This window comes from Cyanobium sp. FACHB-13342 (assembly GCF_014697415.1).
Classification (GTDB): domain Bacteria; phylum Cyanobacteriota; class Cyanobacteriia; order PCC-6307; family Cyanobiaceae; genus Cyanobium_A.
In genome coordinates, this window is record NZ_JACJRT010000001.1 from 53,877 (window position 1) to 107,502 (window position 53,626).

At 67.0% G+C, this 53,626-nt stretch carries 62 protein-coding genes and 1 tRNA gene (2 of these 63 only partly in view); 19 read left to right on the forward strand and 44 right to left on the reverse strand.

The window, feature by feature from the left end; genetic code table 11:
* Positions 1-224, forward strand: the 3' portion of a protein-coding gene (locus H6G16_RS00325; RefSeq protein ID WP_190388343.1) for a hypothetical protein. It extends 34 nt beyond the left edge of the window; 224 of the gene's 258 nt are visible here — the last part of the coding sequence; the start codon falls outside the window, past its left edge; its stop codon occupies positions 222-224.
* Between the two features lie 478 nt (positions 225-702).
* Here H6G16_RS00325 and H6G16_RS00330 read toward each other — a convergent pair whose 3' ends face one another.
* The 5 genes from H6G16_RS00330 to H6G16_RS00350 are packed head-to-tail and all read right to left on the reverse strand — an operon-like array spanning position 703 to position 4,940.
* Entirely contained in the window at positions 703-1,233 is a 531-nt protein-coding gene (locus H6G16_RS00330; RefSeq protein ID WP_190388344.1) for a cytochrome b/b6 domain-containing protein, read from the reverse strand.
* Positions 1,234-1,293: 60 nt separating this feature from the next.
* The gene (locus H6G16_RS00335; RefSeq protein ID WP_190388345.1) at positions 1,294-2,202 is read right to left on the reverse strand and encodes a cation diffusion facilitator family transporter; all 909 of its coding nucleotides are present in this window, start codon (positions 2,200-2,202) and stop codon (positions 1,294-1,296) included.
* Between the two features lie 22 nt (positions 2,203-2,224).
* Positions 2,225-2,878, reverse strand: coding sequence for a TMEM165/GDT1 family protein (locus H6G16_RS00340; RefSeq protein WP_190388346.1), 654 nt, complete (start codon positions 2,876-2,878; stop codon positions 2,225-2,227).
* A gap of 60 nt (positions 2,879-2,938) precedes the next feature.
* Positions 2,939-4,249, reverse strand: coding sequence for a sensor histidine kinase (locus tag H6G16_RS00345; protein WP_190388347.1), 1,311 nt, complete (start codon positions 4,247-4,249; stop codon positions 2,939-2,941).
* 4 nt (positions 4,250-4,253) lie between these two features.
* The gene (locus H6G16_RS00350; RefSeq protein ID WP_190388348.1) at positions 4,254-4,940 is read right to left on the reverse strand and encodes a response regulator transcription factor; all 687 of its coding nucleotides are present in this window, start codon (positions 4,938-4,940) and stop codon (positions 4,254-4,256) included.
* A gap of 124 nt (positions 4,941-5,064) precedes the next feature.
* On the opposite strand from H6G16_RS00350, the gene H6G16_RS00355 reads away from it, so the two are divergent.
* A complete protein-coding gene (locus H6G16_RS00355; protein ID WP_190388349.1) occupies positions 5,065-7,455 on the forward strand; it encodes a cation-translocating P-type ATPase in 2,391 nt (796 codons plus the stop codon).
* Positions 7,456-7,474: 19 nt separating this feature from the next.
* Positions 7,475-7,675 (forward strand): hypothetical protein, encoded by a 201-nt coding sequence (locus tag H6G16_RS00360; protein ID WP_190388350.1) that lies wholly within the window; start codon positions 7,475-7,477, stop codon positions 7,673-7,675.
* Between the two features lie 180 nt (positions 7,676-7,855).
* Here H6G16_RS00360 and H6G16_RS00365 read toward each other — a convergent pair whose 3' ends face one another.
* The 3 genes from H6G16_RS00365 to H6G16_RS00375 form a co-directional block, all read right to left on the reverse strand.
* The gene (locus tag H6G16_RS00365; protein WP_190388351.1) at positions 7,856-8,182 is read right to left on the reverse strand and encodes a hypothetical protein; all 327 of its coding nucleotides are present in this window, start codon (positions 8,180-8,182) and stop codon (positions 7,856-7,858) included.
* A gap of 139 nt (positions 8,183-8,321) precedes the next feature.
* Entirely contained in the window at positions 8,322-8,735 is a 414-nt protein-coding gene (locus H6G16_RS00370) for a hypothetical protein (protein ID WP_190388352.1), read from the reverse strand.
* Between the two features lie 325 nt (positions 8,736-9,060).
* Positions 9,061-11,031 carry a sensor domain-containing diguanylate cyclase gene (locus tag H6G16_RS00375; protein ID WP_190388353.1) on the reverse strand — a complete coding sequence of 657 codons (1,971 nt, stop codon included), beginning with the start codon at positions 11,029-11,031 and terminating at the stop codon, positions 9,061-9,063.
* Between the two features lie 274 nt (positions 11,032-11,305).
* Here H6G16_RS00375 and H6G16_RS00380 point away from each other — a divergent pair, with 274 nt between their 5' ends.
* Entirely contained in the window at positions 11,306-12,490 is a 1,185-nt protein-coding gene (locus H6G16_RS00380) for a fatty acid desaturase (protein ID WP_190388354.1), read from the forward strand.
* Positions 12,491-12,715: 225 nt separating this feature from the next.
* Positions 12,716-13,420: a DUF6629 family protein gene (locus H6G16_RS00385; RefSeq protein ID WP_190388355.1), complete on the forward strand. Its 705-nt coding sequence runs from the start codon at positions 12,716-12,718 to the stop codon at positions 13,418-13,420.
* Positions 13,421-13,499: 79 nt separating this feature from the next.
* Here H6G16_RS00385 and H6G16_RS00390 read toward each other — a convergent pair whose 3' ends face one another.
* Positions 13,500-14,003 carry a DUF305 domain-containing protein gene (locus H6G16_RS00390; RefSeq protein WP_242036059.1) on the reverse strand — a complete coding sequence of 168 codons (504 nt, stop codon included), beginning with the start codon at positions 14,001-14,003 and terminating at the stop codon, positions 13,500-13,502.
* A gap of 385 nt (positions 14,004-14,388) precedes the next feature.
* Between H6G16_RS00390 and H6G16_RS00395 the strand changes: the two genes are divergently transcribed.
* On the forward strand, positions 14,389-14,613 hold the full coding sequence (locus H6G16_RS00395) for a hypothetical protein (protein WP_190388357.1): 225 nt from the start codon (positions 14,389-14,391) through the stop codon (positions 14,611-14,613).
* Between the two features lie 466 nt (positions 14,614-15,079).
* Here the strand turns inward: H6G16_RS00395 and H6G16_RS00400 are convergent.
* Positions 15,080-15,153, reverse strand: a tRNA-Pro gene (locus H6G16_RS00400).
* Positions 15,154-15,164: 11 nt separating this feature from the next.
* Positions 15,165-15,560 (reverse strand): cupin domain-containing protein, encoded by a 396-nt coding sequence (locus H6G16_RS00405; protein ID WP_190388358.1) that lies wholly within the window; start codon positions 15,558-15,560, stop codon positions 15,165-15,167.
* Positions 15,561-15,727: 167 nt separating this feature from the next.
* Between H6G16_RS00405 and H6G16_RS00410 the strand changes: the two genes are divergently transcribed.
* Positions 15,728-15,922, forward strand: a complete 195-nt coding sequence (locus H6G16_RS00410; protein ID WP_190388359.1) for a hypothetical protein — start codon at positions 15,728-15,730, stop codon at positions 15,920-15,922.
* A 93-nt stretch (positions 15,923-16,015) separates the two neighbouring features.
* On the forward strand, positions 16,016-16,201 hold the full coding sequence (locus H6G16_RS00415; protein WP_190388360.1) for a hypothetical protein: 186 nt from the start codon (positions 16,016-16,018) through the stop codon (positions 16,199-16,201).
* Positions 16,202-16,217: 16 nt separating this feature from the next.
* On the opposite strand, the gene H6G16_RS00420 is transcribed toward H6G16_RS00415, so the two are convergent.
* The gene (locus H6G16_RS00420; protein ID WP_242036060.1) at positions 16,218-16,619 is read right to left on the reverse strand and encodes a Rid family detoxifying hydrolase; all 402 of its coding nucleotides are present in this window, start codon (positions 16,617-16,619) and stop codon (positions 16,218-16,220) included.
* A 74-nt stretch (positions 16,620-16,693) separates the two neighbouring features.
* On the opposite strand from H6G16_RS00420, the gene H6G16_RS00425 reads away from it, so the two are divergent.
* On the forward strand, positions 16,694-17,791 hold the full coding sequence (locus H6G16_RS00425; protein ID WP_190388454.1) for an ABC transporter ATP-binding protein: 1,098 nt from the start codon (positions 16,694-16,696) through the stop codon (positions 17,789-17,791).
* On the opposite strand, the gene gloB is transcribed toward H6G16_RS00425, so the two are convergent.
* Positions 17,788-18,531, reverse strand: a complete 744-nt coding sequence (gene gloB, locus H6G16_RS00430) for a hydroxyacylglutathione hydrolase (protein ID WP_190388361.1) — start codon at positions 18,529-18,531, stop codon at positions 17,788-17,790. The genes H6G16_RS00425 and gloB overlap by 4 nt on opposite strands.
* Positions 18,532-18,560: 29 nt before the next feature.
* Here gloB and hisG point away from each other — a divergent pair, with 29 nt between their 5' ends.
* Complete coding sequence (gene hisG / locus H6G16_RS00435) at positions 18,561-19,208, forward strand: ATP phosphoribosyltransferase (protein ID WP_190388362.1); 648 nt, start codon at positions 18,561-18,563, stop codon at positions 19,206-19,208.
* Positions 19,208-21,007: an ABC transporter ATP-binding protein gene (locus H6G16_RS00440; RefSeq protein ID WP_190388363.1), complete on the forward strand. Its 1,800-nt coding sequence runs from the start codon at positions 19,208-19,210 to the stop codon at positions 21,005-21,007. Before hisG ends, H6G16_RS00440 begins: the two co-directional genes overlap by 1 nt.
* Before the next feature lie 22 nt (positions 21,008-21,029).
* Here H6G16_RS00440 and H6G16_RS00445 read toward each other — a convergent pair whose 3' ends face one another.
* Complete coding sequence (locus tag H6G16_RS00445) at positions 21,030-21,839, reverse strand: alpha/beta fold hydrolase (protein WP_347238736.1); 810 nt, start codon at positions 21,837-21,839, stop codon at positions 21,030-21,032.
* A gap of 9 nt (positions 21,840-21,848) precedes the next feature.
* Between H6G16_RS00445 and H6G16_RS00450 the strand changes: the two genes are divergently transcribed.
* On the forward strand, positions 21,849-22,337 hold the full coding sequence (locus tag H6G16_RS00450) for a GNAT family N-acetyltransferase (RefSeq protein ID WP_190388364.1): 489 nt from the start codon (positions 21,849-21,851) through the stop codon (positions 22,335-22,337).
* Here the strand turns inward: H6G16_RS00450 and H6G16_RS00455 are convergent.
* The 3 genes from H6G16_RS00455 to H6G16_RS00465 are packed head-to-tail and all read right to left on the reverse strand — an operon-like array spanning position 22,334 to position 24,761.
* Positions 22,334-23,032 carry a TIGR04283 family arsenosugar biosynthesis glycosyltransferase gene (locus H6G16_RS00455; protein ID WP_190388365.1) on the reverse strand — a complete coding sequence of 233 codons (699 nt, stop codon included), beginning with the start codon at positions 23,030-23,032 and terminating at the stop codon, positions 22,334-22,336. The two genes, H6G16_RS00450 and H6G16_RS00455, sit on opposite strands and share 4 nt — an antisense overlap.
* The gene (locus H6G16_RS00460; protein WP_347238737.1) at positions 23,023-23,640 is read right to left on the reverse strand and encodes a TIGR04282 family arsenosugar biosynthesis glycosyltransferase; all 618 of its coding nucleotides are present in this window, start codon (positions 23,638-23,640) and stop codon (positions 23,023-23,025) included. The genes H6G16_RS00455 and H6G16_RS00460 overlap by 10 nt, the downstream gene beginning before the upstream one ends.
* Positions 23,637-24,761, reverse strand: coding sequence for a trypsin-like peptidase domain-containing protein (locus H6G16_RS00465; protein ID WP_190388366.1), 1,125 nt, complete (start codon positions 24,759-24,761; stop codon positions 23,637-23,639). Before H6G16_RS00465 ends, H6G16_RS00460 begins: the two co-directional genes overlap by 4 nt.
* A gap of 96 nt (positions 24,762-24,857) precedes the next feature.
* Here H6G16_RS00465 and dnaA point away from each other — a divergent pair, with 96 nt between their 5' ends.
* Complete coding sequence (dnaA, locus tag H6G16_RS00470; protein WP_347238738.1) at positions 24,858-26,291, forward strand: chromosomal replication initiator protein DnaA; 1,434 nt, start codon at positions 24,858-24,860, stop codon at positions 26,289-26,291.
* Between the two features lie 21 nt (positions 26,292-26,312).
* Here the strand turns inward: dnaA and H6G16_RS00475 are convergent, their stop codons facing one another.
* From H6G16_RS00475 to H6G16_RS00555, 17 genes are all read right to left on the reverse strand, one after another.
* The gene (locus H6G16_RS00475; protein WP_190388368.1) at positions 26,313-26,813 is read right to left on the reverse strand and encodes a hypothetical protein; all 501 of its coding nucleotides are present in this window, start codon (positions 26,811-26,813) and stop codon (positions 26,313-26,315) included.
* 25 nt (positions 26,814-26,838) lie between these two features.
* The gene (gene cbbX, locus H6G16_RS00480) at positions 26,839-27,783 is read right to left on the reverse strand and encodes a CbbX protein (RefSeq protein WP_190388369.1); all 945 of its coding nucleotides are present in this window, start codon (positions 27,781-27,783) and stop codon (positions 26,839-26,841) included.
* Between the two features lie 7 nt (positions 27,784-27,790).
* Positions 27,791-28,048 (reverse strand): 4a-hydroxytetrahydrobiopterin dehydratase, encoded by a 258-nt coding sequence (locus H6G16_RS00485; RefSeq protein WP_190388370.1) that lies wholly within the window; start codon positions 28,046-28,048, stop codon positions 27,791-27,793.
* Between the two features lie 10 nt (positions 28,049-28,058).
* Positions 28,059-29,201, reverse strand: a complete 1,143-nt coding sequence (locus tag H6G16_RS00490; protein ID WP_190388371.1) for a CO2 hydration protein — start codon at positions 29,199-29,201, stop codon at positions 28,059-28,061.
* A gap of 1 nt (position 29,202) precedes the next feature.
* The gene (locus H6G16_RS00495) at positions 29,203-30,720 is read right to left on the reverse strand and encodes an NADH-quinone oxidoreductase subunit M (RefSeq protein ID WP_190388372.1); all 1,518 of its coding nucleotides are present in this window, start codon (positions 30,718-30,720) and stop codon (positions 29,203-29,205) included.
* 2 nt (positions 30,721-30,722) lie between these two features.
* A complete protein-coding gene (locus H6G16_RS00500) occupies positions 30,723-32,588 on the reverse strand; it encodes an NAD(P)H-quinone oxidoreductase subunit F (RefSeq protein ID WP_277874959.1) in 1,866 nt (621 codons plus the stop codon).
* Positions 32,589-32,674: 86 nt separating this feature from the next.
* Positions 32,675-33,142 (reverse strand): ferritin-like domain-containing protein, encoded by a 468-nt coding sequence (locus H6G16_RS00505; RefSeq protein ID WP_190388373.1) that lies wholly within the window; start codon positions 33,140-33,142, stop codon positions 32,675-32,677.
* 5 nt (positions 33,143-33,147) lie between these two features.
* Positions 33,148-33,795, reverse strand: coding sequence for a BMC domain-containing protein (locus H6G16_RS13175; protein ID WP_277874960.1), 648 nt, complete (start codon positions 33,793-33,795; stop codon positions 33,148-33,150).
* A gap of 63 nt (positions 33,796-33,858) precedes the next feature.
* On the reverse strand, positions 33,859-34,110 hold the full coding sequence (locus H6G16_RS00515; protein WP_190388374.1) for a carboxysome peptide B: 252 nt from the start codon (positions 34,108-34,110) through the stop codon (positions 33,859-33,861).
* Positions 34,110-34,409: a carboxysome peptide A gene (locus tag H6G16_RS00520; RefSeq protein WP_190388375.1), complete on the reverse strand. Its 300-nt coding sequence runs from the start codon at positions 34,407-34,409 to the stop codon at positions 34,110-34,112. The genes H6G16_RS00515 and H6G16_RS00520 overlap by 1 nt, the downstream gene beginning before the upstream one ends.
* Before the next feature lies 1 nt (position 34,410).
* The gene (locus tag H6G16_RS00525; RefSeq protein ID WP_190388376.1) at positions 34,411-35,952 is read right to left on the reverse strand and encodes a carboxysome shell carbonic anhydrase; all 1,542 of its coding nucleotides are present in this window, start codon (positions 35,950-35,952) and stop codon (positions 34,411-34,413) included.
* Between the two features lie 7 nt (positions 35,953-35,959).
* A complete protein-coding gene (locus H6G16_RS00530; protein WP_190388377.1) occupies positions 35,960-38,338 on the reverse strand; it encodes a CsoS2 family carboxysome shell protein in 2,379 nt (792 codons plus the stop codon).
* A gap of 119 nt (positions 38,339-38,457) precedes the next feature.
* The gene (locus H6G16_RS00535; RefSeq protein ID WP_094559869.1) at positions 38,458-38,799 is read right to left on the reverse strand and encodes a ribulose bisphosphate carboxylase small subunit; all 342 of its coding nucleotides are present in this window, start codon (positions 38,797-38,799) and stop codon (positions 38,458-38,460) included.
* A 128-nt stretch (positions 38,800-38,927) separates the two neighbouring features.
* A complete protein-coding gene (locus H6G16_RS00540; RefSeq protein WP_190388378.1) occupies positions 38,928-40,340 on the reverse strand; it encodes a form I ribulose bisphosphate carboxylase large subunit in 1,413 nt (470 codons plus the stop codon).
* Between the two features lie 77 nt (positions 40,341-40,417).
* Entirely contained in the window at positions 40,418-40,732 is a 315-nt protein-coding gene (locus H6G16_RS00545; RefSeq protein WP_190388379.1) for a BMC domain-containing protein, read from the reverse strand.
* A 196-nt stretch (positions 40,733-40,928) separates the two neighbouring features.
* Entirely contained in the window at positions 40,929-41,210 is a 282-nt protein-coding gene (locus H6G16_RS00550) for a transcriptional regulator (protein ID WP_190388380.1), read from the reverse strand.
* Positions 41,211-41,213: 3 nt separating this feature from the next.
* Positions 41,214-42,209 (reverse strand): sodium-dependent bicarbonate transport family permease, encoded by a 996-nt coding sequence (locus tag H6G16_RS00555; protein WP_190388381.1) that lies wholly within the window; start codon positions 42,207-42,209, stop codon positions 41,214-41,216.
* 289 nt (positions 42,210-42,498) lie between these two features.
* Between H6G16_RS00555 and rdgB the strand changes: the two genes are divergently transcribed.
* Positions 42,499-43,080 (forward strand): RdgB/HAM1 family non-canonical purine NTP pyrophosphatase, encoded by a 582-nt coding sequence (rdgB, locus tag H6G16_RS00560; RefSeq protein ID WP_190388382.1) that lies wholly within the window; start codon positions 42,499-42,501, stop codon positions 43,078-43,080.
* A 20-nt stretch (positions 43,081-43,100) separates the two neighbouring features.
* Here rdgB and H6G16_RS00565 read toward each other — a convergent pair whose 3' ends face one another.
* Positions 43,101-43,850 (reverse strand): BMC domain-containing protein, encoded by a 750-nt coding sequence (locus H6G16_RS00565; protein WP_190388459.1) that lies wholly within the window; start codon positions 43,848-43,850, stop codon positions 43,101-43,103.
* 324 nt (positions 43,851-44,174) lie between these two features.
* On the opposite strand from H6G16_RS00565, the gene H6G16_RS00570 reads away from it, so the two are divergent.
* Positions 44,175-44,540 (forward strand): hypothetical protein, encoded by a 366-nt coding sequence (locus H6G16_RS00570; RefSeq protein WP_190388460.1) that lies wholly within the window; start codon positions 44,175-44,177, stop codon positions 44,538-44,540.
* Here H6G16_RS00570 and H6G16_RS00575 read toward each other — a convergent pair.
* From H6G16_RS00575 to psaM, 3 genes are all read right to left on the reverse strand, one after another.
* Positions 44,537-45,511 carry a protochlorophyllide reductase gene (locus H6G16_RS00575; RefSeq protein ID WP_190388383.1) on the reverse strand — a complete coding sequence of 325 codons (975 nt, stop codon included), beginning with the start codon at positions 45,509-45,511 and terminating at the stop codon, positions 44,537-44,539. The genes H6G16_RS00570 and H6G16_RS00575 overlap by 4 nt on opposite strands.
* Positions 45,512-45,539: 28 nt before the next feature.
* Complete coding sequence (locus H6G16_RS00580) at positions 45,540-45,884, reverse strand: hypothetical protein (protein ID WP_242036061.1); 345 nt, start codon at positions 45,882-45,884, stop codon at positions 45,540-45,542.
* Positions 45,885-46,082: 198 nt separating this feature from the next.
* Complete coding sequence (gene psaM / locus H6G16_RS00585) at positions 46,083-46,187, reverse strand: photosystem I reaction center subunit XII (RefSeq protein WP_190388384.1); 105 nt, start codon at positions 46,185-46,187, stop codon at positions 46,083-46,085.
* Between the two features lie 90 nt (positions 46,188-46,277).
* Between psaM and H6G16_RS00590 the strand changes: the two genes are divergently transcribed.
* Positions 46,278-46,751, forward strand: coding sequence for a CRR6 family NdhI maturation factor (locus H6G16_RS00590; protein ID WP_190388385.1), 474 nt, complete (start codon positions 46,278-46,280; stop codon positions 46,749-46,751).
* On the opposite strand, the gene H6G16_RS00595 is transcribed toward H6G16_RS00590, so the two are convergent.
* Complete coding sequence (locus H6G16_RS00595) at positions 46,752-47,528, reverse strand: sulfite exporter TauE/SafE family protein (protein WP_190388386.1); 777 nt, start codon at positions 47,526-47,528, stop codon at positions 46,752-46,754.
* A 17-nt stretch (positions 47,529-47,545) separates the two neighbouring features.
* On the opposite strand from H6G16_RS00595, the gene H6G16_RS00600 reads away from it, so the two are divergent.
* Positions 47,546-48,295 carry a lipoate--protein ligase family protein gene (locus H6G16_RS00600; RefSeq protein WP_242036062.1) on the forward strand — a complete coding sequence of 250 codons (750 nt, stop codon included), beginning with the start codon at positions 47,546-47,548 and terminating at the stop codon, positions 48,293-48,295.
* Positions 48,296-48,299: 4 nt separating this feature from the next.
* Here H6G16_RS00600 and H6G16_RS00605 read toward each other — a convergent pair whose 3' ends face one another.
* The gene (locus tag H6G16_RS00605; RefSeq protein ID WP_190388387.1) at positions 48,300-49,544 is read right to left on the reverse strand and encodes a site-2 protease family protein; all 1,245 of its coding nucleotides are present in this window, start codon (positions 49,542-49,544) and stop codon (positions 48,300-48,302) included.
* Positions 49,545-49,604: 60 nt separating this feature from the next.
* Here H6G16_RS00605 and H6G16_RS00610 point away from each other — a divergent pair, with 60 nt between their 5' ends.
* Entirely contained in the window at positions 49,605-50,267 is a 663-nt protein-coding gene (locus H6G16_RS00610; RefSeq protein WP_190388388.1) for a phosphoribosylanthranilate isomerase, read from the forward strand.
* A 44-nt stretch (positions 50,268-50,311) separates the two neighbouring features.
* A complete protein-coding gene (locus H6G16_RS00615; RefSeq protein ID WP_190388389.1) occupies positions 50,312-50,848 on the forward strand; it encodes a hypothetical protein in 537 nt (178 codons plus the stop codon).
* Between the two features lie 4 nt (positions 50,849-50,852).
* Here H6G16_RS00615 and folE read toward each other — a convergent pair whose 3' ends face one another.
* The 4 genes in view from folE to H6G16_RS00635 are tightly spaced (at most 52 nt apart) and all read right to left on the reverse strand, a layout consistent with a single transcriptional unit that may run on beyond the window.
* Positions 50,853-51,596, reverse strand: coding sequence for a GTP cyclohydrolase I (gene folE, locus H6G16_RS00620; RefSeq protein WP_190388390.1), 744 nt, complete (start codon positions 51,594-51,596; stop codon positions 50,853-50,855).
* Between the two features lie 8 nt (positions 51,597-51,604).
* Positions 51,605-52,327, reverse strand: coding sequence for an SDR family oxidoreductase (locus H6G16_RS00625; RefSeq protein ID WP_242036063.1), 723 nt, complete (start codon positions 52,325-52,327; stop codon positions 51,605-51,607).
* A gap of 9 nt (positions 52,328-52,336) precedes the next feature.
* Positions 52,337-53,326 (reverse strand): acetyl-CoA carboxylase carboxyltransferase subunit alpha, encoded by a 990-nt coding sequence (locus H6G16_RS00630; RefSeq protein ID WP_190388391.1) that lies wholly within the window; start codon positions 53,324-53,326, stop codon positions 52,337-52,339.
* Positions 53,327-53,378: 52 nt separating this feature from the next.
* A protein-coding gene (locus H6G16_RS00635) for a long-chain acyl-[acyl-carrier-protein] reductase (protein ID WP_190388392.1) crosses the window boundary here: on the reverse strand, positions 53,379-53,626 show its 3' portion. The gene runs 823 nt beyond the window's last position; 248 of the gene's 1,071 nt are visible here — the last part of the coding sequence; its start codon lies off the right edge, out of view; its stop codon occupies positions 53,379-53,381.

A 53,626-nucleotide genomic window follows, 5' to 3' on the forward strand; every position in this document is an offset into this window, starting at 1 on the left:
GCCCCGGCCACCTGGAAGCCCAGGCCGACACCCTGCCCATCCACATCACCGCTCCGACCCTGGAGGATCTGCAGCACGAGGCTCGAGAAGCCCTGATTGAGCATGTCGGCCCAGCCCACTGCGCTTACCGGGTACGCGTGCGCCGCTGCCCAGGTGTTGCTGTGAGCAGCATCCGGCCGCTGGGGCGCTCTGCAGCGCTCTGCCCCGTGAAGCACCCTTCATGAACTCCCATTGCCCCCGATGAAGACCGGTGTCGATCGCCCTCGAGCGCTTGTCAGCCCCTACCGGCAGATCCATCGTGGTTGCAACGGGATTCGGAGGCTCCATTGATGGAAGACACCCCCCCTGAGCACCAGATAGGAGCGCGCTGACGATCCGGCCCCTGCTCCAACACTCTCAACGGATCCTTGATGTTCCAGGCCGCAACGGCCGTCCACTGCATCGCCCTAGGTGCCCCGGACCTGACGGAACGTCACCCTCGACACCTGGCCCCAGGTGCCAGCGCCAGCAGCTCCGACCACAACTGAAGACTCTTTGATCTGAAAACGATCAACCGACAGCAAAGCTGCGCCCAACCCCCTTGGGAAGGCACCACGGCTGAGCAGACAAACGCCCGGGGCCAACGCTCCGGGCTTTGTTGTGTCGAGGTCGCTTCGCCACTCGGGAAAGCTCCAGGCTGCCGCACATTTCAGTGAAGCTGTCTCAGCGGCCGATCTTGAGAGACCTGCGGATCTGATCCAACCAGTTGCCGGGAAGATCTCCGGAGCGCAGATGCAGGCTGGCCATCGACCGGGCCAGCGGCAGGCCACCGCGCCGCAGCACGGAACCAACATGCATGGCGATGGCCAGGGCGATCAGCAGCCATGCCAGCAGATGCACGCCGTAGACGAGGTGATCGAACTGGCCGTCGCGCAGCCAGTCCTCGTCCATCAACTTGCCGCTGCCCACAGCCAGGACCAGGGCCAGCAGAGCGATGGCATTGGCTGGCTGGCGCAAGCGAGGCTGGCCGGCCGTGAGGGCATAGAGGCCGAACAGCAGAGCGACCGGCCAGAGAATCAGCCCGACCGTGCCGTGGATATCGATCCACTCACCGGGAAGCGCGAACGGCAGCCGCCCGAAGCGCCCGTCATGGCTGGAATAGACCAGCAGTCCCGTGATCCAGGCCAGTGGCACCATCAAGGCGGTGACGCCGTGAAGCAGTCGCAGCAGCGAGGGTTGGTAGGGACGGGGCATGGCGGGGATGGGATTCAGGACTCAGCGGAACGGTCTTCGGAGGGCTGGGGTCCCAAGGGCTCAGCCCTGCTCCCAGCGGAAGTTCTGGTCATCCCAGGAGGTGGGGTCCTCGATCGGCTCGAGATGGGTCAGCACGTGGGTGCGGGTGAGTGCCGTGGCGATCTCTTGCTCCAGCAGCTCGCACAGGTCATGCCCTTGCTGGACACTCCAGTGACCGGGAACCAGGACGTGGAACGACACGAAGCGGCGAGAGCCGGCCACGCGGGTGCGCAGGGCATGGAAGCGGATCTGCTCCGTTTCGTGTGAGGCGAGCAGCTGCTCCAGCTGGCGTTGTTCCTCGTCCGGCAGCGAGCGATCGAGCAGACCGGAGGCGGTTTCGTGAAACAGCTTCCAGCCCGTGACAATGATGTTGAGCGCCACCCCGATCGCGATCAGGGGGTCAAGGATCGTCAACCCCGTCAGCTTCACCAGACCGATGCCCAGCACAACGCCTGCGGAGGTCCAGACGTCGGTCAGCAGGTGGTGGGCATCAGCGCGGAGGGTGATCGAATGAAAGCGGTTCGCGGCTTTCAGCAACACCCAGGCCACCAGGCCGTTGAGGGCCGTTGCCAGTAGGGAGATGGCCAGGCCTAGGCCCACTTGCTCCAGCGGCTGGGGCTCCTGCAGACGGCCGATGGCGGCATAAATGATCGCCAGGGCGGCCGCCACGATCAGCACGCTCTCCAGACCGCTGGAGAAGTATTCGGCCTTGAAATGGCCGTAGTGGTGGCTGCGATCGGCTGGCTTGGCGGCCAACGTCAGCGCCCAGAAGGCACCGAGCGCCGCCACCAGATTCACTCCCGACTCCATCGCATCGGAGAGCAGGCCCACCGAACCGGTCAGGCGCCAAGCCCAGGTCTTGAGAACGATGGTGGCCACCGCTGCGGCCACCGACAGGAGCATGAAGTGGCGGGGAGAGGCAAACAACATCGGGATCGTCAGCAGACCTCAGTCAACCCAGGGCCTGCTTGAGCGAGAACAGACCGAACACCAGGAACAGTCCGCCGCTGAGTCGATAGAGCAGTTTCTCGCTGATGCGGCCGCCGATCCACTTGCCGGCCCCGACCGCCAACCAGGTGACCAGGGCATGCCCGAGCAGGGTGCCGGCCAGCAGGCCCGCGAATGTGAACGCCGGCGCCGTGGCCAGAAAGATGGTGGTGAACTGGGTGCGATCGCCCAGCTCAGCGAGGAACACCAGCACGAAGGCTTCCCAGATCACCGCCCAGGTGGTGCTGATGCGGCGGCGGCTTTCGGCCTCGTTGATTGCCTGCTCAGCTTCCTGCTCTTCCTCGTCCGCCTCATCGGCCCGCATGCCTTGGGCATCGATCAGCAGCTTGACCCCGAAGCCCAGGAACAGCGCCGCCGCCAGCCAGGGCACCACCGTGGGCGGCAGCAGCTCGCGCAGGCCATAACCCAGGCCCAGCGAAAGGAGGGTGACGGCGGTGAGCGCCGTGAAGGCGCCGATGAACACATTCCGGCCGCGGTGGCGCGCCGCCAGGATCAATGCCATGAAAAAGGTCTTGTCACCCAGTTCGGCCAGGGTGATGGCGGTGAGGCTGGCCCCGAAGGCCGCCACGCCGGGATCGGAGGGAAGAGGTGCGCTCATCGCATCAGAGTGCGGCACACCCCATGAAGAAGTCATGAGGTTTGCGGCTCTGGCGACGCTTCATAGAGCGTCCGTGGGGGGCAGCTCCACCACCAGCTCGCAGCGGCCCGTTCGGCTCTCGCCGATGCGCAGTTCGCCGCCATGGCGGCGGGCGATGGCGCGGCCGATCGCCAGGCCCAGACCGCTGTGACCGCCGCGGTCGGTGCCGCTCCAAAAGCGCTCGAACACCTGCTCGCGTTCCTGCAGCGGGATGCCAGGGCCCTGGTCGGCCACCGTCACCCGGATCAGACGACCTGCCCTGCTCACCTGCAGCGAGACCGTGCCCCCCTCGGGGCTGTGGCGGATGGCATTGAGGAGCAGGTTGGTGAACAGCCGCAGCAGCGGCTCGCTCTGCCCACGGAAGGGGACGCTCTGGGTTGCCGGGTCTGGACTGAGCTGTAGGCGGACGGAACGGGCAGCTGCCTGGGGCGCGTAGCAGCGAAGCAGGTCCTCCAGCAGCTCCAGCAGGTCAAACTCCTGAAGCTCCGCCGTGCTGAGCGGCCCGTCCAGGCCGGCCTGCTCCTGGCGAGCGAGCAGCAGCAGATCATCGAGCAGCTCGCCCATGCGGCGGCTGAGGCCGTCGAGCTCACCCCAGGCCAGGGCCGGCTGCTGGCGCAGCTCCGGCGGCACCGCCGCCAGCTGGGTGCGTAGGGCCGTGAGCGGGTGGCGCAGTTCGTGCGAGGCGTCGGCGGTAAACCGTTGCAAGGCGCTCACCTGACGCTGCAGGGGGAGGAAGGCCATCCGCAGCATGCGGCGGCCCACCAGCAACGCCGCCAGCACCGTGACGACACCGCCCAGCAGCAGCCCGCGCTTGAGCCGGGACAGATCGGCCCGGGCGGCCTGATCGGAGAGGGCCACCCGCACATAGCCAAGCCGTTCGGCCTGGCTGTCGACCGGTTGCCAGAGGCTCATCCCCCCCGGCCAGCGCTGCCAGAGCGCCCGACTGGGGACTCGGATCCCGCGGGCGGATGCCAGAGCGCCAGCCGGCTGACCTGACAGGGAAGGCACGGTGAGGCCGCCCTGCTCGCTGAGAAGAGCCCCCTGGGCATCGAACCATTGCAGCCGTTGCTGCTGCAGGGTTGGAGAGTCGATCAGCCGGGGCCCGGCACGGAACTTGGCGCGCCCCTCCGCCTCGCGCGTCTCGTGGGCGATCAGCGGCAGCTGGGCCGCTGCACTGCCCGCCAGCTGGCGCAGTTCGGTGCGCTGATCTTGTTGGCGCTGGCTGGCGATCCCCCAGTACAGGGACCCGGAGAATGCCGCCAGCAGCAGCAATGCAAAGCCTCCCCCCTGCAGGGCCAGGCGGCGCCGCAGCTGCAATGGATCAGGTGGCAAGGGATCAACAGGAAACCGTGGGATTGAGCCGGTAGCCAACGCCATACACCGTTTCAATCAGGTTGGGATGGCAGCCGGCACCCGTCAGCTTTTGACGCAGGTTGCGCATGTGGGCTCTCAGGGCGTCCTCGCCCACCTCGCGGCGGCCATCGCTGATGCCATGCAGCAGCTGTCCCTTGCTGCGGCTGTCGCCGGCGGCCCGCAGCAGCTGCTCAAGCAGCAGCGCTTCCTTGCGCGTGAGTTCCAGGGAGGCGCCGTTCACAGCAGCGTTGGTCTGGCCGGCCACAAGGCGCACCGGTCCGAAGACCAGCTCGAGTTGCAGCGGCCGGTGTGCCCGGCGCAACAGGGCCTGCAACCGGGCGCGCAACAGCTCCGGATCGAAGGGTTTGACCACATAGTCGTCGGCCCCCTCCTCGAAGCCCCGTACCTTGTCTGCCCGCTCGTCCCGCGCGGTGAGCATCAGCACAAGAGGCTGATGCATGGGGAGGCGGCGCAGCTGGCAGCAGAGGGAGAGGCCATCGCAATCGGGCAGACCCAGATCGAGCAGCACCAGATCGAACAGCTCGCGCTCCAGCCAGCCCAGGGCCTCTCCAGCGGTGGATGCCATTTCGGCTGCATATCCCCACTGAGCCAGGAGACGCAGCAGGGCTGACTGCAGCGGGGGGTCGTCTTCCACCACCAGAAGCTTCATGGCACCTCAATCCAGGGGCAGGCGTTGCCGTCGTCATAGGCGACGCTGTGACCAGCGCCACCGTGCCATTTCCCCTGCGGCGGCTGGCGGATCGCGCTAAGCAGGGACCAGCAGCCCTAGGGCCATGGCCTTGCTGGAGCCCACCAATCTGCTGCTGCTCGCCTGCGCGCTGATCTACGCCCTCATCGGCGAGCCGGAGGAAGCGGCCATCCTGCTGGTCTTCGTGCTGGGCATCACCCTGTTGGATGCCCTCCAACAGCGACGCAGCAGCCGGGCGTTGGCTGAGCTGGCCCGTCTCTCGGCTCCCCGGGCCCATGTGCGTCGGGATGGGGAGCTGCTGGAGCTGGCCCCCGACCAGGTGCGGGTGGGGGATCTCCTGCGCCTGGAGGAAGGCGATCGGGTCGCGGCCGATTCCCGGCTCACGGAATCCCTGGGCCTCTGGCTCGATGAATCCCTGCTCACCGGTGAATCGCTGCCGGTGCAGCGCCAGAACCCTGGGGAGCCGGTGCTGGCCGGTTCGCTGGTGGCCAGTGGTCGAGGTTGGGCTGAAGTGGAAGCCGTCGCGGCGGCCACGGAGCTGGGGCGTCTGGGCCAAAGCCTTGCAACGGTGACGCCCCCGCCGACCCGGCTGCAACGCCAGACGCGACGACTCACGGCACGGTTGACGGTGCTGGCTCTCGGGCTCTGCGCCGCCTTGGCCGTGCTGCAGGGTGGCTTCACCGGGAACTGGGTGCAGGCGCTGCTGGCGGCGCTAGCGCTGGCCCTGGCGGTGCTGCCCAATGAGATCCCGGTGGTGCTGGCCCTGTTTCTGGCCCTCGGGGCCCTGCGCCTGGCGCGGATCGGTGTGTTGGCGCGCTGGCCGGCGGCGGTGGAGAGCCTGGGCAGCGCCACGGTGCTGGCGGTCGACAAAACCGGCACCCTCACAGAGAACCGGATGGCAGTGCAGCGCCTGCTCAGCTGGCCCGATGGCGCTCTGTGGAGCGCCGGTGAGCCCCTGGCCGAGCCCTGGCATCGGCTGCTGGAGCTGGCGGTGCTGGCCAGCCGCCACGACCCGGTGGATGCAATGGAACTGGCGATCCAACGGCTGGCCTCCGATCACCTCACCCACACCGAGCACCTTCATCCCGATTGGCCCCTGGAGCGGGAGTACCCCCTGGAGCCGGAGCTGCTTGTGTTCTCCCAGCTGTGGCGTGACCCCTCCGCTGGCTGGCAGGTGGCAGCCAAGGGGGCGCCGGAAGCCATTGCCAACCTCTGCCATCTTGATCCGGATGCCTCGGCCGCGTTCCTGGCAGCGGCCGATGCCCTTGCGGGTCTGGGCCTGCGGGTGCTGGCGGTGGCCTCCAGTCTTCACGGTGCTCCGCTGCATCCCGAGCTGGAGCCGCCGGCCGAGCCGAGTCCACCGGCTGGCGTCCACGACTTCCTGTTCCAGCCCATGGGGCTGCTGGGGTTGGCGGATCCCCTACGCGCTGAGGTTCCAGCCGCCATCGCCACGGCCCAGCGGGCCGGCGTCAAGGTGGTGATGCTCACCGGGGACGGGCCCATCACAGCCCGCTCCATCGCCGATCAGGCGGGCCTGCCCGCCGGCCCTGTTCTCTCTGGGGCCGACCTGCAGGGGTTGACCCCGGCGGCGTTGGCGAGCCGCGTGCGCGATGTCTCGGTGTTCGCCCGGGTGATGCCCGCGCAGAAGTTGGAGCTGGTGCGGGCCCTCCAGACCGCCGGCGAAGTGGTGGCCATGACCGGTGACGGCGTCAATGACGCGCCCGCCCTCAAGGCCGCTGACATCGGTGTGGCCATGGGCCAGCGCGGCACGGCCGTCGCCCGGGAATCGGCCGATCTGGTGTTGCTGCACGACTCCTTCAGCAGCTTGGTGGCGGCGATCGAACTGGGACGGCGCGTCGATGCCAATCTCCATCGCGCCTTCGCCTACACCCTGGCCATCCACCTGCCGATCGCGGTGTTGGGGTTGGTGCCGCTGCTGCTCCCAGGGCAGAGCCTGATCCTGTTGCCGGTGCACATCGCCCTGCTGCACCTGGTGATTGATCCGGCCTGCACGGTGGTGTTCGAGGCCTTGCCGCCGGCTGCGGGCCTGATGCGTCAGCCTCCTCGACCCGCCGAGGCGCCGCTGTTTGGCACCAGCACCTGGCGCCAGGCCCTGAGCCAGGGATCGGTGGTGATGCTGGCGGCCCTGGTGTTGGCCTTTTGGCCCGCATGCGACCTGGAGGTGCGCCGCAGCTTGGTGTTCTCCCTGTTGCTATTGGCCGGCGGTGGTCTGGTATGGCTCAACAGCGGCGCTGCCACCTGGCTGACTGCCGCAGGGGCCGGCATCGGCATCGGCCTATGGCTGATTCTGCTGGTGTCACCCAGCCTGCAAACGGTGCTGCGTTTGGCTCCTCTGCAGCCAATCCAGATGCTCGCCGTGCTGGTGACCACGGGAGTGGCCATGCTGTTGGCGGCCCAGCTAAACCGACGACCTGGGCGACCGGCTCGGTTTCAGGGGCTGACACCTCCAAACTGACTGCAGCCGCTGCTTAGCCGTGCAGCCTCAGGATCTGTTCCTCAACGTGATGCTGAGTCTCCTGGGCTCGGCCTACCTGCTCTACGGCCGCAAACAGGCTGCGGGCCTCCAGATGCTCTGCGGACTGCTACTGATCGTGGAGCCTTACGACTTACCGGGCTTCGTGGGGCAGTTGCTAGTGGGCATCCTGCTTGCGGCCCTCCCATTCCTGCAGCGTTAGGGCCAGTCTCGATGCGCTGGTGCACTTGCTGATGAGCCGATCCAATCACCAGTGACCTTTTTGTGTGATGGTCAGAGGACGATCCCTCCTGCGAGAGGGTGCACAAGAGTTGTGGGAAGAACCAAATAACTCTCTGCACCGCCCAACACAATAGTGATCACAGATCTCAGCGCGAACGTGTCACAGCAAAGGGTGAGCAGAGTCAGAAGCAACATGGGGAAATCCGTGGCCGAATTGGTCGTGATGAACAAGATCTGGGAATGGATCACTAGAAAGGCCTTCAGCGGGCAAGTATGAATCAATACTGCTAGAAGGGTCTTCACTGCTAGAGCTGCTATCAGGACCGATGCCCAGTACATCGTTCAAAACCAAGTCGAGATTTTCGTCGTGCACCAAGTCTTCTCTCATTACCACAGAGTTATTTGCTTCAAGGTGCATGGCTATGAGAAGGTCCAGGCCGATGACGGCATCGGCCGCGCTTAATTCGTTCTCAAGATTCTCAGTCATATCCAGATCGGCTGGATGCTCAATCCAAATTGTAGGCCCAAGATCGCTTGATGAGCACACTGGGCTGAAAGGGCTGGTAGATCAGCCCAGCAGTGGCTGAGTGAGCTGCTTAGCCAACAAACCTGATGAGACTAAAGAGCTAGCGCTGGTTGACTGGCGCAAGTGAATGCTGCAACTCTGACAAGAAAGCCAAGATCTCGCCTTTGTCCTTAGGCGACGAATCAACCTGAAACACCACCGAGCCGACGCGGCACAGTTCGACCAAAAGCTCCATCTCTGCGTCACTGATAATCAGAGTTCGCTTTTCGCCATCCTCTCCGCACTGCATCACAACCCCGTCCGATGGGAACAGCAGGGCGTATCTGCGTTGGATGGTTCCCTGACCAAAACCAGTAAAAAGAGCAGACATAAGCTGCGATATCTTCGGGCTGAGCTGGCCATGTGGCATGTTCTTTGCCATCTGGACCAGCAGCGAGCAGGCTTCGAGTAGCGTCGAGGCCTCATCTTCACTTAGAGCAAGAATCTGGCTTCCGGGCCTGCGCGAGACCTCCATGGGCTGACCTTCGTATTCCTGTAGTAATTATAAGAAAGAGCCAGGACTGCGCAGCATTGACTGCCACAAAGTCAACACAAATTTATCCGAAAAAATCCTGAAAGCCGCCAAAGAGGCGAGCATATTTATATGCAGTCGCTGGATCAAGCGAGCGGGTTGCTTGTCTTGTCTTTGAAGTGTGTTGTAGGGCTGTTCTCAGGCCGCTTGCGGTTTGATAGCGCTGTGCTGCGTCAAGTGGATCCATCGCAGGCCGCCAGCAGGGCATCAAATCAAGCCACCAGCTGGGGGCCGGTACCGGGGATAACCAGGGTGGCGTATGCAGCGCTCACGAGAAGCCGATCACCCGGTTGCGGCCAGTCTGCTTGGCCTGATACATGGCGGTATCCGCCCGGTCGATCATGGCGTCACTGCTTTCGCCAGGCACCACCAGGGTGGCGCCAATGCTGAGGGTGATCTGCAGGTCGCCCGCCGTAGTAGGCACCGGATCCTGCACGGAGTTGCGGATTTTTTCAGCGATCACCAAAACGCAGTCGAGGTTCTGCACCCCCTTCAACACCACCAGCAGCTCGTCACCCCCCATCCGGGCCGCCACATCTTCACTGCGCAGGCACGCCTGGATGCGGCTGGCCACGGTGCGCAGCAGTTGGTCGCCGGCCGCATGGCCCCAGCGGTCATTGATGCCCTTGAAGTGGTCGAGGTCGCAGAACAACAGCGCCGTCTGTTCGCCGCTGCGCTGGTCGGGGGAGGACAAGGCGTGGATCTGCTCCAGAACCTCCCGGCGGTTGAGCAGACCGGTGAGTGCATCGGTGCGGGCATGGCGCTCCAGTTCGTGCCAGGCCGCCATTTCCCGATCGATCAGCCGAAAGGAGGCCACCATGCCATCGAGGCAGTTCTGGCTGTCGAGGTAGGGGCCCACATGCAGTTCGGCCCAGTGCCAGCTGTTGTCCTTGGCGCGGATCCGGTGGCGGCACACGACGCACTGGCCTGCGGCGATGGCTTCCAGGTTGTTGGCGTATTCCAGGAGATCGTCTGGGTGGAGCACCTCCCGTGAGGATCGGCCCAGCCACTCCTCTGGAGACCAACCCAGGGCCCCAGCCAGGGAGGGCGACACGTAGGTGATCACGTCATTCCGGAGGCGCACCACCACATCCGACGCGTTCAGGGCCAGCAGCCGGTAGGCCTCCTCGGAGGCCGCCAGCTCGCGAAGGCTCTCGTAGCGCTCGGTCACATCACGCCAGGTGTAAACGAGTTCCTCGCCCTGGGGTACGGCACGGATGTCGTAGCGGCGGGTCTGGCCCAGGATCTCGTGGGGATAGGGGTAGTCATCGAGCACCAACGGCTCGCCGGATTCCACCGCCTGGATGTACAGCGCCAACAGCCCTCTGGCGCTGTGGCCCGGCAGAACATCCAAGACAGTGCGACCGATCAGCTCGTCGTGGCTGAGCAGGTTGTAACGGCAGGCGGCCCCATTGGCTTCTACGTAGGTGAAGTCCTCAATCGCCCCCATGGCATTGCGGCGGGCCTTCAGCACCACGTGGGGATCGAGTAAGGAATCGAGGGTGGCCTTCAGGCGCGCCAGGGTCTGGGTCATGGCCTGCTCACCCGCCACCTTTGCCTCGATGTCGCTCCAGCTGCCGATGATCGCCAGCACGTCCGGCCCGCCATCGCGGGCCCCCCGGGCGTTCACCTCCACCCAGCGGTATCCCCCCTGGGCCCGGCGCACCCGCAGCCGAAACTGCGGTTCTTCGCCCTGGGCAAAGGCGGCTTGAACCCTCTGCAACAGCTCCAGATCGTCGGGGTGAACAAACTCCCTGAAGGGTTTGCCAATCATCTGGGCGGGTGTCCAGCCAAGCAACCGCGTGACCGATGGGGAGATCCACTCCAGCCCCCCCTGCCGGCTGGCCCGGAACACCACATCGCAGGCGTTTTCGGCCAGCAGCTGGTAGTTCTTCTCCGACTCGCGCTGAATCCGGTGGGCCCGAGCCCGTTTGGCGGCGACGCTCAGGCTGACTACGCCAACCACGACTAGCAGGGCCAGTTGCTCCAGGACCTGCGGCGTTTGCAGGTGCGCCCAGCGCTGCTCCGCAATCAGCGCCAACCCGATGCTGGCCAGGGTCATCCGCCGTAGCGGCTTTAGATCGGCGAAGCCTGCGGCAAACACCAGTGGCAGCCAGAAGTAGGGCAGCAGTTCGACGTCCAGTGGCATGGCCACATCCACCACGAAGATCCCGATCAGGAGGATCCAGAGGCCCGTCATGCGCCGGGCGCCGATGGTGGGCGTGGGGGATGCGGTCATCAAAGGCAGAGGGGCGGAGACTTCAAAACCTCGGCGGATCAGAGATGGCGCCCGCAATGCATAGATGTATGCGAGACATGGATAATCCCTGGGATTAGCTGTTCGGCTGTGCCACTTGTTGGGTGGGCAAAGTAGATCCTCCAGCGATTTCAGTCCACCAAACTTGTAGTTATGTGTGCGCTATGCATTTGATGCATTTGTCTGAATCAAAGCGGTATTGGGGCCGCCCGTAAGGCGAAATCTGGATCAGAATGAGTGTCTCGCCCCGGAAACGATGGCGTCGCTGACCGCTACCCCACTGGTCCGTGATCTCTGCGCAGTGGTGAGGGACCTCGGAGCTGCTCCCACCACCGGAGAGAAAGCCAGGGCCACCCTCCGCCTCATAGCGCTGAGCGCCTTGCTACTTGGCGGCGCTTGGCTCTACTGGCGACTGCCCATTGGAGGGGCCGCGATCGGAGCCGTCCTCATCGCCGGTGTGGCCTATGGCCTGCTGCTGATCGCCACCCACGAGATGGTGCATGGCACCCTGCTGGGTTGCCGGACGCTGGAGCCGTTGCTGGGGTGTTTGCTCAGCTGGCCGATGGCCTGGCCCTATTTCACCTATGCACGACTGCATCATCTGCATCACCGCTGGAATGGCTGCGATTCGCGGGATCCGGAGCGCACCACACCCCTCCTCCAGGAGCGCCTGGCGGCGGGACCACTGAGGCGCCTGGTGCAGCGCCATCTGCTCGGCTGGCGTGTTGGCGTGCTGGGAGGCGTGGGCTTGATCGTTGATGTAGCGCACAAGGGCCTCTTGCTTCAGCAACAAGATCAGGGACTGGTTCGAGCGCGTTTCATCGACGGGGCCGGCGTGACGGCCGTGCACACGGCCATGCTCCTCATCGCTCTGACCCAGGGTGAGTTGGGGAGGTACCTGCTGTTCTGGCTACTGCTGGAGCGTGTGATCGGCGCGATGGTGCAGTTTCGCGGCATGGTGGAACATCACCTGTTGTGGCGAGCCGGGGAAGCCCAGTTGCTGACGCAGCTCTATACCAGCCGCACCATCAACGCAGGCAGGTGGCTCAATGCCCTGCTAGGAGGGCTTCCTCACCACTCCGCCCACCACGCTTTTCCCGCGATTCCCAGTGAGCGTCTGCCCCTGGCTACTCGCCGTATCGCCTTGGTCCTGGAGCGTCATGGTGCGCCTCCTCTTCCAACCGTGCCGAACTATGGCGAGGCGCTGCGCTTGTTGATCGCTGCTCAGAACACTCCAGCCTCAGCTGCAGTGGGCCGCTGGCGTCGACACGCAGGGGCCATGGGCGGGGAAGGTGATCACAAACGGCCGATTGGCCTGGGCGCAGAAGGGGATGCCAAAGCGACCTCCGCTGCTGATGCACTGGATTTTGTGGCCGCCTCTCCCCCAGCAGTTGGCGGGACAGGCCACAAAGCGCACCCCCTCGTGCTGAAACACCGCTGACGCATCGGGCGGCACCACGCAGACCGCCGCGCTGCTGAGGATTGCGGTCACGGTTTTTCGGCCTGGATACGGTTCAGGCAGAGAAGAGGTGCCGGTGATCTTCAAACTCGCGCTGGCCATCGGGAAGTGGTCGTGGCCAAGGACGCCGAGCCCCGTCGCGAAGTGGGCAAGTGCGGAAGGGGAATGACAACTAGGGTGAATTACACCTAAGAGGCCCGGCGTGCGATGTGTTTCTCAGCCGCCGCCAGCTTCACCACTGCAGCGCTGCTGCTGCCACTGGGCATCAGCGCTGTAGCGCAGTCACGGCGAGATCATCGTCCTGAACTACTTCCCCTGGCGCTGATGCCGGTGGGTTTTGGCCTGCAGCAGGCCCTTGAAGGGGTGGTATGGCTTGGACTCAACCATGGGCCTGCAACTCCGCTCCTGAAGGGAGGAGCCCTGGGCTATCTGTTCTTTGCCCTGGCCTTCTGGCCGATCTGGATTCCCCATGTGGCCTTATGCCTCTGGCCCCAGCATCGTCGTCAGCCTGACCGGAAGCTGCTTTGGACGCTTCAGGGGATGGGACTGATGCTGGGAACATTGCTCTGGCTGCCACTGCTCTTTCAGCCAACGCGGTTCGAACCGGTGGTGGTACACGGGTCAATCGACTACGGCCTAAAGCTGCTGGTGGGCGGCGGCGAAGCGGATTCGATTCGCTTCATCTATGCCGCTGTGGTTGGCCTACCGCTTCTGCTCCTGCCCTACATTTGGATGCGGATCTTCGGGGTGGCACTGCTGGGCAGCGGCCTGGTTGCGGAATGGGCCTACCGCGAAACTTTCGCTTCAGTCTGGTGCTATTTCAGTGCGCTGCTATCAGTCCTAATTGTTTGGATGATCTACACCAACAGACTCCACATCAAGGGGCACGAAAATGCGAGCTCGTCAACTTAGATAAACCACCGTTTCCCACCTGCTGTGACCAAAAGGCGCGGATCAGCAGGTCAACCTGCTCACCATCTCCCCGGCGGCTTCATCGGTTCGCCGTGCCGAACCACTGGCGATACCACCGGGCCATTTGATCGATCTCTTCGCTCTGCACCCGCACCATCGCCGCTTCCAACTCCCGCAGCTCGGGATGGACGGTGCCCCACTCGGCATGGGACGCCATCATCACGCCCATGCGGTGGTGGGCGATCATCTGCTCCAGGAAGGCTCGATCGAAGTCGGGTGCTCGGCGCAGGGCATCGAGACTGGTGGAAAAGCCCGGCATTCCCATACCCATGCCACCCCTCATGCCCATCCCTTGGCCCCAGCCCGGACCTGGCCAAGTCGGCACATCGCTGCCGTACCACTGGCGATACCAGCGGCGCATCTGGGCATTTTCCTGACTCTGACTGGTGCGGATCTTCTCCGCCAGGCGTCGAATCTCCGGTCGCTTGGAGCGCTGCAGAGCCAGCTCCGCCATGGCGATTGCCCCGTCGTGGTGGGGAATCATCATCACGATGAAATGGGCATCAGCGGAACGCTGGCCCATCGGCATACCGCTCCAACCACGGCCGGGCGGCATCGCGGTGTTTGGAGCCTGGGTGACAGATCCAGCGCCAGGGGCGCTGGGGCCCGCCTGAACTGTGCTCGCCAAAACCAGCAAAGCCGCTGCCGCTGGGGCGAGGGCTTTCAACGATCGACGACTCCCTGCGCCGCAACCATTCAGAAACCGGGCCATCGGCACCTCCGCTGAGCTGCTAATCCCATCTTGGCCAGATTGTGGGTAAAGGAGTCCGGTACAGCGCAAGAGGTATTAGGGGGCTGGCGAGACAGGGAGCGCTTCACTGCCGAGAAGCTATGCCGCGACCTGCCGTGCTCCGGTTCGGACTAGCTGGCGCTGGTGTTGTGACCTCTCTCACTGGGATGCAGAGCTGTTGATCAACCCAGTGGCAAGCCAGGGCTGCCAAGAGGCTCTGATGATCTCCGTGAAGCCGGAACATGACGGTGAAAGCAACTGGGTTCACCCTCGCGCCGCCAGTGACCTCGTGCTGACCATCGGCTGCACCGGCATGCAGCCGATGTCACAGACCGGCATGACCGACGTGCAAAAACAGAGCCTGCGGCCGTTGGCGGGGCTTGCCGCGTGGCTCACGGTGTAGGGGTGAAGGGATGCGTGGCACCCCCTCGACAGGACTCGGTTGAACTGATCCGCTTCCCGTGCGCTTTATTGCAAGAGTTGCGCGAAACGTCAAGCCAGGACGCGCTTGAACCAGGGGATGGCGACAGGGCCTTACCCACGCCCATGACATCGCCCGAGCGCAGCACCCCAAGGGAAGGCTGTCAGCAGTGCCGGCAGAGCTGCTCGACGGTCAGGACCGCCACAAGCTGCTGGCGGCGTGGCTTAGGCGTGAGAGGTGAGCTGGGCAAAGCGGCAATCAGTCCAGCATCCGGATCCAGACCCACCACAGCAGAGCCACCGGCACCATCGCCAGTGCCAGCACAGCAAGGCTCTGAAGCTGTTCTGGGTTCATTTGTCGGCGTTTTGTCGGCGTCGGCTGTCGGCCCGAGCACCTAGGTCGCAAGGCAGACGGCGCAAAACCCTTGCGCTGCAGTCGATCTGAGAAGTCGGGGCGACAGGATTCGAACCTGCGACCTAGTGCTCCCAAAGCACCCGCGCTACCAAGCTGCGCCACGCCCCGTCGTTTGGAGCTTAGGGGGCAACAGGAAGGGTGGTGGCCTGGCCCTTCGGGCCGACGTAAACCACCACGATCACCGCGGGATCGGGCCCGAGGCTCACGCCCCGATGCACGGTGTTGACCACTTCGATCAAGGCCTGACCGGGCTCTAGCAACAGGGTGGCGCCGTCGTCTCCCTCAACCCGCAACCGCCCCTGCAACAGCACGCCGGCGTTGATCACCGGGTGCAGGTGGCGCTGCAGCTTCACGCCTGGAGGCACTGTGATCCGCAGTACAGACACCTCCGGCTGGACTGCAGCCAGCGGCGGCAGAAGGGCCCCATCCCAGGAGCGATCGCTGCGGGCCAGGGTTTGCACCGTCACTCCCTGGGCCGTGCCGCCGTGGCCGTCGTCGGCCTGCGCCGGCGGCATCAGCGCGAGCCCCAGAGCAAGCAGCACCCCTGCCGACCTCGCCATAACCACAACCAACAGCTGGCTCAATCATCCCGGTGCCACCAGCCCGACCAAAGACAGCCCAGCGGCGCTTGACACTCGCGGAAATCTTGAGTAGTACATGTGTATCCATACGCGCCTGCGCCGTGCCCGCCTGCTCCCCCTACGCCGTCTTCCGCGCCGAAGACTGGCTCCTCGCATCCGCATCCCCTTCGATCAACAACCGCCCCTCCGCCGCCCCAAAACGCCGCGTCCCCACCCCTGCCAAAGCCGCCGCCGGTCGCGCCCGCTGGGCCACCTTGGTGCAGGGCGACCTCTTCCAGCCCCTGCCCCTCGCCTGAACCGCCCCAGCGCCAGCAGACAGACGCCCAATGGCTCGCTAGTGTTGAAACCAACACACTTTTGAATCCCTCAGGGAGGTCTGGGTCGTGGCGATGCACTCCGGTTTCGGCTCCAGTGCTGGAGCAGACGACTCCACCGACATCGGCCGCTCTGTGATGAAGTGGGGACAGGATGGCGAGCTCTCAGCGCCCGACCTGCAAGCGATCCTGCAGCGGCTCAGCGCCGTGGATGCCCAGGCGGCAAGCCTGATGGACTGCCCCCTCGAGCCCCCCCACTGAATCCCGGCAGGTTCCGTCAGGAGGTGAGGGCAATGGCATCGATCTCCACCCGCGCCCCCTTGGGCAGGGCCGCCACTTCCACACAGGCCCGCGCCGGCGACACCCCCTCGCCGAACACCTCGGCATAGATCCCATTCACCCGGGCAAAATCGCCCAGATCCGCCAGAAACACGGTGGTGCGCAGCACCAGCTGGGGGCTGCTGCCGCCCGCGGCCAGCACGGCCTTGAGGTTGCTCAACACCTGGCGGGTCTCCGCCTCTACGTCGCCGTCGCCCACCATCGCCCCGGTGGCCGGATCCAGGGCGATCTGGCCGGAGCAATAGAGCACCCCACCGGCCTTCACCGCCTGGTTGTAGGGGCCCACGGGAGCTGGTGCTTGGGCGGTGATCACGGCTTCCGGCTGCATCGTGGGGCTCATGCCAGGTCAGGATGGTGGCCGAGCTTATGGCCCTTGCCGGCCCTGCGCCGATCGCCAGCCCCCTGACCGAGCTGATGCCTGCCGAGTTGCCGGTGCGTGAGCACGTGCAGCTCAAGGGCCTCTGGCACCGCTACCCCAACGCCGCCGCCGAGGAGTGGACCCTCCAGGGCATCGATCTGGCCCTCGGCCAGGGAGAACTGGTGGGCCTGCTGGGACCATCGGGCTGCGGCAAAACCACCCTGCTGCGGCTGATCGCCGGCTTTGAACGGCCGGAGCGGGGTTCCGTCTGCATCGATGGCCGCACCGTGGCCGGGCCGGGCCGCTGGCTAGCGCCCGAGCGCCGCGGCGTAGGCATGGTGTTTCAGGACTACGCCCTGTTCCCTCACCTCGATGCCTGGCGCAATGCCTGCTTCGGGCTGCGGCGCGGCCAGGACACCAGCCGCGCCGGTTGGCTGCTGGAGCTGCTCGGCCTCAAGGGACTCGAGGAGCGCTACCCCCACGAACTCTCCGGAGGTCAACGCCAGCGGCTGGCCCTGGCCAGGGCCCTCGCCCCCGGCCCCTCGGTGGTGCTGCTGGATGAACCGTTCTCCAACCTCGATGTGGAAGTGCGGCTGCGGCTGCGCAGCGAACTGCCCGCCGTGCTCTCCCGCTGTGGCGCCAGCGGCCTGATCGTGACCCACGATCCGGAGGAAGCCCTGGCCATCTGCGATCGGGTGGCGGTGCTGCGCGATGGGGTGTTGCATCAGTGCGCCAGGCCCCGCCAGCTGGTGCAGCAACCCGCCACCGCCTTTGTGGGGCGCTTCGTGTTGCAGGGCAACCTGCTGCCCGCCACCGCCCAGGGCAACCGCATCCACACACCCCTCGGCGATCTAGCCAGCAGCGAGGGGGCGTTGTCTCCAGGCGAGCAGCCCCTGGAGGTGCTGGTGAGTCCGGAGGCCATCGCCCTCCTCCCCGATGGGGACGGCGAAGCCTGGGTGCAGGGCCGCGAATTTCTGGGCCGCGAATGGCTCTATCAGGTGCAGCTCGGCACCCTCAAACTGCGGCTGCGGCTGCCCCTGGAGGCGGAATATGGCCGCGGTCAGCGCTGCCAGCTCAGCCTGCGCCCCGGGTCCACGGGCATCCTCTTCCCCACGCGTGAGCCGCTGCGGGTGCTCGACGCCGGCCCCGCCTAGCCCGCCCAGTGGTCCTTGCTGGCCCGCAGGCTGGCGAGCTGCTCGGCGCTGCTGGCACGCACAAACAGGTTGGTGGCCCGCTCCAGCTCCACCGTGCTGGGGATGGTGGCCTCGCCCCGGGCCCGGGCCTGGCGCACCGATGCCAACCGGGCGCTAACCGCCGCCGCGCAAGGGTCCTGGGGGGCCACGGTGGCGGCGGCCCAGCGCAGATTGGCTTCGGTGTACTCATGGGCGCACCACACCCGGGTGGCCGGGGGAAGGGCGGCCAGCCGCTGCAAGGAGTCCCGCATCTGGGCCGCACTGCCCTCAAACAGGCGGCCGCAGCCGCCGGCGAACAGGGTGTCGCCGCAGAACAGATGGCCCGAGGCGGGCAGGTGGTAAGCGATGTGGGCGCGGGTGTGACCCGGCACGGCCAGCACCTCCACCGGCTCCCCCAGCAGCGCAAACCGGTCGCCGTCGGCCACACCCTGGGTCTGCAGGGGAATCCGATCCCGGTCTTCCCGGCTGGCCAGCACCGCCGCACCGGGCCAGCGGGCCAGCAGCCCGGGGGTGCCACCGATGTGGTCGCTGTGGTGGTGGGTGTGCAGGATCGCCACCAGCTCGAGCCCCTGCTGCTCAAGGGCGGCGATCACCGGCTCGGCCACGGCCGGATCCACCACGGCGGCCTGGCCCTGCCGCTGCAGCACAAACACGTAGTTGTCGTGCAGCACCGGGATCAGGCCAACGCGGAGTTGCTGCATCGTTAAAGTCCAGCCTGAGGCGTACCCCCATGATCACCGTCGCCCTCGCCAAAGGCGCCCTGCTCAAGGATTCGGTGGCCCGCTTCGCCGCCGCCGGCCTCGACTTCTCGGCCCTGCTGGAACCCAGCAACCGCCAGCTGATGGTGCCGAGTGCCTGCGGCCAGGCCCGGGCCCTGCTGGTGCGCAACGCCGACGTGCCGGTGTATGTGGCCTACGGCCAGGCCCAGCTCGGAGTGGTGGGTTACGACGTGATCCGTGAACACCAGCTGCCGGTGGCCCAGCTGCTCGATCTGGGCTTCGGCGGCTGCCGCATGAGCGTGGCCGTCAAGGCCAGCAGTGGCTACCGCCGGGCGGCAGACCTCCCCGCCCACTGCCGCGTGGCCAGCAAGTTCACCGGCTGCGCCCAGGCCTTCTTTGATGCCCTCGATCTGCCGGTGGAGCTGATTCACCTGGCGGGATCGGTGGAGCTCGGCCCGATCACTGGCATGAGTGAGGCGATCGTGGATCTGGTGGCCACCGGCCGCACCCTCGAGGAAAACGGATTGATCGCCATCGAAGACCTGTTCCACAGCACCGCCCGACTAGTGGGCCACCCCCTGGCCCTGCGCCTCGATGACGGCGTGCTCCAGGGGCTCGTCGATCGCCTTGGGGTGGCGGTGCCGCAGCGGAGCCGCTGATGGCCCGCCTTGATCGGCAACGCCTGACCCGCCTGTTGCCCTACCTGGGCAAGGACCGCCGCCGCCTCGGCCTCACCCTGCTGCTGCTGATCCCCGTGGCCTTCGCCGCCGCGGTGCAGCCACTGCTGGTGGGCCAGGCGATTGCCGTGCTGCGGCGCGAGCCCACCCTGGCCTGGCTCAACGGCCTGTCGGTGGCGGCGGCGCTCCAGCAACTGGTGCTGCTGCTGTTGCTGGCGGTGCTGCTGCGCCTCGGCCTGCAGGGCATCCAAACCTTCAACGTCCAGGCCGTCGGCCAACGGCTCACCGCCCGAATCCGCAACGACCTGTTCGCCCATGCCATGGCGCTGTCCTTGCGGTTCCACGACCGCACGCCCGTCGGCAAGCTGCTCACCCGCCTCACCAGCGATGTGGACGCCCTGGCCGAGGTGTTCGGCAGCGGCGCCGTGGGGGTGCTCGCCGACCTGGTGACCCTGCTGGTGATCGCGGCCACGATGATCTCGATCGAATGGCGCCTCGGCCTGCTGCTGCTGGTGAGCCAGGTGCCGGTGGTGCTGGGCATCCTCTGGCTACAGGGTCGCTACCGCACGGCCAACTACCGGGTGCGGGAAGAGCTCAGCCAGCTCAACGCCGACCTGCAGGAAAACCTGCAGGGTCTGGAGGTGGTGCAGATGTTCCGCCGGGAAGCCACCAACAGTGCCCGCTTCTCCCGCGTCACCACGGCCTACCGCGAAGCGGTGACGGGCACGATCCTCTACGACAGCGCCATCTCGGCCTTCATCGAGTGGGTGGCCCTCAGCGCCGTGGCCGTGGTGCTGGCCCTCGGGGGCTGGATGGTGCTCGGCAGCGCCATGGGCCTGGGCACCCTCACCACCTTCATCCTCTATTCCCAGCGCCTGTTTGATCCCCTGCGCCAGCTGGCGGAGCGCTTCACCCAGATCCAGGGCGGCCTCACCGCCGTCGAACGCATCGGCGAACTGCTCGAACAACCCATCGAGATCGCCGAGCTGCCCTCCAGCGAGCGCACGGCGGCGGCGATTCAGAGCGGCAGCCAACGCGCCAGTGCCGGCGAGGTGGTGTTCGACAACGTCAGCTTTGCCTACCGGGACGACGACCCCATCCTCACCAACCTCTCCTTCCGGATTGGCCCCGGCGAACACGTGGCCCTGGTGGGACCCACCGGTTCCGGCAAAACCACCGTGATCCGCCTGCTCTGCCGGCTCTACGAGCCCCAGCAGGGCCGGATCCTGCTCGATGGCGTCGACATCCGTCAGCTCCCCATTCCCACCCTGCGCCAGCGGCTCGGGGTGGTGCTGCAGGACACGTTTCTGTTCAGCGGCAACGTGGCCGACAACCTGCGCCTCGATGCGCCGATCAGCAGCGACGACCTGCAGAAGCTCTGCGCCGAGCTCGGCCTGGAGCCCCTGCTGCGGCGCCTTCCCGATGGCCTGGCCACCGAGCTGCGCGAACGGGGCGGCAACCTCTCCTCCGGCGAGCGCCAACTGCTCTCGGTGGCCCGGGTGGCGATCCGCGACCCCTCGGTGCTGGTGATGGATGAAGCCACCGCCTTCATGGACCCCTCCACCGAAGCCACCCTGCAGCGCGACCTGGCCCGCCTGCTGCAGCAGCGCACGGCCATCGTGATCGCCCACCGCCTGGCCACGGTGGAGGCCTCCGATCGCATCCTGGTGCTGCGCAAGGGCCACCTGATCGAGCAGGGCACCCACACCGAACTGCGCCAGGCGGGGGGGGTGTATGCCCAGTTGGCCGACCTGCAGGAGCGCGGGCTGGCGGCCCTCTGAATTCAGCCGAAGTCAGCCGAACTCAGCCGAGCTGCTCCAGCCAGGGTCGCAGCACCCCGGCGAGCTGGGCGGGCCTCTGGCGCATGGGCAGGTGCCCCACCCCTTCCAGTTCCACGACCTGGTGCTGGGCGGCATAGCCGGCCAGGTGGCGCACATAGCGGGGCTCCATCACCTGGTCGCGGCTGCCGGCGATCCAGAGGCTGGGCACCTGCAGCCGGGCGGTGAGCTGGGGAATCTGACGCACCGCCCCCCGGTTGGTGCTGCAGGCCAGCAGCCCCTGGGCGGCGCGACGCTCGGCCAGCAGGGGGCTGCGCCAAGGATCGCTGCCCGGCAGCTCGGCCAGCCAGCCGGGCCGCCAGCGCAGAAACAGGGCCCCACCCCGCCGCACCTGGGCAAAGGCCCGGGGCTGGTACACCCCCCCACCGGCGGCGATCTGCACCAGGCCCACCAGCTGATCCCCCAGGTGGGGGGCGGCGTGCAGGGCGACGCTGCCCCCCAGCGAGTGGCCCATCAGCACGATCGGGCGCTCCCCCGCCTGCTCCCGCGCCGCCTGGGCCAGCCAGCGGCCGTAGCTGGCCAGGCTGGCGTGCAGGCCCCGCGGCCGCGGCCGGTGGCCAAAGCCAGGCAGATCGGGGGCCCAGAGCTCCCAGTCCGGGGCGAGGGCCTCGGCCAACGGCGTCCACAGCCGCCCCGCCAGCAACCAGCCATGCAGGGCCACCAACAGGGGCGGTGAAGTGGCGTGGGCCAGGGATCCGGGCTCAGGAGTCTCCAGGCTGGCCCACCGGTCGCACCCTGGGCGGCCATCGGGCAGGATCGTGCCATTGCGTTGCACGCGGCAGTCGTGGCCTCGGCCGAGCTCCTCACCAGCCTCTACGGGGAGCAGCACCGGCTCTGCCCCACTCCCAACTCCGAACTCAGCCTGGTGCTGAGCCGGGAGCGGGAGATCGACCTGATCGAGCTGGAGCAGCTCTGCGATGCGGTGGGCTGGAGCCGCCGGCCCCTGCGCCGGGTGCGCAAGGCCCTGCAACACAGCCTGCTGCGCGTCGGCCTCTGGCGCCACGACCCCCGCCTGCCCAAGCTGGTGGGATTCGCCCGCTGCACCGGCGATGGCGTGGTGGAGGCCACCGTCTGGGATGTGGCGGTCCATCCCCTCTACCAAGGCGCCGGGCTGGGGAAACAACTGATGGTCTACGTGCTCGACCAACTGCGCACCATGGAGGTGGATCGGGTGAGCCTGTTCGCCGACCCGGAAGTGGTGGCCTTCTACGCCGCCCAGGGCTGGGAGCTGGAGCCCCTGCAGCGCCGCTGCGCCTTCTGGTACGCCCCCTAATCCGGAGCTCCGTAGTACCGCGCCGCCAACCGTTCGGCTGGTACGCCCTGCCGCCAGGCGCGCCGCAGCCGGGCATTGGCCAGGGCCGTCTGGCCAATCCCCAGGGCCCGCCAGCGCCGGCCATCCACCCGCAACCGGGCCTGCAGGGGCCGCAGCCGGGTGTGCTTCCGCAGGCGCTGCACCAGGTCGAGGTCTTCCATCAGCGGCAGCGGAGCCAGCCCTCCGGCCCGATCCAGCAGCGGCCTTGGCAGCAGCAGGCCCTGGTCGCCATAGGGCTGCTGGCGCCAGCGGCTGCGCCAGGCCACGGCCATCTCCACCAGCCGCAGGGCGGGGTGGGGGCCGTCGATGGCCAGGTCGAAGTACCAGGCGGCCTCCGGCAGGCCCAGGGCCGCCGCCACGGCCGGACGCCAGCCGGCCTCCAGCCGGGCATCGGCATGCAGCAACCACAGCCAGGGGCCACTGCTACGGGCGATCCCGCAGGCCAGCTGCAGGCCCCGCCCGGGGGGGCTCACCAACACCCGCGCCCCGGCCAGGGCCGCCACGCGACGGGTGCCATCGCCGCTGGCCCCATCCACCACCAGCACCTCCGCCACCAGCTCCGGAGCAGCGGCCAGATCGGCCAGCAGCGCCGGCAACCGCGGCGCCTCGTTGCGCGCGGCGATCACCACGGAGATCGGCGGCAGCCTCAGCGCCACGGCCCCAGGTCCTCGCCCCGATCGAGATCGCCCCGGCAGGGCAGCAGGGCCGGCTCCAAGCCCCGCTGCGCCATCACCGCCAGGGTCTGCTCCAGCACCTGGGCCGAGCCCCAGGCCATCCCCGCCAGCAGGGCGGGATCGGGCCGGTGCAGGCCCAGCAGCCAGTAGCCGCCATCGTCGGCCGGCCCCAGCACCGCGGGCCGGCGGTTGAGGGCCTCGAAGGCCGCCGCCAGGTCGCTGCCCTCCAGCCGGGGCAGATCACTGCCGATGAGCACCACCCGCCCGGCCCCCTCGGCCGCCGCCCGCAGGAACTGGCGGTGCATCCGCAACCCCAGGCCGCCCCGACCCTGCAGCCGGAAGCGGTCGGCCCCCAGCTCAGCGGCCCAGCGGCAGGCCGCCCTCGGACCCAGCCCATCGACGGCCAGCACCAGCTCGAGGTCCAGCTGGCTGGCCAGGCTGCGGGCGACCGCCAAGGTGTGGCGGGTGAGCCGTGCCTGAATCCGAGCCGCCGCCACTGCCCCCATGCTGCTGGCCAGGCGGCGCTTGCAGCGGCCTGGCGCGGGCCAGCGGGCCATCACCACCAGCTGGCCCCGGCCGGATCGCCTCACCCCTGGCGCGGCAATTCCGCCGGCTTCACCTCCAGGGTCAAGCGCTGGTCCCCGCGCCGCAGGGACACCCCCAGCGCCTGACCCACCCGGCCCTGGTCCACGGCCAGCTGCACCTCCGAGGGGTTCTTCACCGCCTTGCCGCCCACCTGGTCGATCAGGTCGCAGGGCTTGAGCCCTCCCTTGGCCGCCGGACTGCCCGGCATCACCTCCACCACCACCACCCCGTTCACCTCGGGCAGGCGGCATTCATCGGTGCTGGCATTGATCTCCCGGGCCAGCTGGGGCGTGAGGGCCTGCAGCCGCACACCGATGTAGGGGTGGCTGGCGGAGCCCTTCTCCAGGATCTGGGCGGCGATCTGGCGCGCCACGTTGATGGGGATCGCAAAGCTCAGCCCCGCCCCCGGCGCCTGGCGAATCGCCGTGTTGATGCCGATCACCTGACCCCGGTCATTGATCAGCGGTCCGCCGCTGTTGCCGGGGTTCACGGCGGCGTCGGTCTGGATGTAAGGCACCCGCTGGCCCTCGCCCACCGCATTGGTGCGCTGGATGGCGCTGATGATCCCGGCGGTCACCGTGTTGTCGAGGCCGAGGGGATTGCCGATGGCTATGGCCCACTCCCCGGGCCGCACCTTGGCGGAATCGCCCAGGGGGGCCACCGGCAGCTTGCTGGCCACCACCTTCACCACGGCCACGTCGGTGAGGGGATCACTGCCGAGCACCTTGCCGGTGAAGCTGCGGCCATCGGGCAGGGTCACGGTCACCTCACTGGCCCCCTCCACCACGTGGGCGTTGGTGAGCAGCACCCCATCGGAGCGGGTGATAAAGCCCGAACCCTGGCCCTGTTGCTGCTGGATCGTCGGCCCGCCGCCAAACAGGCCGCCCAGGGGGTTCACCATCCGCTTGACGGTGTCGATCCGCACCACCGCGGGCCCCACCTTGGCCACCGCATCCACGATCAGGGTGTTGCCCTGCTGCAGGGGCGGGGTGGGAGCCGCGTCGCTGATCGGCGTCTGGGCACCGCTGCGACCCGGCAGCCCTTGCAGGCCCTGGCTGCAACCCACCAGCAGCAAGGCGGCGGGGGCGATCAGCGCGATTCGACGGGAGGGGAAACGGCGCGGCATGGGGACGGGATGGAGGCCAGGTCTGAATCCGTTCATTTAAGACGGACTGGCCGCAACACCACGCGTAGATTCGGCACCCACGAGTCGGCGCGGTCGGTGCAGCAGGGATCGGTGCAGCGATCGAAGCAGCAGGGAGACGAGCTGTGGCACCAGGTTCAGCAGGCCCTTCAGGCCAACCTCAGCAAACCCACCTTTGAAACCTGGATCCGGCCCGCCCGCTGCGAGGGCTTCAGCGCGGATCGTCTCCAGCTCGAAGCACCCAACAGCTTTGCCTGCGGCTGGCTGCGCAAGAACTATCTCGGCACCATCGAGGCCGTCGCCAGCGAGATCGCCGGACGGCCGGTGCAGGTGCTGGTCACGGCCGCCAGCGGGGATGACGTGATCGCACCGGCCAGCAATGGCCTTCCGGCCTCCCCACCAACCCCCGCCAACCAGGCAACAAGCCCCACCGGTCGGGCGGCGTCGGCTCGGGCCACGGGGGAGACCCCACGCAAACTCGCCCCGGGCCTCAACCCCCGCTACGTGTTCAACCGCTTCGTGGTGGGGCCCAACAGCCGCATGGCCCACGCCGCGGCCCTGGCGGTGGCCGAGGCCCCCGGCCGGGAGTTCAACCCCCTGTTCCTCTGCGGCGGCGTAGGGCTGGGCAAGACCCACCTGATGCAGGCGATCGGCCACTACCGCCTGGAAATCAACCCCGAGGCGCGGGTGTTCTACGTGAGCACCGAAACCTTCACCAACGACCTGATCCAGGCAATCCGCAAGGACGGCATGCAGGCCTTCCGCGACCGCTACCGCGCCGCCGATCTGATCCTGGTGGATGACATCCAGTTCATCGAGGGCAAGGAGTACACCCAGGAGGAGTTCTTCCACACCTTCAACGCCCTGCACGAGGCGGGTCGCCAGATCGTGATCGCCTCCGACCGCCCCCCCAGCCAGATCCCCCGGCTGCAGGAGCGGTTGATCTCCCGCTTCTCGATGGGCCTGATCGCCGACATCCAGGCGCCCGACCTGGAAACCCGCATGGCGATCCTCCACAAGAAGGCCGAGCAGGAGCAGATGGTGCTGCCCCGCGACCTGATCCAGTTCATCGCCGGCCGCTTCACCTCCAACATCCGGGAACTCGAGGGGGCCCTCACCCGGGCGGTGGCCTTCGCCTCGATCACCGGCCTGCCGATGACGGTGGAATCGGTGGCGCCGATGCTCGACCCCGCCGGCGGCGACGTGGAGGTGAAACCCAGCCAGGTGATCGAAAAGGTGGCCGAGGTGTTCGGTGTGGGGGTGGAGGAGATGCGCAGCGCCAGCCGCAAGCGGGCCGTGAGCCAGGCCCGCCAGGTGGGCATGTATCTGATGCGCCAGAGCACCAACCTCAGCCTGCCGCGCATCGGCGAAGCCTTCGGCGGCAAGGATCACTCCACGGTGATGTACGCGGTTGAGCAGATCGACCGCAAACTCAACAGTGACCCCGCCCTCTCCCGCCAGGTGCAGCAGGTGCGCGACCTGCTGCAGATCGATTCCCGCAAGCGGCGCTGATCTCCCTCAGGGGCCAACACCTCAGCGGCAGCCCTGCACGGAGATGCGGTAGCTGAAGCCCAGGGCGCCAGGGTCGTTGCTGGCGCCGATCTTGAAGTTCATCTGGGTGGCCTGCTTGCCCGGCACCGCTGCAAACGGACCGAACATCTTGCCGGTGCCCATCGGCGGGTTCATCAGGGTGTTGAACATCTGCAGGTTGGAGCCATCGCTGAACTTCATGTAGCCCTCCACCGGGTACTGGGCGTTGGGGTCGGAGGAGTTGGCCGTGAAGAAAAACTTGTAGCTGGTGTAGGGCTGGGTGACGAAGAAATCGGTGTTCCAGTTGGTGTTGCCGATCAACTTGCCCCGCCCCACCGACTTCGACACGATCGGCGAGGTGCCGTTACCGCCCACCGGCTGCAGGAAGGTGCAGGTGGGGGCGGCGTTGGCCGACAGACCCGCCAGGCTGACGCCAACCGTCAGGCTCGCCGCCACCAGGGTTGGGGCTTTCAGGAGCGCGGCTACAAGCTGGGCGGCGGGCATGGGCCAAGGAAACACTGCCCAGACCTTAGGTGAGGGGGCGAGCCGGATCCAGTCCCTCCACTTCCCCAGCAAACACCCGGCTGGCCGTGATGTCCTCGGCCTCGATCGTCATCAGATCGCGCTTGGTCAGCGGGCTCCCCATGCGGCTGAACAGGCGGTTGGCCTGGCGCATCCGTGACCGGTCGATGGCGTTGCGGATCGAGCGGGCATTGGCGAAGAACGGCAGCTGCATCCGCCTGTGGATGTAGTCCGAGAAGGCAGCAGTGGCCTCATCGCTGAAGCGGTAGTTCTCAGCCGCAAGCACGAGACGGGCAATCGCCAGCAGCTCATCGGCGCTGTAGTCGGGGAAATCGATGTGGTTCGCCACCCGCGACGACAGCCCCGGATTCGACTGGTAAAACACATCCATCCGATCCTTGTAGCCGGCGAAGATCACCACGAGGTCGTCGCGGTTGCTCTCCATCACCTGCAACAGGATTTCGATGGCCTCGGCCCCGTAGTCCCGCTCGTTTTCTGGTCGGTAGAGGTAATAGGCCTCATCGATGAACAGCACGCCGCCCATCGCCTTCTTGAGCATCTCCCGGGTCTTGGGGGCGGTGTGGCCGATGTACTGCCCCACCAGGTCATCGCGGGTGGCCGTCACCACATGGCCTTTGCGCACGTAGCCCAGCCCGTGCAGGATCTTGCTCATCCGTTCCGCCACGGTGGTCTTTCCCGTGCCGGGCCGCCCGGTGAAGGACATGTGCAGGCTGGGCGGGGTGGTGTCCAAACCCACCTGCTGGCGCGCCCGATCCACCACCAGCAGGGCGGCGATCTCGCGGATGCGGGCCTTCACGGGCCGCAGGCCGATCAGCTCCTGGTCCAGTTGATCCAGCATCGCCTGGATGCCCGCCCCCTCATAGGCGGCCTGCAGATCAATGACCGTGTTGTCCGAGGACGCTGCGGCGGAACTGTCAGCTGGGGAGCCCATGGGGGAGTTAGGCGATCAGGGCATCGATGGCAGCAGCGAAGGCCCATTCGGGCTCGGCGATCAGGGCCTCTTCCGCTTCAGCCCGCACGGTGAGATTCACGTAGGTGCGGCCGAAACTGATGTCGGGGAAACGCTGCTGCTCCTCACAGAGGGCATTGAGCCGCTCCAGAAAGTCGCGGGTGGTGGCGTAGTCATCAAATTCCAGCCGCCGCTCCAGCCGCTCGGGCTGATCGGGTTTGGGGCGGGGAGTCCAGGCTTGATCCATGGCTTCGACGCTACGCCTCCAAGCAGTCGGTGCGGGCGATACCCAGGCGTTGGGCCCAGGCGCCGGCATAGGCCGCGTTGGCCGCCCGGGCCTCCGGATCGGTGCTGTCCAGTGGGTGGGGCATGGTGCCATTGATGGCCGCGTTGGTGACGCAGAACATCGACTTCTGGAAGCTCATGCAGATCTTCACGCGCACGTCGCCCTCGCCGCGGGTGCGCTCCCGGTACCACTGGTGCAACCGCTCCGGCAGGTGGCGGTACATGTCCTGCATCAGCAGGCTGGGCGGAATCCCGGAGCCCATGCTCGGCAACGGATCGGCGTAGAGGGCCCCGTAGGTGAACTGGGCCTGGTCGGGGGAGATCTGCTGGGCCTGGGCGTTGAAGCTCACGGTGCCGAGGAAGGGCATGCCGCGCAGGAACACCGCTTCCACATAGGGCACCGCCACATCCACCAGAAAGGTGAGCCCCGCCTCCGGCGGCAGCACCCAAAAGTGCTCACCACCGATCTGCACCCCGTACTCAATCGGGTTGGCGGCGGCAGCCACCAGGCCGTTCTTGATGAACTCCACCACCGCCGCAATGGAGCGCACCCGGCCATCCGCTTCGGCGGCGGCCAGATCCAGGAACAGATCGCTCATCACCCGCCAGAACTGACCCAGGGCATGGGTGGTGGCCGCCGAGCGGATCATTTCCGGCAGGAAGCCCGGGAACAGCGGGTTGAGGATGGCCAGCAGGGGATCCCGCCGGCTCTTCGCCGCAATGATCCGCCTGCAATTGGCGGCGAAGGCCTCGGAATCGAAGTAGGCGTCCATGCCGCCCGTGGCATGCCAGAACATCGCCTTCTGGCAGTACTCCGCGTACTCGAAGTTGATGCGGTCGTGGTTGAGATGGCGCCAGATCTTGGCGGGATTCAAATCGCCATCGAGATATTTGAAGATCGGAAATGGATTGAGGAATTGATGCTCGGCCTGGTAGATCAGGTTGATGCTGTAGGCATCCAGCACTTCGCCATAGCTCTTGAGCACATCCACCACCTCCACCAGGTGGTCGGCGCTCTCGCCCAAGAGGGTTTCACCGGCCAGCAGGCGCCGTTGCACCTCCTCCCGTTCGATCGAGAGGTTGGCCTGCACCAGCTCGGCGGGAATGATCGGCATTTCAGCCCAGCCCTCCCGGGATCGCCGTGATGCCGGCCAGGGCAGTGGTGGCCACCTCGCTCAGCCGGCCGAGGCTGCTGGGCACCAAGCCCAGCACCACCACAGCGGCCGCCAAGGCCACGGCGGGGATGGTTTCCCGGGGCGCCACCGGCGCCAGCTGCACATCCAGCCGCCCATCCGCCACCGGATCCGCGCTGGGGGGGGTGATCGCCAACCGGCCGAAGAAGGCCCGGTTCACCAGCAACAGGAAATACACGGCGGTGAGGCCGGAACCCACCATCGACAGCAACGTCGCCACCGGAAAGACGCCGATGCTGCCGCGGAACACCAGAAACTCCGAGATGAAGCCGGCCATGCCGGGCAGGCCGGCGCTGGCCATCACCGCCACGATCATCAGCGAGCCGGTGAAGGGGAGTCCCTTTTCGGGGTTGAGCAGACCGCGCAGCACCTCCAGATCGCGGGTGCCGGTCTTGCGGTACACGATCCCGACCAACAGGAACAGCAGGGCCGAGATCAGGCCGTGACTCACCATCTGGAACACGGCCCCCAGCATGCTCACGGGGGTATGGGCGGCAGCAGCTAGCAGCACGTAGCCCATGTGGCCCACGGAGCTGTAGGCCACCATCCGTTTCATGTCCGTCTGGGCAATGGCCGCCAGGGACCCATACAGCACCGAGATGGCCGCCCAGATCGCCAGCACCGGCGCCAACTTCGCCCAGGCCTCGGGGAACAGCTGCAGCCCAAAACGCAACATGCCGTAGGTGCCGAGCTTGAGCAGCACCCCCGCCAGCAGCACCGACACCGGCGTGGAGGCCTGGGTGTGGGTGTCGGGCAGCCAGTTGTGCAGGGGCACCAGCGGAATCTTGATGCCGAAGCCGATCAGCAACGCCCCCAGCAGCCACAGCTGGCCGCCCATGGCCAGCCGGTCGCTGAGCACGGGCGTGAGACTGAAATCCACACTGCCGGTGAGCAGGGCCAACCCCAGGAAGGCCCCCAGGATCAGCATCCCGGAGACGGCCGTGAAGATCAGGAATTTGGTGGCCGCATAGGCCCGGTTGACCCCGCCCCACACCGACACCAGCAACCAGAGCGGGATCAGCTCCAGCTCATAGAAGAGGAAGAACAGCAGCAGGTTTTCCGACAGGAAGGCTCCGTTCACCGCACCGCTGATCAGCAGCAGCATCGCGAAGTAGATGCGCGGCCGCTTGTCGATGTCGCGGGTGATCACCGCCGACACCAGGGTGAGGGCGCCGTTGATCAGCACCAACGGCAGGGACAGCCCGTCCACGCCCAGGGCGTAGTCGAGGCCGATCCCCGGCACCCAGGCGTGGCGCACCTGTAACTGCATGCCGGCCTGGGTTGTGTCAAAGGCCAGCGCCACCGCCACGCTCACCCCCAGCTGCAGCACCAGGATGGCGATCGTGATCAGCCGGAGCCGCGATGGGCGAGGGCCGCCCGGCCAGAGCAACAAGGCCAGGCTTCCGGCGAAGGGAATCAGCAGCAGGCAGGTGAGCAGCATGGTCAGAGCGCTCCCCGCCACACCTGGAGCGAGACCAGCAGCAACACGATCGCCATGACCACCGTGAGCACGTAGCTCTGCAGTTGACCACTGATGCTGAACTTCAGTCCTTCGGCCGTGGTGAGCGAGAGGCGGCCCACCCCATCCACCAGCCCCTTGATCACGGTGATGTCAAACCAGCGGGTGAGACGGGCCAGGGACGCCACCAGAAAGACGATCGTGCGCTTGTAGATCTCAGGCGTGTAGAAGTCGTAGGCGAGCAGATCCTGCAGCACCCGCAGGGTGGGCTGGGTGGAGCGCGACCAGAACTGATCGAGACGCACCAGAGAGCCAATCACCAGCCCCAACAGGCCGCTGCCGGCCACCGCCAGACCCACCGGCAGGGGGAAGGCGGCAATGCCGGGCACCGGATCGATGCGCTGCATGATCCAAGGCAGCAGCACCACCAGCACCGAGAGGCTCACCATCGGCAGGGCCATCCACCAGTTGACCTCGGGGGCCCGCTTGGTCTTGGGCCGCACTGGGCCGAGAAACACCGAGCGGTAGACACGGGTGACGTTGGCGGCGGCCAGCAGATTGGTGAGCAGGAACACCAAGGCGAACAGCGGCGCATCGAAGCGCAGGCTCTCCACCATCAGCCCCATACACCAGAAGCCGCCAAGGGGCAGCAGCCCCAAAAGACCGGCACTGCCCAGCAGGAAGGCCATGGAGGTGGCGGGCATGCGGGTGCCCAACCCGCCCAGTTCGGTGAGGTCCTGGCAATTGGTGGTGGCGATGATGCTGCCCACCCCCATGAACTGCAGCGCCCGGGCCAGGCCATGGGCAAACAGCAGCAGCAGGGCAATGCCGGGAAGCTGGAGGGCGATGGCGATGAACACCAGGCCCAGATAGGAGGTGGTGGAGTAGCTGAAGGCCCGCTTGAGATCCACCTGGGCCAGGGCCACCAGGGCGCCACCCACGGCGCTGATGCTGCCCACCGCCAGCAACACCTGGGTGGCCAGGGGGGAGAGGGCCACGATCGGCATCAGCTTCATCAGCACGATGGCGCCGCAGGTCACCACCACCGAATTGCGCAGGATCGAGGCGGGGTTCGGACCCTCCATCGCCTCATCCAGCCAGAGATGCATCGGGAACTGGGCGCACTTGCCCATCGGACCCGCAATCAGGCCAAGCCCCAGCAGGGTGCCGGCCAGGGGGCTGATCAGCTGCTGCTCCCGGGCTTGGGCGGCCCAGGCATAGAGATCGTTGAATTCCATCGAGCCCGCCCAGGCCGAAAGCGCCACCACCCCCATCAGCAGCAGCACATCGCCGACGCGTTTGGTGAGGAAGGCATCGCGGGCCGCCGTCACCACCAGGGGCTGGGCATACCAGAAGCCCACCAGCAGGTAGGTGGAGAGGGTGAGCATCTCCAACAGGAAATAGCTCATGAACAGGTTGCTGCTCAGCACCACGCCGCTCATGGCCCCCTCGAAGAAACCCACCAGGGCAAAGAAGCGGGCCAACGACCACTCCTTGTCCATGTAGCCGAGGGCGAACACCTGGCAGATCAGGCTCATGGTGGTCACCAACTCCAACGCCGCCAGGTTGGTGAGGGAGAGATCGAAGCCGATGCGCAGGTTGAGATCGGCCGCCTGGAACCAGGGAAACTCCAGGTGCTGGGGGCCCAGGATCCACACCTGCTGGAGGATCAGGGAGCTGTGCGCCACCGCCAGCAGGGTGACCAGCAGGTTCAGGTAGGCCGCCGGACGGGGACCATTCCGCTTGAACCACCCCGCCGCCCAGGGCAGCGAGAGCACCATCCCGCTGAACCCGTAGAGGGGAAGCAGCCAGGCCAGCTGGATCGGGAGTGGCAGGGGGGGGGCGAACAAGGGGGAGGAGGGTGTCGATCGGCAGTGTTCGGAAGGAACAGATCAGCCGGCGGCGATCCCTGAAGACCGGCCGCGGAATCCGGGGACTAGAAGGTGGCCCGTTCCATCGACGGATCATGGTTGGGGCCCAGGCTGCGCAGCCAGGCGCCCAGCTCCTCAGCGTGATGTTGTTCGTCCGTCCAGAGGGCCTGGAAGAAGGCTTCGCTGGCGGCATCACCCACCAACACGCAGAAGCGCACCGCCTCGGCGTAATGCTGGATCAGGTCTGCTTCGAGGGTGAGGTCGAGCCGCAGCAGGCCAGCCAGGTCGGGGGCATGGCCCACGGGCCGCAGCTGGGACGCAGCTGGTGCCACCCCAAGGGCCAGCATCCGCTGGACAATCTGCTCGGCGTGCTGCAGTTCCTCCACGGTTTCGCGGCGGAAACGGGTGGCCGCCTCAGCCTCTCCCCAGAGCTCCACAAGGGAGGCCTGGGTCATGTACTGCTGAACGGCAGAGAGCTCAAGGCTCAGGGCGCGACCGAGATAACCCAGGACGCGCGGATGAACGGCGCCCATGGGAATCAGAGACGGCGGATGGTGGCGGTGCCGGTGAGGGCGGGCTCCACTTCACTGTGGGGACGGGCAATGATGTGGGCCGCCACCAGGCCATCACCAACGCGCTCGCAGGCATCGGCACCGGCGCGCACGGCGGCGTTGACCGCACCGGTTTCGCCGCGGACCATCACGGTGACGTAACCGCCGCCGACGAATTCGCGGGCAATCAGGGTCACTTCAGCCGCTTTGGTCATGGCGTCAGCGGCTTCAATCGCCGGCACCAGGCCACGGGTTTCGATCATGCCGAGGGCGATGCCCTGAATGGAAGGAGCCATGGCGTTGCTGCGCGAGGGGGTGGATGGACGGTTGGTCCCGGCGCCGCCGCCGGTACCGGATGGGGTGGCACTGGAGCGACGGGTCGTGCTGGATGCACGGCCGCCACTGGCCTTGGCGGCAGTCCTGGGAGCTGCCTTGGCCGCCGGTTTCGCGGCGGCCTTAGCGGCTGCAGCCGGTTTGGCCGCCGCTGCCGGCAGGGCCTTGGGGGCCGCTGCCGCGGGGGTTGAGCCCGCCGCCGTACCCGTCGCCGGCGTGGTGCTAGCTGCCGCTGCCGCCGCAGGGGCGGGTTTGGCAGCGGCAGCGGCGCTGGGGGTGGGTCGGGGAGTGGGGGTGGCCATGGCTCAGGGGGTTGGGGGCTGGTGGGATGACAGGACGGGCGAGTCGCGAACGACCCGAACGGCCTAGCCGTCTGGCTCCCAGAAATCGATGATTCCGCCGATCGTCAGATCGGTCTGCACCTCGGGATTGCCGCAGGCAAAGCGGGCCGCCGATCCGCTGGCGGTGAACACCCAGTTGCCCGGGGAGGCCCCCACCGGATCGACGGCGACGCTGAGTTTGCCCTTGGGGGTGCGCAGCACGCGCAGGTTGGAGTGGTCGAGACCGGGCACCCGCTGGGTGCACACCAAAGAGCCCGTGACCTGCATGATTTCCATTACTTGGTCCCTCCCGCTGACGCCGGGGGAGCACCCGGAGCGGGGGCTTTGGCCGCCTCGGGATCCCAGTGGTCAATGATCCCGACAATCGTCAGGTCGCTCGGGTACGACTTGCTGCCGGCCGCTTCACGGGCTGCGGAACTGCCCACGCAGATCACCCAGTCCCCGGGGATGCAGCCCACCGCATCCACGGCCACCTTCTGGGTGCTGCCATCGAGCACCACCTGGAGGTGCTTGTGCTCGAAATCGGGAATGCGGTTGGTGGAAACCAGGGGCTTGATCACCTTGCAGATCAACATGTCAGTGCCCTCCTCCGCTCGCGAATGTGATGGTGGAACCTACCGCCTCTGCAGGGGTATGGCGGTCCTGATCCCGCACGGTGAGCAGGGCGTGGAGCAGGCCCTGCGCAAACAGGTCGGGATAGCGGTTTTCCATGGCCGCCTGCACCCGCTGGCAGTTGCGGATGGCCCGCTCCCGGGCGCCCGGCACCTGGCTGTTGTAGTCGAAGCGAACGACCACGGGCACCGGTAGACCACGGGAGACATTCAGACCCTTGAAGATCTTCACGCCCACATCCAGATCCGGCGCACCCTCTTCCACCGTGTCCATGTAGGCGAAGTAGGTGAGATTGCGCAGGTGGATCTCCTTGAACCCAATACCCACACCGATGAAGCGTTCGGCATGGCCGGCATCGGCGTAGCTACCGCCGTGCACCTGCCGCACGTAGTCGATCTGGGAGAGATTGTGCTCTAGCAGACGGGCAATGAGCTGCACCATGCCGGGATCGGGGCTGCTGGCGGCCGCCTGCTCCACCATCGCCAGGATGCGGGCCCGGCCCTCGTCGGGATTGAGATGGCGGGTGGCGTCGTAGACCGCCTGGGCATCCAGCCACCGCTCCAGGTTGGTGCTGCCGTCCATGCCGGGCACATGCACCCGAATGGTGTCGGTATCGGTGTCGATGCCCATCAACAGCAGATCCACCGACGCCCCGCAGCAAAAGCTGTTTTCCACCGCCTGCTGGAAATCCTTGAGCCGGGAGAGGCCACAGGAGGCCGCCAGGGCATCGTCGCTGCCGTGGGCGGCGCAACCTTCGCGCAGGGGATCCTTGGAACTGAAGTGGTAGATCACCACCTTCAGGTAGCGGGTGTCGTCGTGGGCGGGATTGGGCAGCCCTTCGCGGTAGCGGCGGTGCTCGGTCTTGACCCAGCGGTTCACCGTGTTCTCCACATCGAACAGGGCACCCGCATGGGAACGGCGCCGCACCGCACTGAAGGGAACCCGCAGGGCATAGGCCACCGCGTGGGCCAGACGGCCATCGGCGCAGGGCGTGATGTCGAGCAGGTGGAAGCCGCAGGAGAGCAGGAACGCGTTGAACGCTTCACCGGCGGGGCTGCCGGGCTTGCCCGCCAACGGATCGTGCTGGAAGAAGGCGTCGCTGGTCTGCTCGTAGGTCTCGAACAGGCACCAGGCAAACAGGGTGCGCATGTCGAGCTGGCTCACCCAGGCCTTCTCCAGGATCGGCAGGGGCAGCTCAAAGCCGAGCTCGGCCCGGGCCAGACGCTGGGCCTGTTCAATGAAATCGGGCTCGTGCTGGAGCGCGGAGAGGCGCTTGAGCACGGGCACAATTCGGTCGAAAGCCCCTTTCACCTGCTCGTCGTAGGCCTGCAGGGCCGCATTGGCCTGGCGATCCGTGAGGGGATGGAGGCCAACCGCTGCCGACCGTCCCATGCGTCCGCCAGCGAGGGGCCGGGAGGGCTCGCCCGTGCTGGCGCCGCTGGGGCGACGGCGGGGAGCCGTCGGCGCCAGGGGGCGGTAGGGAGTGGACGAGCGACGGGGGGGCATCAGGGATTCAACCGCGGGCTCCGCCGGACACGGTGATCAGGGAGCCTGCAGTGGTGTTGCCACTGGAGCCGGTGACCCGACTCACCGGCTCGGGACGCTCCTCGTTGCGCTTGGCCTGGAACGCCGGCATGGCGGCCATCGAACCGGGACGGGTCGGGTTGCGGCGACGGGCGGAAGCGCCCTCGGTTCCCGTGACCCGCTCACCCCGATCCCAGTCGTCGCCGGTGATCTTCAGCCCAGCTGAGATGCCTTCGCCGGTGACCCGGGACATGGGGCGGGCATCCTCATCGACGCTCACGGGAGCGTCCATGGGGCTGCGCTGAATCGGAGCACGCTCGATCGGACCGCGGGACAGCTGGGGGCCGCGGCGGTCGAAACGGAACTGCTCGGTGCCGGTGACCTTGTCACCGGCCATGTCAAAAGGGCCGGTAACCCTGCCACCCTGCTCGTAGCTGTTTCCCGTGACCGAGCCACCGCGTTCTCGCCCCACCTGGGCCGCCCTGGCGGGCGACTGAATGCTGAACTGCTGCCAGGGCTGGCTGCCGGCCAGGGCCTGGGGAAAATCGGCATCCTGGGCAGCGGCGGCGCCACAGGCTTCCACCAGCTGGTCGTTGCCGATGTAGGGCGTGCCGGTGACGGCCTCACAGGCCCCACGCTCGGCGCCGGTCATCACGCCGCCGATCCCCGGCTGGATCCCGCTCATCCGATTGGAGCCCCGCACGGGGGTGCGCTGGCGGATGGCGCCCACGGCCTTGCCGCTGCAGAAATCCCCGGCCTGCTCCAGGCCGGCATAGGGGGTGCCGGTTACCGCCTTGCAGGTGCCGGGCTCATCGCCGGTCACGTTGGTGGACCGGCCCGTGCGGGTACCGCTCACCACCTGGGCCTTGTTGGTGACACTGAAGCCAACCTTGGGGGCCTCTGGAGCGGGTTTGGTGCCGCAGAAATCGGCGTACTGCTGGCTGCCCACGTATTCATCACCCGTGACCAGGCGGCAGCTGCCGGGTTCATCACCGGTGACATGCTCACTGCGGCCCACATGGGTGCCGGTGATGCCGGTGCCACGCAGGGTATGGAGGCTGGCCACCTTGGTGGGGGCCCGGCCGGTCACCTGGCTTTGGTCAGCCACATATTGGGTGCCGGTGAGCTGCTTGCCGGAGCCGGGCTCATCGCCGGTCACCTTGCTGGAGCGGCCCACCATCACCCCCGAGACGGGTTGGCCGCCGAGGGTCTGGCTGCGACCCACCTTGCGGGGGGACGGGGTGGTGCCACCGCAGTAGGCGGCGGATTGGTTGGCGGACACGTATTCGGTGCCGGTGACGTTCTTGCAGGTGCCGGGCTCATCACCGGTGACCTTTTCGGAACGACCGACCTCATTGCCGGTGACCCGGTTGCCATGGGTGGTGGCCGTGACCCGCACCTTGGCGGGCTGGGAGGCGACAGGACCGCTCTGGCAGAAGGTCTGGAACACCTCAGCGCCGAGATATTCGGTGCCGGTGATGGCGCGGCAGGTGGCCGCTTCGTTGCCGGTGGTCTTGACGGAGCGGTTGGCCTGGGTGCCGGTGACCACCTGACCGGAGCTGGTTTCACTCACGCCCACCTTCCAATGGGCATCGCTGGCGGCGGATTGCTTGGCGCCATGGCGATTGGGGCCCGAGGGGCGGGTGCCGCCACTGCGGGAGGAGCCGGCACTGCCGACCTTGGCCCGCAGCTCCCGCACCTTCTGGGAGAGCTCGCGGGCGCTCATGTCGGGGTTGCCCTGACGGGACACGGTCGCCGCCGTGGTGCTCCGGGGGGTGCTGGCCGACTTGCCCCGCTTGGAGAGGGCTTCACGGCGCGCCAGCACCAGGGCACGGCTGGGATCGCGCTGGGCCGTGCGCTTCGGCGTGGAGCGGCGCTCGGCGCCCTGGCTGGCGGGGCTGCTGAGGCTGCTCAGGGCCGGGGCGGCCTGACGGGTTTCGCCCTGGCACTTGCAGGGCTTCTCAACGGCAGGGGCAGCCGCAGCGGCGGGGGCTGGGGCGGATTTCGCCAGATCGGTGCGGGTGCGATCGGTGGAGGAATCGGCCCGCTTGCCGCGCTTGGAGAGGGCTTCCCTTCGGGCCAGCACCAGATCACGGCTGGGGTTGGCGATTGGACGGGCCGCGCTGCGGTGGCTGCCGCTGGATGGAGCAGCCAGGCTGCGGCTGGGAGCTACGGCCCTGGCCGGAGCTGGGGTTGGGGCTGCGGGAGCGGACTCGACCGCAGCCGCGGCGGTACGGGTAGGCCGGGCATCCTCCACCGAGCGCACACGGCTCGGACCGGAGGTAAACCGGCTGGCGGCTTTCTTGCCACCGTTGGTGAGGGCCCTGCGGCGCTCCAGAGCTGCTTCCCGGCTGGATGTGCTGGCCATGTCCGCCCGTCGAATGGAGTGTCTGAAAAGAGGCCGATCAGTCCGCAGCGCGAACCGACCCGCAAAGAAAGGGGATGGGGGTCCCGGTGGTCAACCAGAACCCCACGGGGTGCTGAGAATCAGCGACCTTCGAACACCACGAAGCAGGCACCCTGGCTTTGGGTGTAGGCGTCGTAGCCCACCAGACGCACGTGGTGGTCGGGGTAGGCGCGGTGGCAAGCCTCGAGCTCACTCACAATCACACCCAGATCCTTCTCGCCGAAGAAGGGCAGCTTCCAGAACGACCAGTAGGTCGCCATGGAGTTGCTGGGATGGACGTGCTCAACGAGCGGGCTCCAACCCTGGGCAATGATGTAAGCAATTTGGTCGTAGATCTCGTCCTGGGTCATCGGCGGGAGGAAGCCGAAGGTCTCCAGGGTGGCGACTGTTTGGTAGTCACCCACGGTGCTCTTGAAAGGCATGGGGATCCTTGTGTGGATGGAATGGTTGAACCCTGATTCCAAGGGTTCGGATCGCGTTCACTGGAGTGGTCTGGCCGGGAATGGGGGTGCCGAAGACTCGGCAACCGCCCATTTCCAACCGACGAACCTCAGTTGACGTCGAGCTTGTCGACGGTGTCGAACTCGAACTTGATTTCCTTCCAGGTCTCCAGGGCGATCGCCAGCTCGGGGCTGTGCTTCGCAGCTTCCAGAAGGATGTCGCGACCTTCGCGCTCGATCTCACGACCGGCGTTACGGGCCTTGACGCAAGCCTCAAGAGCCACCCGGTTGGCAGCGGCACCAGCGGCGGAACCCCAGGGGTGACCGTGGGTACCACCACCGAACTGCAGCACCGAGTCGTCGCCGAAGATGGCCACGAGGGCGGGCATGTGCCACACGTGGATACCGCCGGAGGCCACGGCGAACACGCCGCCCATGGAACCCCAGTCTTGGTCGAAGAAGTTGCCGCGGCTGCGATCTTCGGGAACGAAGGATTCACGCAGCTGGTCGATGTAGCCGAGGGTCGACTGACGGTCGCCTTCGAGCTTGCCGACCACGGTGCCGGTGTGGAGCTGGTCACCACCGGAGAGACGCAGGCACTTGGCCAGCACACGGAAGTGAATGCCGTGCTTGGGGTGACGGTCAATCACCGCGTGCATGGCACGGTGAATGTGCAGCAGCATGCCGTTCTTACGGCACCACTTGGCCAGACCGGTGTTGGCCGTGAAGCCACCGGTGATGTAGTCGTGCATGATGATGGGCTGGCCCAGTTCTTTGGCGAACTCGGCACGCTCATACATCTCCTCAGGAGTGGCGGCGGTGCAGTTGAGGTAGTGCCCCTTCTTCTCGCCGGTTTCCTGTTCGGCCAGCTTGACGGCTTCAGCCACGAACTCGAAACGGTTCTGCCAGCGCTGGAAGGGCTGGGAGTTGATGTTCTCGTCGTCCTTGGTGAAGTCGAGACCGCCACGGAGGCACTCGTACACGACCCGGCCGTAGTTCTTACCGCTCAGGCCGAGCTTCGGCTTGATGGTGCAACCCAGCAGGGGACGGCCGTACTTGTTCATCCGGTCGCGTTCCACGACGATGCCGTTCGGGGGACCCATGCAGGTCTTGATGAACGCCATCGGGAAGCGGATGTCTTCCAGACGCAGGTGGCGCAGAGCCTTGAAGCCGAACACGTTGCCGACCAGGGAGGTCAGCACGTTGGTGATGGAGCCTTCCTCGAACAGGTCGAGGGGATAGGCGATGAAGGCATAGAAGGATTCCTTGTCGCCAGGAACGTCTTCGATGCGGTAGCAACGGCCCTTGTAGAAGTCGAGATCGGTGAGGAGCTCGGACCACACGGTGGACCAGGTGCCGGTGGAGGATTCAGCGGCCACAGCGGCGGCGACTTCTTCCTTGGGCACACCTTCCTGGCCGGTGCACTTGAAGCAGGCCAGCAGGTCGGTGTCGAGGGGGACGTAATCAGGAGTCCAATACGTGTCGCGGTACTCCTTGACCCCGGCGTCGTACTTCTTAGCCATGAGTGATTCTCCGGTTGGGTCGAAAAAGGTGAATGGTTGTGGGTGCCGAGCCGTTCAACGCTCAGGCCTTACACCACTCAGTCCTTGGAACCCGTGAAACCGGCGCTGCCATTCAGAGCCGGCTCCACCTCACGGTGGGGACGGGCAATGATGTGGGCCGCCACGAGGCCATCGCCAACGCGCTCGCAGGCATCGGCGCCGGCGCGCACGGCTGCGTTCACGGCGCCGGTTTCACCGCGCACCATCACGGTGACGTAACCGCCGCCGACGAATTCGCGGGCGATCAGGCGCACTTCGGCGGCCTTGGTCATGGCGTCAGCCGCTTCGATCGCGGGGACCAGACCCCGGGTTTCGATCATGCCGAGGGCGATGCCCATGGTTTCAGTTGCCATTACCTGCTCCTGGAGGAGGGGGGTGGAATGTTCGCTCGCAACCATGGTCGGCAGGCAAACCCTCCGTCAAGCCATTTGGGCCCGTCTGGCCATCACCGTTACCACGCGTTCAGATAAGCCACGCTGATCAGTGCATCACAAATCGTTAGGCAATGCTTGCCGATGTAGTGCTGGCAAGGGTTTTGGGCGGCGCTGCTCAGAGCGGTTCCGCATCGGCCACATAGGCCACGCCGCCGTAGTAATCCAGCAAGGGCTGGATGCCTTCCCGCAATTTGGGCAGGATCCCGGCCTCACAGAACACGATGACGTGGGCATTGGCCCCCAGGCCGCTGAAATCCATGGCGTCGGAGACCCACCCGTGGGGGCCCTTGCCGGTGACGTGCTTGATCACGGAGTAGCCCGGCGCTCCAGCCGCATCCACGGCCTTGAGCACCGCATCCAGTTCCCGTTCGCTCAGGATCAGATCGACGCGTTTCATGGGTCAGGGAGCGGCGGGAAGAACGGCATTGACCAACACCATGTAGAGCGGGATGCCCACGATGATGTTGAAGGGGAAGGTGACCCCTAGGGCCGAGGAGATGTAGAGGCTGGGATTGGCCTCCGGCACGGTCATGCGCATGGCCGCCGGAACGGCGATGTAGGAGGCGCTGGCGCACAGCACCACAAACAGCAGGGCATTGCCGGGCCCCAGCCCCAGCCCCCGGGCCAGCAGCACGCCCACAAGGGCGTTGAACAGGGGCATCAACACCGAGAAGGCGATCAGGAAGGCCCCGGCCTGCCGCAGATCCCGAATCCGCTGGGCCGCCACGATGCCCATGTCGAGCAGAAAGAAGCTCAGAGCCCCGTAGAAGAGCTTGTCGCTGAAGGGCTCCATCTTGACGATGCCGGCGGGGCTGTAGGCCGCCACCAACAGTCCGATCACCAGGCTGCCCACCAGCAGAAACACGGAGCTGTTGAGGCAGGCCTCACGCAGCACCGCCCCCCAGCGCATGCCCGCTGCGCCCGGCCGCTTCTGGGGAGCAGCCAGGGTTACCAGCAGCAGACCCACGATGATCGCGGGCGACTCCATCAGGGCCAGTGCCGCCACCATGAAGCCATCGAAGGGCAGCTTCTGGGTTTCCAAAAAGCTCTCGGCGGTGATGAAGGTGACCGCACTGATCGAGCCGTAGGTGGCCGCAATGGCTGCGGCGTTAAACCCATCAAACCGGGTTTTCAGCACCAGAAAGCTATAGAGCGGCACCACCAACGACATGGCAACCGCTGCGCCAATGGTGGGGAGCACCTGTCCGCCGAGGCCGCTGTGCTGAAGCTCCAGCCCGCCCTTGAAGCCGATGGCCAGCAACAGATACAGCGAGAACAGTTTGGGCAGGGGCGACGGAATCTCCAGATCGGAGCCCACCAGCACCGCAATCACCCCCAGGAAAAAAAACAGAACCGGAGGGGAGAGCAGGTTCTGCAGGATCAGGCTTGAATCCATGGCGCCAAACTCCAGTGGGACCGCTTCAGGCCTGCCGCAACCGTAGGTCGATTGGGACAACCGGCTGTCAGCGGCCGCTCAAATTTCAGCCCTGACGACAAGAAACCAGGCATTTCTGCCTACGGTCTTGTCGGAACCGGCACCCCTGGAGCCATTCAGGGGGTGGAATGTTCAACCCAGCCGGTTCCCCCCCAATCCGTCAGCGATCCTGCGCCCCCTACTGGGGCCTCTGGGGAATGGCGCCCGTGGGCTGGTCTTGCGACACAATGGCGTCCCCCGGGGTTCGTGGATGCCTGCCTTGGTCATCGCCAGTGGCAACCCCCACAAGGTGGCGGAAATCGGCGCCATGCTCGATCTGATCGATCTTCAGGTGCGCCAGCAACCCGAGGGGCTGGAGATCGAGGAGACCGGCTCCACCTATCTCGAAAACGCCCGGCTCAAGGCCGAAACGGTGGCCCAACTCACCGGCGAATGGGCCCTGGCCGATGACTCCGGCATCGAGGTCGATGCCCTCGATGGGGCGCCAGGGATCTATTCGGCCCGCTATGCCCCCACCGACCACGAGCGTATCCATCGGCTGTTGAAGGAGCTGGGGGATTCGCTCTATCGGGGGGCCAGCTTCCGCAGCGCCATGGTGCTGGCCGATCCAGCGGGCACGATCCGGGCCGAAGCCGAGGGCATCTGCCGGGGGCAGATCCTGCGGGAGCCCCAGGGCCATGGACCGGGCTACGACAGCCTCTTCTACGTGCGTGAGGCCGGCAGCTCCTATGCCCTGATGGGTCCCCACCTCAAGGCCAAATTGGGCAGTCGCGGCAAGGCGGCCCGGCAGTTGGCCCCAGACCTGCGACGGCTGCTGGGGATCTCCGGCTGAACGGGGCCCGCCCGAGCCGCTCAGCGCGCGCTGCTGTTGATGTGGTTGATCGCCCGCATGGCCGCAGCGGCCGCCTCCTCCACATCCCCCTCCTTGCCCGCCAGGGTGAGCCGCCCAAAGGCCCCCACCGCCTTGACATCCACCACCGTGATATTCGCCGCCTTCTCGGCCTCGTTGGCCGCGATCAACACGTAGCCAGCCGGCTCGGTTTCCAGAATGAACATGCTCATGCCGGCCTGGATCATCGAACCGCGGCGGTTCTGGCGGTTGATCAACACCGCATGGTCGGGGGTGACGGCACGGATGATCTCGGTCCAGCTCACCTCGGCGCGGCTGCGATCCTCCTTGCGGTTGCCGATCGCCTCGAGCACCACGTCGCCCGAGTGGAGCACGTTGCTCTGGTCGCGGTGGTAGAGCGCCAGCGAGCCAAAGGCCCGCTCCACAATCATCTGGCCGAGGCGCACGGTGCTGGCCTTCAGGGCAATGTCGGTGACCCGGTGCACGGCCATGCCGGGGGACACCTCCAGCCAGAGACAGGCATCGCCGGGAATGGGCAGAAAGCCCTGGCTCACCGTGCCCATGTAGGCAGCCAGTTGGGGCTGCAGCGAATCGAGAAAGACGTAGGTGCGCAGCTCAATCGACTGCACATGGCTGGATTGGCGGGCGAGCCGCGAGCCTTCGCTGTCGGTGGTGATCACACAGCTGGCCCCGTCGCTGTCGGAGTCCACCTGGGTGCCGGTGATCAGGGACCCCGATCGGACCGAGCCCATCGCTGATCGGGATGGGGCCCGCCCGGTGGACTGGCCCAACGACCCATCCTGCCGGCGACGGAACGCCAGGTCTTCACGAGAGGGCTGGCGGGCTGACAAGGGAGGAACCTTCCGGCAACTGCCCGTTCATCGGCTCAGCTGCGGCTGGATCTTAACCCTGGTCCCCCCCGCCCCTTGCCCATCCGGATGGAGCCGGTACCGTCCGGCCAACCTTGATGGGACGGGTCCATGGCCACCAGACGCACCAGCAGCCGCACCAAGGCGGCCCAGGCCGAACCCATGCCCCACACCGACACCTGCCCCGACGGCGCCGTGCCCGAGTGGATGGCCCAGGCGGCCGCCCAGGGCGTCAAGCCCGAGCAGGCCCTGGCCTTCATCGGGCTCGGACTGATGCAGAAGATGGCTGGCTCGGGTCAGGAGTTGCCCTGGATCTGGTCCGAGGCCGAGGACGGTGGCCAGGCCGATCTGGCGGCCCTGCGCCAGCGGCTCGAGCTCACCCAGCTGGCCCTCCAGACCGGTGCCCCCCTGACCACCGCGGAAGTGACCCAGCTGCTGGGAATCCGGCCCACCAGTGAAGCCGTCGAACGGGGCGGCCTCAAGGCACGCCGCCTCAGCCGCAACGTCTGGAAGCTCAGCCGACTGGATGAGACGGCCGGTCGCAGCGACGACGCCTTCCGCCGCCGCTTCTAGGCCAGCCCGACCAGCTTCATCGATTCGTCCCAGACGCCCTGGGCCGTGCCCGGGTTGCTGGCCTTGTCGGAGAGCTCCTGGCTGAACTGCTTGCCGCCCTGCTTCTGGCGGTTGCCCCAACTCCAGTGCACCCCGGACACGGCAAAGGCCGGGTCGGCAACGACCTGGGCCACCCGCTCGCCCGCAAGGGCCTGGCTGACGTAGCCGCCCGTGATGTTCTTCTGGAACCATGGGAAAATCTTCTGGAAGGCCTTGGGGGCATTCCGGAACAGGGGCGTATCGGCCACGCAGCCCGGATAGAGCGAGCTGAACACCAGGCCCGTTGAGGCGTGCAGACGGCGATGCAGCTCCTGGGTGGTGATCATGTTGCAGAGCTTGCTGTCCTTGTAGGCCTTGCCGGGCTTGAAGGGCTTGCCATCGGCCATGGCGATCGGAGCCTTGAAGCCCGCCTTGAAACCCGCCAGATCGCCGAGATCGGCGGGCGCAGGAATGGGAATCTTGCCGCCCAGCTCCTTGGAGTTGGCCGTGACCGTGCCCAGCACCACCAACCGGCGCGAGGCATGGGTGGAGCGCTGCAGATCGGGCAGCAGCAACTGAATCAGCAGGAAATGGCCCAGGTGGTTGGTGGCCATCGAAATTTCATAACCCTGGGGAGAGCGCTCCGGCTCCTTGAGGCGGGGCTTGTAGACGGCGGCATTGATCACCAGGGCATCGAGGGGGCGCCCCAGGGAAGCCACAAGGGTTTCCACCCCCACCCGCACGCTGTCGAGGTCGCCCAGATCGATGCGCAGGTGGGTGAGCTGCCCGTGGGGAATCCCCAGGGTTTCGGCAGCCGCCGCAGCCCGCACCGGATCCCGGTTGGCGGTCACCACCTGCCAGCCCCGATCAGCCAGGGCCTTGGCGGCATGGAGGCCGACTCCCGAGGTGGTCCCTGTGATCAGAACCGTTCCCGCAGCAGCAGCTTCGGCCATCGAACCCGTCGTCAAAACGGGCCCTAACCTACGGGTTGGGGCGACCGGCCTCGGAGCCTTGCCACACCACCCGTAGGCGGTTGGGGGCAATCCACTGGTTCTGCTCGCGGATCAGACGCTGTTCGCCAGCCACCATGAACAGGTGGTCAAAGCGATCGCGCGCCTTGGCGAGCTTGGCCCGCTCCAGGTCAAGCACGGCGGCGAGCTCCCCCTGGCGCTCCATCCGTTCCTGATAGGCCGTGGCCAGGCGGGCAAGGCTGACTCCAGCCACGAGCACCAGGCCCACCTTCACCACCAGGCCGATGACGCTGCAGAGGAGCTCCTGCCGTTCGCTGGAGAGGCCCTGCTGCATGGCGACGTCACCACTGGGCATGGCCACAACAGCCGAAGGTTCCCGACGCCCACGACGGGCAGGCCGACCAGGGGCCTGGGCCGGCCGGTTCGTCGAGGCTGGCTTTAAGCCTGGGGTGGGGAAAGGCGGCATGGTGACACCGATGGACCAGAGCCCCACGGGGGCCTGCACGCTTCTAGCGGCCCCGCCCCCCCTTGCCAAGGGGCCGGGGAGGGCGGATCAGGCCTTGTAGAGGCTGAAGCAAAGGCGCACCGCCAGCACGCCCGCATGGGCGGCCACCACCAGGGCAATCAACACTTCGGCCTGGCTGAGTGCGGAAACCATGGAGGTTCGGGAATTGACGGGATGTGTTCCATTCTTTGCCCTTCGGTGGCTACGGTCCACCCTTGCGCGGCCTTGCTGTCACAGCTCTTGATGGCGTTCCTAGAGATCTCCGAACAGCAGATCCGCAATCTGGATCTGGCCAGCCTGCAGCCCTGGTGCGGCCTGGGGGCGGCTGAACTGGTGCAGCAGGCGGGGTCCCTGGAGCTCCACTTCCAGTGGCCCCGCGCCAGCGATGACCCCCGGGAACTCTCCGAGATTCCCGAGCTGCGGCTCTGGTCCTTGCGGGCCGATGCGGAATGTCCTTGGCTCCCCCTGCTGCTCGAACGCAGCAGTGGCCAGCTCACCCGCCACGGGGCCATGCTGCTGCCCCACCAGTTCAGCCGCACGGAGGGCATCCGTTTCGCCCCCGAGGCCCTCGAGCTCTGGATCACCCACCGCCTGTTCGGCCTCGATGCCTGGGCCCGCCAGAACGGCCTGAGCATCCGCCAGGGTCTCGCCCAGATGGCCGCGGTGCTCGGATTTGAGCTCGACACCAGCTTCTGGACCCATCTGCCCCCCGTCTGATCACAGACCCGCGCTAGCGGGCCAAAGCACCAGGGCCAGGGCCCGTCGGCCGCTATCAAGGGCGAGAAGCAGCGTGAGGGCCCGCAGCATCCACACCAGGGCAGCGTCGCTCACCCGGTCCAGACGGGAGGCGGACCAGCGGGCCGCCAGGGCTGCGGTGGCCCCGAGGGCGAGGCCGACGGGCAGCAATCCCCGACCATCCCCCAAAAACCTGACCGAGGCGACCGAGGCAGACACCAGCACGGCCAGGGTGCTGAAGCGAATCGCCAGATGGATCGGCACCTGCAGGAACCGCACCATCAGCGGCACCATCACCAAGCCACCGCCCACGCCGAGCATGCCGGTGCCCAAACCCGCAACGCACCCCACACCGGCAAGCCCAGCCAGATTCCACGACGCCCCAGCCGGCTCCGCCAGGCCCGCCTGGGAGCGGATCGTGGAGGCCAGCACCCCGTACATCAGGGCCTGCAGGGTCAACAGCAACCAACCCTGCACCCCGAAGCCCACGTGACTGAACAGGGCCGCGCCCAGGGCTGAGCCCAGGGCGATCGCCAGGCAGCCGCGCCAGGGCAGGCTGCGGCTGCGCAGATGGGCCCAGGTGCCGCCGAAGGTGGTGGGCACGATGGCCAGGGTGCTGGTGGCCAGGGCCTGGTGTGGGTCCAGGCCCATCAGCAGCAGCAGTGGTGAAAACACCAACCCGCCGCCGATGCCCAGCAGGCCCGAGAGCAGCCCCGCCAAAAGGCCCAGGGGCAGATAGGGCAGCAGGCTCCACAGCATCCGGGCAATCTGGGGCGATGGAGGCCACCACAGCATCCCCCATGCCCCCCCTGCGCCACCTGCCCACGAGCTGCCTGACGGGCGACTGGCAGATGGCCATCGATGGCTGGCTGCTGGAGCAGCGGACGCCGGCCTTTCGGCTGTACCGCTGGGAGCGACCCACCCTGTCCCTGGGATTCCACCAACGCAGCCTTGAAGCCCACTGGGGCGAACTGGCGGCGGCCGGGGTGATCGACCTCATCCGTCGCCCCAGCGGCGGCCGGGCCGTGCTCCACGCCGGCGAACTCACCTATGCCCTGGTCTGGCCGGAAGCCGTGGCGAACCGCCAACAGGCCTATGCCCAGGCCTGCGGCTGGCTGCTGGAGGCCTTTGCCCAGATGGGGCTCCCCCTGGAGCCCGGCCGCCAGGCCGCCAGCTCCCAGCGCAGCAGCTGCTTCGCCACCAGCACCCCCGCCGACCTGGTGCATAGCTGCGGCGCTAAGCGGATCGGCAGTGCCCAGCTCTGGCGCCGCGGCTGCCTGCTGCAGCACGGCTCCATCCTGATTCACCCACCGGCCGACCTCTGGGAGCTGGTCTTCAGGACCCCTCCCCCCCGGTTACCGCCCCTGCCCCTGGACGCCAGCGCCCTGGACAACCTGCTCACGAAGATTGCCCTGGCGTCTCTACCGACGGCCGGGACCGGCAGCAACCTGCAACCGCTGGACGCCGCAGAGCTGGCCACCATCGCCGGCCGCCGCAGCGGGTATGGCGTTGGGATTCAGGGCTGAGGCCTCAGGGCGTGGCCCTGGCCTCGCCCGAGGCCAGCATCGAGCGCACCACCTGGGGCAGGGCCAGACCCAGGGGATAGGTGCCCTGACGCCGGGCCGCCTCAAGCAGGGGTGGCGGCAGACGCAGCCCCAACTTGGCCAACACCGCTTCCCCCAGCTCGGGGCGCTCAAGGGTGCCACTGGGCAACCCGGCCGGGCTGAGCACCAGCAAGCGGTTGCGGCCGCTGTCCTCGAGTTGCTGCACGGCCTGCCAGAGCGGCGCCGATTCCTGAATCGACGGCAGGCTGGAGAGGGGCTGGAGGTGGTCGCCGATCCGGTCACTATCCCAGCGCTGCACCGGCAACTCCTGGAGCGGCTGGTCATCGATGACCCCCTGCCAACGGCCCCGGTCGCACACCAGCAGCCAGTCGCCTTGGTCGACCTCGGCGGTCTGGGAAAGGCGGATCTGGCTCAGCTCCCGCAACCGGCCCGACGCCTCCAACACCCGGAAGCGCCGGCCAGCCGCATCGCGCACCTTGAGGTCGTTGAGCGCCTGCTGGAGGGCGAGCATCTGGCGCTGGTTACGGGACGCCCCCAGGCCGAACCAGCCCAGCAACATCAACCAGGCCCCCCCCAGGCCGGCACCCCGTAGCAGCAACACGACCCCGAAGCCGATCGCCATCAACGAGAGGAAGCGGCCGCAGCCATTGGCCACCTCCACCCCCCGCCGCTGACTGCCACTGACCTGCCAAACGAGGGCTTTGACGATCAAGCCCCCATCCAGGGGCAGGCCCGGCAACAGATTGAACAGACCCAGCACCAGGTTGAGGCTGCCCAGCTGGTACACCATGGCGCCCAGCAGCGGCGACAGGTGGGAGGCCCCGTGGGTGCCCGCGAGCAATCCCACCCCCAGCACCAGGCTCACCGCCGGGCCAGCCGCCGCCACCAGCAAGGCGCCGCGGGCGGTGCTGCATTCCCGCTCCACGCTGGCCACGCCGCCCAGCAGAAACAACGTGATGCTGCGCACCTGCACCCCCTGGGCCAGGGCCACCAGCGAGTGGCCCAACTCGTGCAGCAGCACCGAGACAAACAGCAGCACGGCCGTGGCCAGGCCCAACCCCCACAGCACCGTCGCGCTAACCGGATCCTTCAGGCTGAGGCTGTAGTGCTGCTGGAAGGCGGCCGTGGCGAGCGCCAGGATCACGAACCAACTGGGATGGATGCGCAGGGGAATGCCGCGGATCTTGAAGAGTTGCCAGCCTTCCCCCACGGCCCCCCAGGGCGTCAGAGCCCCAATCCTAGAAAGGCATACCCGTCGGCGCCCTTCCCCATGACGCCTCCCCTGCTCAAGATCTGCGGCTTGCGGAGTGCCGAGCAGGCTGCCGCCGTTGCCCGGCTGGGGGTGGATGGGATCGGCGTGGTCGCGGTGGAGGGCACGCCCAGGTTTGTGGAGGCGGGGCTGCGGCCGATGCTGTTTGGGGCCGTGCAGGCGGTGGCTCCCTCCTGCCGGCGGGTCCTGGTGGTGGCCGATCCCGACGAAGGCCAGTTGGCCGAGCTGGAAGCGGGCCGGGGCCACACGGTGGTCCAGCTGCATGGGGCGGAGACCCCGGAGCGGTGCCAACAGCTCCGGCGGCAGCTGGGCTGTGAGCTCTGGAAGGCCCTGCGCATCCGCTCCGCCGCCGACCTGGACCGGGCTGCCGACTACGCCGACGTGGTGGACGCCCTGCTGCTGGATGCCTGGGTGCCGGACCAACTGGGCGGATCGGGCCATCGCATCCCGATCGAGTGGCTGGAGCGATTTGCGCCCCCGCTCCCCTGGTGGCTAGCCGGGGGCATGCGCGCCGATCGGGTGCCGACCGTGCTGGCTCGGCTCAGGCCCACGGGCCTGGATGCCTCCAGCGGCGTGGAGCGCTCCCCCGGGGACAAGGATCTGGTCCAGGTGGCCGCGCTGGTGGCCGCGATCCAGCAGGGTTCAGACCCAACCGCTGGTTGAACGGCGCGATTGGGGGCAGGATCGGGGCATACCTGTGCTGGCCGATGCCCCGTCCCACCACCTCCCCGCTCCGCCCCCGAGCCCTGCTGCTCAGCTTGGTGGCAGCCAGCACCCTGGCGGGCCAGGTCGCGCCCCTGCAGGCCCAGGACCTGGTGGGCTGCCAGCTGGTGGATGGTCAGCTCTCCTGCGTCCCGGGGGTGAGCGCCGATCCCCAGAGCCAGATCCGGGCCCTGCGCCAGGAGATCTCCACCAACCTGCAGCTGGAAAGCGGCGTCCAGCAGCAGATCGATGGGTTGCAGCAGCTGGAGCTGCAGGGTGCGGCCGTACAGGGCCAGCTGCTCGAGGCCACGGCAGTCGCGGACGCACTGGCGGCCCTGCCACCCCAGGCTTTCCACTGGTACCGGCGCCCAGCCGGAGCCGCCGCGTGGGTGTTGATCACCGAGGCCGCGGGCCCCACCTACGTGCTGCAACCCCAGGACGTCTCAGCCCAGGTGATGGTGGTGGTGGCCGTGACGGTCCCCGGGGGCGGCGCGAAGCGCCAGGCCTCAACGGTTGTGGGACCGGTGCGGCCGGCGCCCTAGGGACTCAGGTGGACAACATCGATTCCTGTTGCTTCACCAGCTCAAAGAACTCCGCCTTGAGGCTGGGGTCGGCCCGGAAATCACCGCGCACCACCGAGTTCACCATGCTGGTCTGGGGCTCTTTGACCCCGCGCCACTTCATGCAGTAGTGCTGGGCCTTGACCAGAATCGCCAGGCCTTGGGGCTCGCATAGGCGCTCAATCTCGTCGGCCAGAATCATCACCGCCTCTTCCTGGATGTGGGGGCGAGAGAACACCCAGTCGGCAACGCGGGAGAATTTGGACAGGCCAATCACCCGATCCCCCGGCTTGATGCCGATCCAGCAATTGCCGAGAATCGGAACCAGGTGATGGGAACAGGCTGAACGAACGGAAATAGGACCAACCGTATAGATCTCGTCGAGCTTTTTGACGTTAGGGAAACTGGCGATCTTGGGCTGTTCGTGATAGCGACCCTTGAACACCTCATGGAGATACATCCGGGCTACACGCTCGGCGGTTTCTTCGGTGTTGTGATCTTTGTCGATGTCGATCACCAAGCTGCGCAGCAACTCGCGCACCTTGCCAGCTACCTCAATTTCCAGCTGATCCAGCTCACCATCCTTGAGGTGGGCTGAAATGTTGTCGTTGGCGAGGTAAGCCACGCCGGCTGCATCGAGGCGCTCGCGGATCCGCAGGCTCACCGGCAAGGGACCCGCATCCGGAGCACTGGCACGGGAGGGAAGGCTGGACGGCAGGGTGGAGGTCATGAAGGGGCTCAGAACGCGCCGGCGGCCGGCATCAGGGTGAGGTCTTCCACCACCAGGGTGGCGGGCTGTTGGGCCAGATACAGCAGGGCTTCGGCCGCCCGCTCGGCCTCAAGCATGGCACGGCGATCGAAGGAACTGTGGACGGTTTCGCTCTCCCAGAGTGGCGTATTCACCGCACCCAGGGTGAGCGTGCTGACCCGGATCCCATGGGAGCGTTCCTCCACCGCCAGACAGCGCCCCAGGGAGCCCAGGGCGGCCTTGCTGACGCAGTAGGCCCCCCAGTCGGGGAAGGCGTGATGGGCGGCATGGCTGCTCACGTTGATGATGTGCCCGCCCCCGCTGGCCCGCAGCCGTGGCAGCAGGGCCTGGCAAACCTGGAAGACCGCGGTCAGGTTGAGCTGCATCAGTCGCTGCCACTGCTCCAGGGGCATGTCAGCCAGGGAGCCCGTGTAGGCCATGCCCGCGTTGTTGATCACCACCGAAGGGGTGAGGCCCCGTCCACAGAGCTGGTCCAGACCCGGGGCAATGGCGGCGGCATCGGCCAGGTCCAGGGCCAAGGTCTCGACGCGACGGCCCAGCGGGGCCAACTCTGCCGCAAGGGCAGCGAGGTCCGCCGCCGAGCGGGCCAGCAGCAGCAGGTCGTAGCCGGCAGCGGCGAAGCATCGGGCAGCAGCAGCGCCAATGCCCCGGGAAGCCCCGGAGATCAGTGCGACGGGAGTGGGGTCAGGCAAGGTGCGGGCCTAGGAACTGCGAGACGGGTCCTGGGCCTCACTCTCGAGATAGCGACCCATACGCCGAAACTTGGCATAGCGCTGGTCGATCAGCTGCTGCTCGCTGAGGAGCTGAAGCTCGGCGAGTTGCTCGAGCAGGGCGGCTTTGAGGGTTTCCGCAGCCTGCAGCGGCGCCCAGTGGTTGCCGCCCGAGGGTTCCGGCAACACCCGATCAACGATGCCCAGCTTGAGCAGGTCGGGGCCGGTGATCTTGAGGGCCTCCGCCGCGGTGGACGCCTTGCCGGCATCCCGCCAGAGAATCGACGCGCAGGCCTCCGGGCTCGCCACGGTGTAGACGCTGTGCTCGAACATCAACAAGCGATCGGCCACACCGATCCCCAGGGCGCCGCCGGAGCCGCCCTCCCCGATCACGGTGGCCAAAATCGGCACCCGCAGGCGGAACATCTCGCGCAGATTGACGGCGATGGCCTCCCCCTGGCCCTGCTCCTCCGCCAGCACCCCGGCATAGGCCCCAGGGGTATCAATGAAACTCAGGATCGGCAGGCGAAAACGGTCGGCGTGCTCCATCAGCCGCATCGCCTTGCGGTATCCCCCGGGGGAAGCCATGCCGAAGTTGCGGGCCACGTTCTCCTTGGTATCGCGCCCCTTCTGGTGGCCGAGGAGCACCACGCCCTGGTCGCCGATGCGGCCCACGCCACCCACCAGCGCCCGGTCGTCGCTGCCTCGCCGATCGCCGTGCAACTCGAGCCACTCATCGGTGATCACCTGGATGTAGTCCAGGGTGCTGGGCCGCTGGGGATGGCGGGCCACCTGAATCTTCTGGGAGGGCGTCAGGGCATCGAAAATGTCCTTGCGGCGACGGGTGGCCAGGGTTTCGAGCTGGAGCAGCTGCTGGCTCACATCCACTTCCGAATCCCGCGCCAGCTGCCGGATCTGCTCGATCTGCTCCTCCAGCTCAACCAGCGGTTTTTCGAACTCCAGCAGGGCGCGACGGGCCATGGCGGGGATGTCGGGAGGGGAGAGGGGAAAGCAACCCGGAGGGTTGGTGGGGTCAGGCCGGGGTGAGGGCTGGCTGAACGCGGTCGGCCGGGGCGGGATCGGCAGGCAGGGTGAGGCCCAGGCTGTGGAAACCATGGCGCTGGGAAGCAGCGCCGATCAGATCCATTTTCTCGAGGGTGATGTTGTTTCGTCCCCAGCTAAAATTGGTGTGAATTCCTTCGAACTCAAGCAGGATCGCCTCAGCAAAGCAGGCAAACATCTGACGCTTGGGATTGTCCATTTCCGCCATTTCCATCATCT

Excerpts from the sequence above, each read along its gene's own strand:
- H6G16_RS00330 (WP_190388344.1), bottom strand. The coding sequence starts at position 1,233 with ATGCCCCGTCCCTACCAACCCTCGCTGCTGCGACTGCTTCACGGCGTC.
- H6G16_RS00335 (WP_190388345.1), bottom strand. The coding sequence starts at position 2,202 with ATGTTGTTTGCCTCTCCCCGCCACTTCATGCTCCTGTCGGTGGCCGCA.
- H6G16_RS00340 (WP_190388346.1), bottom strand. The coding sequence starts at position 2,878 with ATGAGCGCACCTCTTCCCTCCGATCCCGGCGTGGCGGCCTTCGGGGCC.
- H6G16_RS00350 (WP_190388348.1), bottom strand. The coding sequence starts at position 4,940 with ATGAAGCTTCTGGTGGTGGAAGACGACCCCCCGCTGCAGTCAGCCCTG.
- H6G16_RS00355 (WP_190388349.1), top strand. The coding sequence starts at position 5,065 with ATGGCCTTGCTGGAGCCCACCAATCTGCTGCTGCTCGCCTGCGCGCTG.
- H6G16_RS00365 (WP_190388351.1), bottom strand. The coding sequence starts at position 8,182 with ATGACTGAGAATCTTGAGAACGAATTAAGCGCGGCCGATGCCGTCATC.
- H6G16_RS00370 (WP_190388352.1), bottom strand. The coding sequence starts at position 8,735 with ATGGAGGTCTCGCGCAGGCCCGGAAGCCAGATTCTTGCTCTAAGTGAA.
- H6G16_RS00375 (WP_190388353.1), bottom strand. The coding sequence starts at position 11,031 with ATGACCGCATCCCCCACGCCCACCATCGGCGCCCGGCGCATGACGGGC.
- H6G16_RS00380 (WP_190388354.1), top strand. The coding sequence starts at position 11,306 with ATGGCGTCGCTGACCGCTACCCCACTGGTCCGTGATCTCTGCGCAGTG.
- H6G16_RS00385 (WP_190388355.1), top strand. The coding sequence starts at position 12,716 with ATGTGTTTCTCAGCCGCCGCCAGCTTCACCACTGCAGCGCTGCTGCTG.
- H6G16_RS00390 (WP_242036059.1), bottom strand. The coding sequence starts at position 14,003 with ATGGGCCAGCGTTCCGCTGATGCCCATTTCATCGTGATGATGATTCCC.
- H6G16_RS00405 (WP_190388358.1), bottom strand. The coding sequence starts at position 15,560 with ATGCCGCCGGCGCAGGCCGACGACGGCCACGGCGGCACGGCCCAGGGA.
- H6G16_RS00415 (WP_190388360.1), top strand. The coding sequence starts at position 16,016 with ATGCACTCCGGTTTCGGCTCCAGTGCTGGAGCAGACGACTCCACCGAC.
- H6G16_RS00420 (WP_242036060.1), bottom strand. The coding sequence starts at position 16,619 with ATGAGCCCCACGATGCAGCCGGAAGCCGTGATCACCGCCCAAGCACCA.
- H6G16_RS00425 (WP_190388454.1), top strand. The coding sequence starts at position 16,694 with ATGCCTGCCGAGTTGCCGGTGCGTGAGCACGTGCAGCTCAAGGGCCTC.
- gloB (WP_190388361.1), bottom strand. The coding sequence starts at position 18,531 with ATGCAGCAACTCCGCGTTGGCCTGATCCCGGTGCTGCACGACAACTAC.
- hisG (WP_190388362.1), top strand. The coding sequence starts at position 18,561 with ATGATCACCGTCGCCCTCGCCAAAGGCGCCCTGCTCAAGGATTCGGTG.
- H6G16_RS00440 (WP_190388363.1), top strand. The coding sequence starts at position 19,208 with ATGGCCCGCCTTGATCGGCAACGCCTGACCCGCCTGTTGCCCTACCTG.
- H6G16_RS00465 (WP_190388366.1), bottom strand. The coding sequence starts at position 24,761 with ATGCCGCGCCGTTTCCCCTCCCGTCGAATCGCGCTGATCGCCCCCGCC.
- H6G16_RS00475 (WP_190388368.1), bottom strand. The coding sequence starts at position 26,813 with ATGCCCGCCGCCCAGCTTGTAGCCGCGCTCCTGAAAGCCCCAACCCTG.
- cbbX (WP_190388369.1), bottom strand. The coding sequence starts at position 27,783 with ATGGGCTCCCCAGCTGACAGTTCCGCCGCAGCGTCCTCGGACAACACG.
- H6G16_RS00485 (WP_190388370.1), bottom strand. The coding sequence starts at position 28,048 with ATGGATCAAGCCTGGACTCCCCGCCCCAAACCCGATCAGCCCGAGCGG.
- H6G16_RS00490 (WP_190388371.1), bottom strand. The coding sequence starts at position 29,201 with ATGCCGATCATTCCCGCCGAGCTGGTGCAGGCCAACCTCTCGATCGAA.
- H6G16_RS00495 (WP_190388372.1), bottom strand. The coding sequence starts at position 30,720 with ATGCTGCTCACCTGCCTGCTGCTGATTCCCTTCGCCGGAAGCCTGGCC.
- H6G16_RS00505 (WP_190388373.1), bottom strand. The coding sequence starts at position 33,142 with ATGGGCGCCGTTCATCCGCGCGTCCTGGGTTATCTCGGTCGCGCCCTG.
- H6G16_RS13175 (WP_277874960.1), bottom strand. The coding sequence starts at position 33,795 with ATGGCCACCCCCACTCCCCGACCCACCCCCAGCGCCGCTGCCGCTGCC.
- H6G16_RS00515 (WP_190388374.1), bottom strand. The coding sequence starts at position 34,110 with ATGGAAATCATGCAGGTCACGGGCTCTTTGGTGTGCACCCAGCGGGTG.
- H6G16_RS00520 (WP_190388375.1), bottom strand. The coding sequence starts at position 34,409 with ATGTTGATCTGCAAGGTGATCAAGCCCCTGGTTTCCACCAACCGCATT.
- H6G16_RS00525 (WP_190388376.1), bottom strand. The coding sequence starts at position 35,952 with ATGCCCCCCCGTCGCTCGTCCACTCCCTACCGCCCCCTGGCGCCGACG.
- H6G16_RS00530 (WP_190388377.1), bottom strand. The coding sequence starts at position 38,338 with ATGGCCAGCACATCCAGCCGGGAAGCAGCTCTGGAGCGCCGCAGGGCC.
- H6G16_RS00535 (WP_094559869.1), bottom strand. The coding sequence starts at position 38,799 with ATGCCTTTCAAGAGCACCGTGGGTGACTACCAAACAGTCGCCACCCTG.
- H6G16_RS00540 (WP_190388378.1), bottom strand. The coding sequence starts at position 40,340 with ATGGCTAAGAAGTACGACGCCGGGGTCAAGGAGTACCGCGACACGTAT.
- H6G16_RS00545 (WP_190388379.1), bottom strand. The coding sequence starts at position 40,732 with ATGGCAACTGAAACCATGGGCATCGCCCTCGGCATGATCGAAACCCGG.
- H6G16_RS00550 (WP_190388380.1), bottom strand. The coding sequence starts at position 41,210 with ATGAAACGCGTCGATCTGATCCTGAGCGAACGGGAACTGGATGCGGTG.
- H6G16_RS00555 (WP_190388381.1), bottom strand. The coding sequence starts at position 42,209 with ATGGATTCAAGCCTGATCCTGCAGAACCTGCTCTCCCCTCCGGTTCTG.
- rdgB (WP_190388382.1), top strand. The coding sequence starts at position 42,499 with ATGCCTGCCTTGGTCATCGCCAGTGGCAACCCCCACAAGGTGGCGGAA.
- H6G16_RS00565 (WP_190388459.1), bottom strand. The coding sequence starts at position 43,850 with ATGGGCTCGGTCCGATCGGGGTCCCTGATCACCGGCACCCAGGTGGAC.
- H6G16_RS00570 (WP_190388460.1), top strand. The coding sequence starts at position 44,175 with ATGGCCCAGGCGGCCGCCCAGGGCGTCAAGCCCGAGCAGGCCCTGGCC.
- H6G16_RS00575 (WP_190388383.1), bottom strand. The coding sequence starts at position 45,511 with ATGGCCGAAGCTGCTGCTGCGGGAACGGTTCTGATCACAGGGACCACC.
- H6G16_RS00580 (WP_242036061.1), bottom strand. The coding sequence starts at position 45,884 with ATGCCCAGTGGTGACGTCGCCATGCAGCAGGGCCTCTCCAGCGAACGG.
- psaM (WP_190388384.1), bottom strand. The coding sequence starts at position 46,187 with ATGGTTTCCGCACTCAGCCAGGCCGAAGTGTTGATTGCCCTGGTGGTG.
- H6G16_RS00590 (WP_190388385.1), top strand. The coding sequence starts at position 46,278 with ATGGCGTTCCTAGAGATCTCCGAACAGCAGATCCGCAATCTGGATCTG.
- H6G16_RS00595 (WP_190388386.1), bottom strand. The coding sequence starts at position 47,528 with ATGCTGTGGAGCCTGCTGCCCTATCTGCCCCTGGGCCTTTTGGCGGGG.
- H6G16_RS00600 (WP_242036062.1), top strand. The coding sequence starts at position 47,546 with ATGGAGGCCACCACAGCATCCCCCATGCCCCCCCTGCGCCACCTGCCC.
- H6G16_RS00610 (WP_190388388.1), top strand. The coding sequence starts at position 49,605 with ATGACGCCTCCCCTGCTCAAGATCTGCGGCTTGCGGAGTGCCGAGCAG.
- H6G16_RS00615 (WP_190388389.1), top strand. The coding sequence starts at position 50,312 with ATGCCCCGTCCCACCACCTCCCCGCTCCGCCCCCGAGCCCTGCTGCTC.
- folE (WP_190388390.1), bottom strand. The coding sequence starts at position 51,596 with ATGACCTCCACCCTGCCGTCCAGCCTTCCCTCCCGTGCCAGTGCTCCG.
- H6G16_RS00630 (WP_190388391.1), bottom strand. The coding sequence starts at position 53,326 with ATGGCCCGTCGCGCCCTGCTGGAGTTCGAAAAACCGCTGGTTGAGCTG.